The 57,671-nt window shown below is 62.9% G+C and carries 48 protein-coding genes (2 of these 48 cut by a window edge); 20 read left to right on the top strand and 28 right to left on the bottom strand.

What is annotated here, in order from left to right; all coding sequences use genetic code 11:
• From M1E04_RS14250 to M1E04_RS14230, 5 genes are all read right to left on the bottom strand, one after another.
• Positions 1-470 carry the 5' portion of a TIGR03915 family putative DNA repair protein gene (locus M1E04_RS14250; RefSeq protein ID WP_065991444.1) on the bottom strand. It extends 430 nt beyond the left edge of the window, so 470 of the gene's 900 nt are visible here — the first part of the coding sequence; its start codon is at positions 468-470; the stop codon falls past the left edge of the window.
• A complete protein-coding gene (locus tag M1E04_RS14245) occupies positions 467-1,687 on the bottom strand; it encodes a putative DNA modification/repair radical SAM protein (RefSeq protein WP_065991445.1) in 1,221 nt (406 codons plus the stop codon). The genes M1E04_RS14250 and M1E04_RS14245 overlap by 4 nt, the downstream gene beginning before the upstream one ends.
• An 82-nt stretch (positions 1,688-1,769) precedes the next feature.
• Positions 1,770-2,414, bottom strand: coding sequence for an HAD family hydrolase (locus tag M1E04_RS14240; RefSeq protein ID WP_065991446.1), 645 nt, complete (start codon positions 2,412-2,414; stop codon positions 1,770-1,772).
• Between the two features lie 232 nt (positions 2,415-2,646).
• The gene (locus M1E04_RS14235) at positions 2,647-3,600 is read right to left on the bottom strand and encodes a 2-hydroxyacid dehydrogenase (protein ID WP_456291547.1); all 954 of its coding nucleotides are present in this window, start codon (positions 3,598-3,600) and stop codon (positions 2,647-2,649) included.
• 14 nt (positions 3,601-3,614) lie between these two features.
• Positions 3,615-4,157: a cysteine hydrolase family protein gene (locus tag M1E04_RS14230; RefSeq protein ID WP_296308947.1), complete on the bottom strand. Its 543-nt coding sequence runs from the start codon at positions 4,155-4,157 to the stop codon at positions 3,615-3,617.
• A gap of 1,615 nt (positions 4,158-5,772) precedes the next feature.
• On the opposite strand from M1E04_RS14230, the gene M1E04_RS14225 reads away from it, so the two are divergent.
• The 11 genes from M1E04_RS14225 (at position 5,773) to M1E04_RS14175 (ending at position 18,593) form a co-directional block, all read left to right on the top strand.
• The gene (locus tag M1E04_RS14225; RefSeq protein ID WP_456291546.1) at positions 5,773-6,894 is read left to right on the top strand and encodes a DUF1615 domain-containing protein; all 1,122 of its coding nucleotides are present in this window, start codon (positions 5,773-5,775) and stop codon (positions 6,892-6,894) included.
• Between the two features lie 156 nt (positions 6,895-7,050).
• Positions 7,051-7,530: a hypothetical protein gene (locus M1E04_RS14220; protein WP_065991732.1), complete on the top strand. Its 480-nt coding sequence runs from the start codon at positions 7,051-7,053 to the stop codon at positions 7,528-7,530.
• Positions 7,531-7,796: 266 nt separating this feature from the next.
• Complete coding sequence (locus M1E04_RS14215) at positions 7,797-8,648, top strand: STAS domain-containing protein (protein ID WP_065991450.1); 852 nt, start codon at positions 7,797-7,799, stop codon at positions 8,646-8,648.
• Positions 8,649-8,652: 4 nt separating this feature from the next.
• Positions 8,653-9,015: an STAS domain-containing protein gene (locus tag M1E04_RS14210; protein ID WP_037010489.1), complete on the top strand. Its 363-nt coding sequence runs from the start codon at positions 8,653-8,655 to the stop codon at positions 9,013-9,015.
• Positions 9,012-9,416 carry an anti-sigma regulatory factor gene (locus M1E04_RS14205; protein ID WP_065991451.1) on the top strand — a complete coding sequence of 135 codons (405 nt, stop codon included), beginning with the start codon at positions 9,012-9,014 and terminating at the stop codon, positions 9,414-9,416. The genes M1E04_RS14210 and M1E04_RS14205 overlap by 4 nt, the downstream gene beginning before the upstream one ends.
• Positions 9,407-10,432: an ATP-binding protein gene (locus M1E04_RS14200; RefSeq protein ID WP_456291545.1), complete on the top strand. Its 1,026-nt coding sequence runs from the start codon at positions 9,407-9,409 to the stop codon at positions 10,430-10,432. The genes M1E04_RS14205 and M1E04_RS14200 overlap by 10 nt, the downstream gene beginning before the upstream one ends.
• The gene (locus M1E04_RS14195) at positions 10,425-11,324 is read left to right on the top strand and encodes a sensor histidine kinase (RefSeq protein ID WP_192131060.1); all 900 of its coding nucleotides are present in this window, start codon (positions 10,425-10,427) and stop codon (positions 11,322-11,324) included. Before M1E04_RS14200 ends, M1E04_RS14195 begins: the two co-directional genes overlap by 8 nt.
• Entirely contained in the window at positions 11,314-13,254 is a 1,941-nt protein-coding gene (locus M1E04_RS14190) for a response regulator (RefSeq protein WP_410929071.1), read from the top strand. Before M1E04_RS14195 ends, M1E04_RS14190 begins: the two co-directional genes overlap by 11 nt.
• A 158-nt stretch (positions 13,255-13,412) precedes the next feature.
• Positions 13,413-15,668 carry an ATP-binding protein gene (locus M1E04_RS14185; protein WP_456291544.1) on the top strand — a complete coding sequence of 752 codons (2,256 nt, stop codon included), beginning with the start codon at positions 13,413-13,415 and terminating at the stop codon, positions 15,666-15,668.
• A 19-nt stretch (positions 15,669-15,687) separates the two neighbouring features.
• Complete coding sequence (locus M1E04_RS14180) at positions 15,688-16,149, top strand: response regulator (RefSeq protein WP_065991454.1); 462 nt, start codon at positions 15,688-15,690, stop codon at positions 16,147-16,149.
• 68 nt (positions 16,150-16,217) lie between these two features.
• Entirely contained in the window at positions 16,218-18,593 is a 2,376-nt protein-coding gene (locus M1E04_RS14175) for a hybrid sensor histidine kinase/response regulator (RefSeq protein WP_065991455.1), read from the top strand.
• A 292-nt stretch (positions 18,594-18,885) separates the two neighbouring features.
• Here M1E04_RS14175 and M1E04_RS14170 read toward each other — a convergent pair whose 3' ends face one another.
• The 5 genes from M1E04_RS14170 to pdxR all read right to left on the bottom strand — a co-directional run bounded on the left by M1E04_RS14170 (position 18,886) and on the right by pdxR (position 25,126).
• A complete protein-coding gene (locus M1E04_RS14170) occupies positions 18,886-19,227 on the bottom strand; it encodes an FKBP-type peptidyl-prolyl cis-trans isomerase (RefSeq protein WP_065991456.1) in 342 nt (113 codons plus the stop codon).
• Between the two features lie 73 nt (positions 19,228-19,300).
• Entirely contained in the window at positions 19,301-19,879 is a 579-nt protein-coding gene (locus tag M1E04_RS14165; RefSeq protein ID WP_296312236.1) for a DUF1349 domain-containing protein, read from the bottom strand.
• A 208-nt stretch (positions 19,880-20,087) separates the two neighbouring features.
• The gene (locus M1E04_RS14160) at positions 20,088-21,671 is read right to left on the bottom strand and encodes an aldehyde dehydrogenase (NADP(+)) (protein WP_456291543.1); all 1,584 of its coding nucleotides are present in this window, start codon (positions 21,669-21,671) and stop codon (positions 20,088-20,090) included.
• 273 nt (positions 21,672-21,944) lie between these two features.
• Positions 21,945-23,051 carry a Gfo/Idh/MocA family protein gene (locus M1E04_RS14155; RefSeq protein WP_192131071.1) on the bottom strand — a complete coding sequence of 369 codons (1,107 nt, stop codon included), beginning with the start codon at positions 23,049-23,051 and terminating at the stop codon, positions 21,945-21,947.
• A 629-nt stretch (positions 23,052-23,680) separates the two neighbouring features.
• Positions 23,681-25,126, bottom strand: coding sequence for a MocR-like pyridoxine biosynthesis transcription factor PdxR (gene pdxR / locus M1E04_RS14150; RefSeq protein WP_456291542.1), 1,446 nt, complete (start codon positions 25,124-25,126; stop codon positions 23,681-23,683).
• Positions 25,127-25,341: 215 nt separating this feature from the next.
• Between pdxR and treS the strand changes: the two genes are divergently transcribed.
• The 4 genes from treS to mnmH all read left to right on the top strand — a co-directional run bounded on the left by treS (position 25,342) and on the right by mnmH (position 31,252).
• Positions 25,342-27,411, top strand: a complete 2,070-nt coding sequence (gene treS, locus M1E04_RS14145; RefSeq protein ID WP_456291541.1) for a maltose alpha-D-glucosyltransferase — start codon at positions 25,342-25,344, stop codon at positions 27,409-27,411.
• Positions 27,412-27,803: 392 nt separating this feature from the next.
• Entirely contained in the window at positions 27,804-28,874 is a 1,071-nt protein-coding gene (locus M1E04_RS14140) for an MFS transporter (RefSeq protein WP_456293199.1), read from the top strand.
• 234 nt (positions 28,875-29,108) lie between these two features.
• Positions 29,109-30,143: a selenide, water dikinase SelD gene (gene selD, locus M1E04_RS14135; protein ID WP_456291540.1), complete on the top strand. Its 1,035-nt coding sequence runs from the start codon at positions 29,109-29,111 to the stop codon at positions 30,141-30,143.
• Entirely contained in the window at positions 30,143-31,252 is a 1,110-nt protein-coding gene (mnmH, locus tag M1E04_RS14130) for a tRNA 2-selenouridine(34) synthase MnmH (protein WP_456291539.1), read from the top strand. The genes selD and mnmH overlap by 1 nt, the downstream gene beginning before the upstream one ends.
• Positions 31,253-31,944: 692 nt before the next feature.
• Here mnmH and M1E04_RS14125 read toward each other — a convergent pair.
• From M1E04_RS14125 to M1E04_RS14085, 9 genes are all read right to left on the bottom strand, one after another.
• Positions 31,945-33,000: a permease gene (locus M1E04_RS14125; RefSeq protein WP_369318125.1), complete on the bottom strand. Its 1,056-nt coding sequence runs from the start codon at positions 32,998-33,000 to the stop codon at positions 31,945-31,947.
• A gap of 84 nt (positions 33,001-33,084) precedes the next feature.
• Positions 33,085-34,677: an ABC transporter ATP-binding protein gene (locus tag M1E04_RS14120; protein WP_192131085.1), complete on the bottom strand. Its 1,593-nt coding sequence runs from the start codon at positions 34,675-34,677 to the stop codon at positions 33,085-33,087.
• 8 nt (positions 34,678-34,685) lie between these two features.
• Positions 34,686-35,708, bottom strand: coding sequence for an ABC transporter permease (locus M1E04_RS14115; RefSeq protein WP_192131087.1), 1,023 nt, complete (start codon positions 35,706-35,708; stop codon positions 34,686-34,688).
• A complete protein-coding gene (locus M1E04_RS14110) occupies positions 35,708-36,778 on the bottom strand; it encodes a microcin C ABC transporter permease YejB (protein ID WP_065991468.1) in 1,071 nt (356 codons plus the stop codon). Before M1E04_RS14110 ends, M1E04_RS14115 begins: the two co-directional genes overlap by 1 nt.
• Before the next feature lies 1 nt (position 36,779).
• Positions 36,780-38,720 carry an extracellular solute-binding protein gene (locus tag M1E04_RS14105; RefSeq protein ID WP_456291538.1) on the bottom strand — a complete coding sequence of 647 codons (1,941 nt, stop codon included), beginning with the start codon at positions 38,718-38,720 and terminating at the stop codon, positions 36,780-36,782.
• 59 nt (positions 38,721-38,779) lie between these two features.
• Complete coding sequence (locus M1E04_RS14100; protein WP_456291537.1) at positions 38,780-41,518, bottom strand: TonB-dependent receptor; 2,739 nt, start codon at positions 41,516-41,518, stop codon at positions 38,780-38,782.
• 217 nt (positions 41,519-41,735) lie between these two features.
• On the bottom strand, positions 41,736-42,137 hold the full coding sequence (locus M1E04_RS14095) for an ExbD/TolR family protein (RefSeq protein ID WP_456291536.1): 402 nt from the start codon (positions 42,135-42,137) through the stop codon (positions 41,736-41,738).
• Positions 42,137-42,844, bottom strand: coding sequence for a MotA/TolQ/ExbB proton channel family protein (locus M1E04_RS14090; protein WP_141695229.1), 708 nt, complete (start codon positions 42,842-42,844; stop codon positions 42,137-42,139). Before M1E04_RS14090 ends, M1E04_RS14095 begins: the two co-directional genes overlap by 1 nt.
• Positions 42,845-42,896: 52 nt before the next feature.
• Positions 42,897-43,751, bottom strand: coding sequence for an energy transducer TonB (locus M1E04_RS14085; protein ID WP_456291535.1), 855 nt, complete (start codon positions 43,749-43,751; stop codon positions 42,897-42,899).
• Between the two features lie 1,198 nt (positions 43,752-44,949).
• Here M1E04_RS14085 and M1E04_RS14080 point away from each other — a divergent pair.
• Positions 44,950-46,065 carry a DUF2817 domain-containing protein gene (locus M1E04_RS14080; RefSeq protein WP_456291534.1) on the top strand — a complete coding sequence of 372 codons (1,116 nt, stop codon included), beginning with the start codon at positions 44,950-44,952 and terminating at the stop codon, positions 46,063-46,065.
• 68 nt (positions 46,066-46,133) lie between these two features.
• On the opposite strand, the gene M1E04_RS14075 is transcribed toward M1E04_RS14080, so the two are convergent.
• Positions 46,134-46,976, bottom strand: coding sequence for an NAD-dependent protein deacetylase (locus M1E04_RS14075; protein ID WP_456291533.1), 843 nt, complete (start codon positions 46,974-46,976; stop codon positions 46,134-46,136).
• Between the two features lie 260 nt (positions 46,977-47,236).
• Positions 47,237-48,061, bottom strand: coding sequence for an HDOD domain-containing protein (locus tag M1E04_RS14070; RefSeq protein WP_456291532.1), 825 nt, complete (start codon positions 48,059-48,061; stop codon positions 47,237-47,239).
• Between the two features lie 280 nt (positions 48,062-48,341).
• Here M1E04_RS14070 and M1E04_RS14065 point away from each other — a divergent pair, with 280 nt between their 5' ends.
• Together M1E04_RS14065 and M1E04_RS14060 are read left to right on the top strand one after the other, a co-directional pair.
• The gene (locus M1E04_RS14065; RefSeq protein ID WP_296306259.1) at positions 48,342-49,361 is read left to right on the top strand and encodes a branched-chain amino acid aminotransferase; all 1,020 of its coding nucleotides are present in this window, start codon (positions 48,342-48,344) and stop codon (positions 49,359-49,361) included.
• A 255-nt stretch (positions 49,362-49,616) separates the two neighbouring features.
• Entirely contained in the window at positions 49,617-50,861 is a 1,245-nt protein-coding gene (locus M1E04_RS14060; protein WP_456291531.1) for a serine hydrolase domain-containing protein, read from the top strand.
• Between the two features lie 81 nt (positions 50,862-50,942).
• On the opposite strand, the gene M1E04_RS14055 is transcribed toward M1E04_RS14060, so the two are convergent.
• The 4 genes from M1E04_RS14055 to M1E04_RS14040 form a co-directional block, all read right to left on the bottom strand.
• A complete protein-coding gene (locus tag M1E04_RS14055; protein ID WP_456291530.1) occupies positions 50,943-51,872 on the bottom strand; it encodes an AEC family transporter in 930 nt (309 codons plus the stop codon).
• 167 nt (positions 51,873-52,039) lie between these two features.
• The gene (locus M1E04_RS14050; RefSeq protein ID WP_065991479.1) at positions 52,040-52,360 is read right to left on the bottom strand and encodes an RcnB family protein; all 321 of its coding nucleotides are present in this window, start codon (positions 52,358-52,360) and stop codon (positions 52,040-52,042) included.
• An 84-nt stretch (positions 52,361-52,444) separates the two neighbouring features.
• Positions 52,445-52,753, bottom strand: a complete 309-nt coding sequence (locus M1E04_RS14045; protein ID WP_065991480.1) for an RcnB family protein — start codon at positions 52,751-52,753, stop codon at positions 52,445-52,447.
• 117 nt (positions 52,754-52,870) lie between these two features.
• Positions 52,871-53,728 carry an SDR family oxidoreductase gene (locus M1E04_RS14040; protein WP_456291529.1) on the bottom strand — a complete coding sequence of 286 codons (858 nt, stop codon included), beginning with the start codon at positions 53,726-53,728 and terminating at the stop codon, positions 52,871-52,873.
• Positions 53,729-53,811: 83 nt separating this feature from the next.
• Between M1E04_RS14040 and M1E04_RS14035 the strand changes: the two genes are divergently transcribed.
• Positions 53,812-54,225 carry a winged helix-turn-helix transcriptional regulator gene (locus M1E04_RS14035; protein WP_456291528.1) on the top strand — a complete coding sequence of 138 codons (414 nt, stop codon included), beginning with the start codon at positions 53,812-53,814 and terminating at the stop codon, positions 54,223-54,225.
• Between the two features lie 146 nt (positions 54,226-54,371).
• On the opposite strand, the gene M1E04_RS14030 is transcribed toward M1E04_RS14035, so the two are convergent.
• Positions 54,372-55,556: an MFS transporter gene (locus M1E04_RS14030; RefSeq protein ID WP_065991483.1), complete on the bottom strand. Its 1,185-nt coding sequence runs from the start codon at positions 55,554-55,556 to the stop codon at positions 54,372-54,374.
• Positions 55,557-55,662: 106 nt separating this feature from the next.
• Here M1E04_RS14030 and M1E04_RS14025 point away from each other — a divergent pair, with 106 nt between their 5' ends.
• Positions 55,663-56,604: a LysR substrate-binding domain-containing protein gene (locus M1E04_RS14025; RefSeq protein WP_456293198.1), complete on the top strand. Its 942-nt coding sequence runs from the start codon at positions 55,663-55,665 to the stop codon at positions 56,602-56,604.
• A 22-nt stretch (positions 56,605-56,626) separates the two neighbouring features.
• On the opposite strand, the gene M1E04_RS14020 is transcribed toward M1E04_RS14025, so the two are convergent.
• A complete protein-coding gene (locus M1E04_RS14020; RefSeq protein WP_456291527.1) occupies positions 56,627-57,094 on the bottom strand; it encodes a GNAT family N-acetyltransferase in 468 nt (155 codons plus the stop codon).
• Positions 57,091-57,671: the end of a transporter substrate-binding domain-containing protein gene (locus M1E04_RS14015; protein ID WP_456291526.1), read on the bottom strand. It continues 3,097 nt past the right edge of the window; 581 of the gene's 3,678 nt are visible here — the last part of the coding sequence; the start codon falls outside the window, past its right edge — the gene reads right to left on this strand; the stop codon is at positions 57,091-57,093. The genes M1E04_RS14020 and M1E04_RS14015 overlap by 4 nt, the downstream gene beginning before the upstream one ends.

Here is a 57,671-nt window from a genome sequence, read left to right as displayed (position 1 = left end):
TGCCACGCGACGTATTCCGGCAGGCAAGACATCTCCAGCAACGCCGCCTTGGCCGCGACGTCTTCGGCATTGTCGATCACCGGCAGCGCCACGAAGCGCAGGAACGCGTGCAAGTGATGGGCTTCGCGGCTGACCTGTTTCAGGCGCCGGTGCAGTTCGCTGCCCAGTTTGTCCCCGGCCAGCATCGCCGTGCGATCACCGTGACTGACCCGCCAGAGCACTTCGTAGAGCAGCGTCCAGCGCTGGTCGCCGCAGAACTGCGCGGCGTTCTGCAGCAGTTCCAGCAATTCAAGGGGAATGCGCGCGCGAAACGGGCCGGGCTCGTCCGGGTAATCGGCGTCGCTGGCGAAGAGGTCGGCGTCCTGCTGCACGCTCCAGCTCACCTGGTCCGGGTTGATCTGGTGGCTCAGCAGCCAGCGCGCCTGCTGCCGCCAGGTGTCGAATGAGTCGGCGCAATCGAGAATGATCATCCCCACAGCGCCATTTGTTGCGGCTGCGGTTTGTCGCGCAGTTGCTCGCGTAAATCGATGCTCGAGCTCTCGGCCTGACGCGGATGGTAGTCGCTGGTAATGATGAACGGCTTGGCCTTGGCCAGCACACAGCGCAGCCGGGTCAGGTCTTCATAACGAATGCGACGTTGGCGGCGCAGTTCGACCAGACGCTTGGTGGTGCGAATGCCGATGCCGGGGATTCGCGCGATCATCGCCGGCTCCGCGCGGTTGAGGTCCAGCGGGAAGATGTCGCGATGCTCCAGCGCCCAGGCGAGTTTCGGATCGATGTCCAGGGCCAGATGACCGGGGCCTTGCAGCAGTTCGTTCGCGCTGTAGCCATAGCTGCGCAGCAGGAAATCAGCCTGATACAAGCGGTGCTCGCGCATCAGTGGCGGCGCAGCGTGGGGCACGCTCTTCGGGCTGTTCGGAATCGGGCTGAACGCCGAGTAGTAGACGCGCTTGAGGCGGAAATCGCCGTACAGGGATTCGGCGGTGTGCAGGATGGTGCTGTCATCGGTTTCGTCAGCGCCCACAATCATCTGCGTGCTTTGCCCGGCGGGCGTGAATTTCGGCGCACGCGGCTCGTTGAGCACGGTTTGCTGACCGGTGTAAATGGTCTGCATGGCCTGCTTGATCGAGCCCATTTCCTTTTCCGGTGCCAGGGTTTGCAGGCCCAGCTGGGTGGGCAGCTCGATATTGACGCTGAGGCGATCGGCATAGCGACCGGCTTCTTCGATCAGCGCAGGGTCGGCTTCAGGGATGGTTTTGAGGTGGATGTAGCCACGGAATTCATGCTCTTCACGCAGCAGCTTGGCGACGCGGATCAGCTGTTCCATGGTGTAGTCCGCCGAGCGGATGATCCCGGAGCTGAGAAACAGGCCGCTGACGCAATTGCGGCGGTAGAAGTCCATGGTCAGGGTGACCACTTCTTCCGGGCTGAAACGTGCGCGCGGCACGTCGCTGGACCGGCGATTCACGCAGTACTGGCAGTCGTACAGGCAGAAGTTGGTGAGGAGGATTTTCAGCAGCGAGACACAGCGTCCGTCGGGGGTGTAGCTGTGGCAGATGCCCATGCCGGTGCTCGATCCGAGGCCGGATTTGCCTTCGGAACTGCGCTTGGGTGCGGCGCTGCTGGCGCAGGAGGCGTCGTACTTGGCGGCGTCGGCGAGGATGCTCAGCTTGTCGATCAGCTGCATGGATTTTCTCGATACTGTTTTTATGTACAGTATCGAGTTAGCCGGGGATGAACAAGGGCCGATCGGATGGATGGCCGGTCGATCAACTGATGCGCTGTACCAATTCCTTCAATTCGCCGAAATCTTTGACGCGATGAAAGTTGGCGTTGTCCATGAACGCCGAGAAATCCGTGTCGCCATAACCCGCCACTTGGGCGCCGGCGCCGAGTCCTGCTTCAACGCCCGGAATGCTGTCTTCCACCAGCAGACACTGATTGGGCGGCAGGCCCAGCAGTTCGGCGGCGTGTTCGATCAGGATCGGGGACGGTTTCCACGATTGCACTTCATAGGCGCTGACGATCAGGCCGTGGAACACGTCCAGCAGGCCGACCGTACTCAGGCAGGTTTCGATCTTGCTGCGCGGGCCGTTGGACGCCACGCATTTGGGCAGCGAGAGGTTGCGCACGAATTCGACTGCGCCGGGCATTTCTTCGAGGCGTTCCTGCAGCAGCGGCAGGGTGCGCGCGCGGAATTCGGGTTCGATTTCGTCGCTTGGCAGCCATGGATAATCGCGGCACAGGCCTTCCAGGCACAGCGCAAACTGCACGCCACGAAAGCGTTGCAGCACTTCGTCGACGCTCAGCAACACTTGATGCTTGTTGAGTATGTCGCGCAGCAGGCCGGCGGCCAGCCGTTCGCTGTCAACCAGGGTTCCGTCGCAGTCAAAAATGACGCCGGCAATATTCAAACAGGGCTCTCCTTCTCTCTCGATCGGGCTTTCTCGACCGGAATGCGTGTTCAGGTGTCTGGAATGCGGGTAGGGGCAGTTCGACCGGCATTATCCAGAAAAGTTGGCGTCGATGTTCAGTCACTGACTTACGGTATGGCGCACCCAGTCCACGGGGAAGGTGTGCAGGAGGGCTAACCGCCATGGGAGCAGGCCGACGGTTCCATCGTCGGGCCTGCGCGTGACGCATCGGTTACAGCTCGACCGGGGTGACCAGCGTGCCCTTGTCGAAATGACCACTGACGTTGGCGAACACCAGGTCGGCCATGGCCTGGCGGGTTTCGTAGGTCCCCGAGCCGATGTGCGGCGTGAGCACCACATTGTCCAGCTTCCACAGTTCGGCGGGCACGTTGGGCTCGTCTTCGAACACATCGAGGCCGGCCCCGGCGATTTCCGAGGCCATCAGCGAGGCGACCAGGGCCTTCTCGTCGACGACGCTGCCGCGGGCGACGTTGATCAGGAATGACTTGGGACCGAGGGCTCGAAGCACGTCGGCGTCGATCAGGTGTTGGGTGTCCGGCCCGCCCGGGACGATGACGATCAGGTAGTCCGAGTCCTGGGCCAGGTCCCGAAGGTCACCGTAGTGCCGGTAGGGCACATCGTCGTAGGCGCGGCCACGGCGGAAGTAGGCGATGTTCATTTCGAACGCGGCGGCGCGCTTGGCGATGGTCTTGCCGATCTTGCCCAGGCCGACGATGCCGCAGGTCTTGCCGCACAGGTCATTGCCGAGGGGAAACTTGCCGTTGGGCCACTGGCCGGCCCGCACGAAGCGCTCGGCTTCGCTGATGCGGCGGGACACGCAGAGCATCAGCGCCATGGCGGTTTCGGCGACGGCGTTATTGAGGACCTCGGGCGTGTTGCTCAGCTTGATGCCACGGCGCGCCAGATACTCGGTGTCCACCGCGTCGTAGCCGACGCCAAAGCTGCTGACCACTTCCAGGTTTGGCAGCCGATCGAGAAGGGCATTGTCGGTGCCGAACACACCGCTGGTGACGACGCCGCGCACCTTGGCCCCGTGTTGGCTGGCCCAGGCGTCGATGTCGTGGATGTCGGCGAGTTTGTGCACGCTGTAATCGCGCTCAAGGTGGTGCATCAGCGAGGCATGCATCGGACCCCAGACCAGAATGTCGGCTTTCTTGTCGCTCATTGTTTTCTCCTTCATCAGGCCAGATACGCTTCGGTATTCAGCACCTCGGCATAGGCGAAGCCCAGTGCGGACATGAACGCGGCGTGGACCTGGGCGGCCGGCACTACATCGCCATTGAACTCCAGGTCACGACTGGCGCAGGCGTCATGAATCACTTTGACGGTGTAGCCGAGGTCCGCCGCCGCTCGGGTGGTGGCGTCGATGCACATGTGGCTCATGGAGCCGATGATCACCAGGTGCTCGATGCCTTTTTCTTCAAGCAGCGCCTGCAGCCCGGTGTCGCGGAACGAATTGGGGAAGTGCTTGAGCACCACCGGCTCGTGCTCGAGGTTCAGGACTTTGGGGTGCAGCCTGGCGCCCTCGGAACCAGGCGTGAAGAAGGGCGCGTCGGCACCGGACTCATGGAGGATGAAGACGATCAGATCCCCGGCGTCGCGGGCCGCCTGAACCACCTTGACGGCGTTGTCCGCGGCGGCGTCGGCGCCAACCAGCGGCCATTTACCGCCAGGGAAGTAGTCGTTCTGGATATCAACTACGATGAGCGCTGTGCTGGACATTCGGGCTTCCTTCTTGAGGGGGTGGGTGGTTGAGAGTAATACCTACCCGAGAACTGAACCACTGCCGCTGCACAGACTGAACCCGATACTGGCAGTAGGACCGGCTTCATCCGGGAACAGGCCGGTGTGCACGACATCGATTTTGCAGTGTAATGATCGGCACCTTCCCGGCTGAAGCCAGTCCTACCAGGTACGCGGTGTGACAGTGGGACTGGCTTTAGCCGGGAAGAGGTCAGTGTGTACGACATCAATTGTGCGGCGTGATGTCTGACGCCTTCCCGGCTAAAGCCAGTCCTACCAGGTACGGGGTGTGACAGTGGGACCGGCTTCAGCCGGGAACAGGCCTGTGTGTACGACATCGATTTTGCGGCGTGATGTCTGACGCCTTTCCGGCTAAAGCCAGTCCTACCGGGTACGCGGTGTGACAGTAGGACCGGCTTCAGGCGGGAAGAGGCCCGTGTGTACGACATCGCTTTTCCGGCGTGACGTCCGACGCCTTCCCGGCTCAAGCCAGTCCTACCGGGTGCGCGATGTGTATGTAGGGCCGGCTTCAGCCGGGAACAGGCCGGTGTGCACAACATCGATTTTGCAGTGTAATGATTGACGCCTTCCCGGCTAAAGCCAGTCCCACCGGTTGCGCGGTGTGACAGTAGGACCGGCTTCAGCCGGGAACAGGCCTGTGTGGACGACATCAATTTTGCGGCGTGATGTCCGACGCTTTCCTGGCTGAAGCCAGTCCTACCGGGTACGCGGTGTGACAGTGGGACCGGCTTCAGCCGGGAACAGGCCAGTGTGTACGACATCGATTTTTCCGGCGTGACGTCCGACGCCTTCCCGGCTAAAGCCAGTCCTACCAGGTGCGCGATGTGAATGTAGGACCGGCTTCAGCCGGGAACAGGCCTGTGTGGACGACATCAATTGTGCAGTGTGATGTCTGACGCCTTCCCGGCTAAAGCCAGTCCTACCAGGTACGCGGTGTGACAGTAGGACCGGCTTCAGCCGGGAACAGGCCTGTGTGGACGACATCAATTGTGCAGTGTGATGTCTGACGCCTTCCCGGCTAAAGCCAGTCCTACAGGTACGCGGTGTGACAGTAGGACCGGCTTTAGCCGGGAACAGGCCTGTGTGGACGACATCAATTGTGCAGTGTGATGTCTGACGCCTTCCCGGCTAAAGCCAGTCCTACAGGTACGCGGTGTGACAGTGGGACCGGCTTCAGCCGGGAAGAGGCCGGTGTGTACGACATCAATTTTGCGGCGTGATGTCAGACGCCTTCCTGGCTAAAGCCAGTCCTACCGGGTACGCGGTGTGACAGTAGGACCGGCTTCAGCCGGGAAGAGGTCAGTGTGTACGACATCGATTTTGCAGTGTAATGATCGGCGCCTTCCCGGCTGAAGCCAGTCCTACCGGGTACGCGGTGTGACAGTGGGACCGGCTTTAGCCGGGAAGAGGCCGGTGTGTACGACATCGATTTTGCAGTGTAATGATTGACGCCTTCCCGGCTGAAGCCAGTCCTACCGGTTGCGCGGTCCTGCTGGCACACGGCCTGTTTGAATCAGCAGCGCTTCCCGCTGTCCATACCGCGCCACCCCGTTTGAGTAACCACCGAGAAGTCATGACCGTGAATGGAATCAGCCGCCACCTCCACGCCCTAGCCAGCCTGATCCTGCTGACGCTGCTGGTCGGTTGCAGCTCGCAACGCCATCAGGAACCCTCGCCGGATCCCTCGGTGGTACGCAGTGAAATCGTGCGGCTCTTGCCCGCCCGCGTCGCCGACCGCCAAGGCTGGGCCCAGGACATTCAACGCGCGTTTGACGTGCAGAAGATCAACCCCAGCGTTGAGAACCTCTGTTCCGTGCTGGCCGTGACCCAGCAGGAATCCAACTTTCAGGTCGACCCGGCCGTTCCGGGAATGGGCAAAATCGCCCAGGACGAAATCGACCGTCGCGCCAGCAAGGCGCACATCCCCAATCTGCTGGTGCGCAGCGCCCTGGACATCCGCTCCTCGACCGGCAAAACCTTTAACGAACGCCTCAGCGCCGCCCGCACTGAAAAAGACCTGAGCGCCATTTTCGATGACTTCATCGGCATGGTCCCGCTGGGTCGTACATTGTTCGGCAACTTCAACCCGGTCCATACCGCCGGGCCCATGCAGGTCAGCATCGAATTCGCCGAGCGGCAGGCCCGGGATTATCCGTATCCGGTCGAGGGCTCGATTCGCCATGAAGTGTTCAGCCGTCGAGGTGGCATGTACTTCGGCATCGCCCATCTGCTCGGTTATCCGGTCAGCTACGACAGACCGCTGTATCGCTTCGCCGACTTTAACGCCGGCTGGTACGCCAGCCGCAATGCCGCGTTCCAGAGTGCGGTGGCGCGTGTGTCCGGCAAGCGTCTGGCCCTGGATGGCGACCTGATCAGCTACGGTTTCGGCCCGGCGCTTGGGCAGACCGAACTGGCTGTGCGCAGCCTTTACCCGCGGCTGGACATGCGCAACACGACCATCCGCAACCAATTGGAGAAGGGCGAAACACTGGCCTTCGAAGACACCGAGCTGTACGCGAAAATTTTTGCCATGGCCGACGAGGCCGCCGGCAAACCGCTGCCACGGGCTATTTTGCCGGGCATCGTGCTGGAAAGTCCCAAGATCACCCGCAAGCTGACCACGGCCTGGTTTGCGCAGCGGGTCGAAGAGCGGCGGGTTCGCTGCATGGCGCGGGCGTCCGGGTCTTTGAAGTGAGGCTACGATTGCTGAAAGCTTCCCGGCTAAAGCCGGTCCCATATTCAATTTGCAGGAGGCATCCTCGTGAGCCGTGACATCGAAACACCGATCATCATTACCAGCAGCAACCCGGCTGCCGAGGAGCAGGCAGCGAGTGATCAGGTCGCCGACGCCATGCTGTTCGGATCACCCAAAGACCGGCTGAATTTCTACCGCAAGGAAATCCAGTACGAGACCGCCATCCTGTCCAATCGCACCAACGCCTACCTGTCCGCGCAATCGTTTCTGGTGATCGCCTTCGCCTCGTCGATGGCCAACCTCAATCCGGAGTGGGGCAAGATGTTCACCCTGGTGGTGCCGCCTTTTCTGACGTTGCTCGGGCTGATCAGCTCCATGCACGCCTGGCCGGGCATTCGCGCGGCGTACGAAATCATCGATCACTGGCATTTCAAGCAGGCTCAGCTGCTCAGCAGCCAGCCGGCCATGGGCCTGGCGTACGACGACTCGCCGCTGTTCAGCGAACACGAGTCCAGCGAGAAGGGCTATCGCAAGTCGCTGATGTTTTCCATGCGCACGCCGTGGCTGTTCACCGTGTTCTGGTTTTTGCTGGGGGCGTTTTCGATCTACGTGCAGGTCGTCGACAGCGTTTTCTAAGTCCGCAAGGACCACGCCGATAAAGAAACAAAGAAAGCGGGGTGATGTTACCTTGACACCTAGTCGCGGCAGGCGTATCTCGTCTGCCCGGTGCACGCCCGCTGCGGCGGCTGCAATCCCAGGGTCAGACAGCTTCTTGGTCCACACCTTGCAACAACCTGCCGCGCAACGTTCTGCGCCGTTTTTTTGACCCTTTCGCGTATTTCACAGGCCTGCTCACGTCGACTAATTCTAATTCTCGACCTGCACTCACTGGAGCCACCCTCATGGCAGCATTGCAACAAATCACCGTAGACGCGCTCAAGCGCTCCGAATCCCAGCTGGCCGTTCAATGGCACGCCGATCTGGAAGCCAGCGGTGCGACGCGCAATCTCAAGCCCGAGGAAATCCGCCAGCAAGTTGCCGACTTCCTGCGCCTGCTGACGTCGACCCTGGAGAAGGGTGGCTCCGCCAACATCACCACCACCGAATGGGATGACGTTCGCCACTTTCTGGAAAAACTGTCCAGTCAGCGCGCGTTGGCCGGTCAGGATTCCCAGCAGACCGCCAGTTTCATCTTCGCCCTCAAGGGCCCGCTCTTCACCCAACTGCAAAATGCCTTCGCTGATCAGCCGTTGCTGATTGCCGAGCAAGTGCTGCAGATGTCGGAGCTGCTCGATGGTCTGGGCCTGCACACCATCCGCACCTATCAGAAGTCCCGTGAAGCGGTGATCAAGCGTCAGCAGGAAGAACTGCTCGAGCTGTCCACGCCGGTGGTCAAACTGTGGGACGGCGTTCTGGCGCTGCCGATGATCGGCACGCTGGATTCGCAACGCACCCAGGTGGTCATGGAATCGCTGTTGCAGCGCATCGTCGACACCGGCGCTGAAATCGCCATCATCGACATCACCGGTGTGCCGACGGTCGATACCCTGGTCGCCCAGCATTTGCTCAAAACCGTGACCGCGATCCGCCTGATGGGCGCCGATTGCATCATCAGCGGCGTGCGTCCGCAGATTGCCCAGACCATCGTGCACCTGGGTCTGGACCTGCAAGGCGTCGTGACCAAAGCCAATCTGGCCGATGCCCTCGCACTGGCCCTGCGCCGTCTGGGCGTCACCCTCACCAAGGCGGTATGAGCCCATGGAGCGCATCCCGATTTTGCAGATGGGCGACTTTCTGCTCGTCACCATCCAGGTGGACATGCATGACCAACTGGCCCTGACGCTGCAGGACGACCTGTCCGAACGCATCAGCCGCACCTCGGCCCGCGGCGTGCTGATCGACATCTCCGCGCTGGACATGGTGGATTCGTTCATTGGCCGCATGATCGGCATGATCTCCGGCCTGTCGCGGATCATGGACGCCGAGACCGTGCTGGTCGGCATGCAGCCTGCGGTGGCGATCACCCTGGTCGAACTGGGCATGACCCTGCCCGGCGTCAGCACAGCGCTGAACGTCGAGCGCGGCATGAAACTGCTGCGCGAGCGAGCCTATTCCCAATGACCGTGCGCAGCAGCGGCACTCAACCCATTCGCATCGAGCAGGATGTCGTGCTGGCCCGGCAGACCGCGCGCAAGCTGGCCCAGGAATGCGGCATGCGCCTGATCGACCTGACCAAACTGGTCACAGCGGTCAGCGAGCTGGCGCGCAACACCATGGTCTATGGCGGCGGCGGTGACATGGACTGGGAGATTGTCGAGGACGGCCTGCGCGTTGGCCTGCGTCTTACCTTTCGTGACGAAGGTCCCGGCATCCCTGACCTCAAGCTGGCGATGACCGACGGCTGGACCTCCGGCGGCGGCCTGGGCCTGGGCCTGACCGGTGCCAAGCGCCTGGTGGACGATTTCGAGCTGGACACCGCGCCCGGCGCCGGCACCCGCGTGACGATCTGTAAATGGACCTGAACCTGCACAGCCACCTGACCCAGGTCTTGTCGGTGGAGGACGTCAGTCAGGTCGGTCACGCCCGACGCACGACCCAGAAGCTGGCCGAACAGGCAGGCTTCGACGAGGCCGATTGCGGCCGGGTGGCGCTGGTCGTCACTGAACTGGCGAGCAACATCCTCAAGCATGCGCAGAGCGGTGAGCTGCACGTGCGCGCGCTGCCGGGCGACGTTTCGGGTGCAGCGGCAGGCGTTGAGGTGATCGCAATCGACCGGGGCAAGGGGTTCGACGTGCAGAACTGCATGGCCGATGGCTTCTCCACCCGTGGCACCCAGGGCATTGGCCTGGGTTCGGTGCTGCGTCAGGCGCAAGTCTTCGACGTGCACAGCGACCCCCGTGGCAGCGTGCTGCTGGCGCGCTTCTTCCCGCGCAAAAGCGTGGTGAAGGACCTGCGCATGGGCATCGCGCAACATTCGCTGCACTATGACCCGGCCTGCGGCGATGTCTGGGAAGTCGCGATCAAGGGCCAGCAGGTCTCGATCATGATGATCGATGGCCTGGGACACGGCCCGGAAGCCGAAAACGCCGGCATGGCGGGCGCCCGCGCGTTCATTCGCAACCCCTTTGCCGACCCCGGGGTGCTGCTGGATGACTTGCACTTCGACATGCGCGGCAGCCGTGGCGGTGCCGCTGCGCTGGCGCAGTTCGATGGCGCGACGGGCCAGCTGCGCTTCATCGGTATCGGCAATATCGGTGCGTCGCTGATCGGCCAGGACAAAACCCGCGGCATCCCCTCGCACCCCGGCATCGTCGGCCTGCAGTACCGCAAGACTGCGCCGATCGATTACACCGAGTGCACCGGGCAGTTGTTGATCATGTTCAGTGATGGCCTGCAATCGCGTTGGAATCTTCGCGACTATCCAGGTCTGATGTACCGACACCCGGCGGTGATTGCAGCGGTATTGCAGCGTGATTACAACCGGGGCAGGGACGATGTAACGGTCTTGGTAATGGCTCTGGAGACGCTCGATGACTGACAACAATGCCCGCGAGACCCCTGAGGGCTCAGCCGGGGTCGAAATCGAGACCCGACGCGAGCTGGAACGCTTGCGCGCTGAAACCGACTCGCTGCGTGCCGAACTCGATGAAACCAATCAGGGCGTGCTTGCGCTGTACGCCGAGCTTGAAGATCAGGCCGACCAGCTGCGCGAGGCGTCGGACCTGAAGAGCCGTTTTCTGTCGTACATGAGCCATGAGTTCCGCACGCCCCTGGGCTCGATCCTCAGCATCGCCAGCCTGCTGTCCGACGAACTGGACGGACCGCTGGGTGCGGAACAGCACAAGCAGGTCGCGTTCATCAGTACAGCGGCCCGCGAATTGAGCGACATGGTTGACGACCTTCTGGACCTGGCGAAGATCGAAGCGGGGCGGATCAGCATTTCGCCGGCGTGGTTCGACATGTTCGATCTGTTTTCGGCACTGCGCGGCATGTTCCGGCCCATCGTCGACACCTCCGCCGTGGACCTGATCTTCGAACAGCCGGTGGGCCTGCCACGGCTCTATACCGATGACCAGAAGCTCGCGCAGATCCTGCGCAACTTCATTTCAAATTCCCTGAAATTTACCCAGCGCGGTGAAGTGCGCGTGTCGGCGCGGCTGGAGTCCGAGGACTCGATTCGCTTTGCCGTGACTGACACCGGCATCGGCATCCCCCAGGAACTCCATGGCGCGCTGTTCGAAGACTTCATTCAGGTCGACTCGCCGCTGCAAAAACGCCTGCGCGGGACAGGGTTGGGCCTGTCCCTGTGCAAACGCTTCGCCGAATTGCTCGGTGGCCGCGTCGGTGTGGACAGCGAGCCCGGTGTGGGCTCGACATTCTATGTGGTGATTCCGCTGGCGCTGACTCAGGAGCCTGCCGATGAAGCCTGAAACCCGGCTGCTGATCGTCGATGACAACACCGCGACCCGCTATGCCCTGCGTCGCCGCCTGGAGCGTCAGGGTTTCGTGGTGTCGGAGGCGGGCACCGGCACCGAAGGACTCGCGCTGCTTGAAGAGCGCTTGCCGGACGCGTTGATTCTCGACGTCAACCTGCCCGACATGAGCGGCTTCGACATTGTCCGCCAGCTCCGCGCTGCACCACGGACGGCCCTTTTGCCGGTGGTGCATGTGTCGGCCGCATCGATCCAGACCGGCGATATCGTCACCGGACTGGAAGCGGGCGCCGACGCCTATCTGGTGCACCCGGTGGACCCCGACGTGCTGCTGGCGACACTGCGCACGCTGTTGCGGGTGCGTGACACCGAGCACGCCCTGCGCGACAGCGAAGAACGCTTTCGCGAGATTTTCGCTAACGTCTCGGCGCCGATCGCGGTCATGGACGGCAACCTGAAAGTCCACGAAGCCAACCACGCCTTTGCTCAGTTGCTCGGGCAGGACGCCGGGGACCATTCGGTGCTGCGCAGCTTCAGTGAAGATCAGGGCTCTGCGCTGGACGGGCTTCGTGAGGCGCTGGCGACCGGCGAGCGCTGGATGGGCACCCTGAGCATGCGGGTCAAGGGCGAACTGCGCGAGACCGAATGGCAGGTTTCGCCGTACCGGGTCACCGGCATGAGCCTGGTGTTCATCGAAGACGTGACCGAGCACCGCCGCCGCGAACAGTCGCATTTGCAGCAGCTGGACTCGGTCAACAGTCGGCTCGCCCACGAAGTGGCCGAGCGTGCGCGGACCGAAGAGCAATTGCTGCAGGCGCAGAAAATGGACGCCATCGGCAAGCTCACCGGCGGCATCGCCCACGACTTCAATAACCTGTTGACCGGCATCGTCACCGGCCTTGAGCTGGTCAAGAAGCGCACCGAAGACGGCCGCACGGAAAAGGTTCTGGTCTACGCCGATGCCGCACTGGCCTCGGCAAAAAGCGCGTCGGCGCTGACCCACCGTCTGCTGGCCTTCGCTCGCCAGCAGCCCCTCGACACCCGCGCGTCCGACGTCAATCAGTACGTGCGCTCCCTTGAGGACTTGCTCGGCCGCACCATCGGCAAGGGCATCTCCCTGACCCTTGAGCTGACCTCGCGCAGCGCTGTGGCCATGGTCGACGCAGGCCAGCTGGAAAGCGCCTTGCTCAATCTGGTGATCAATGCCCGTGACGCCATGCCGGCGGGCGGCAATATCTGGATCAGCACCTTCGAAACCTATTCCCAGGGCCATTCGCGCATGGCGGATGGTGCCTACATTGCCCTGACCGTGCGCGATGATGGCGTCGGCATCGAGCACCACCTGATCGACAAGGTGTTCGACCCCTTTTTCACCACCAAGCCCATCGGCCAGGGCACCGGCCTGGGCCTGTCGACGATCTACGGTTTCGCCCGGCAGTCGGGGGGCGACGTGCAGATTCGCAGCGTCGTCGGCCACGGCACCGAAGTGACCCTGATGCTGCCGGCGGCAGACGTACAGAGCGTCGAACCTCAGCAGCCCGCTGCCGTGGCGGCGCCGGGGGCAGGGGAGCATGTGCTGATCGTCGAAGACACGGCGTCGGTGCGCATGTTCGTCAATGAAGTGCTCACCGATGCCGGGTATCGCTGCACCCCGGTGGCGGATGTCACCACGGCACTGTCGTGTCTGGAAAACGACGCCACCATCGACCTGCTGCTGACCGATGTCGGAATGCCTGAGATGAACGGTCGCGAGGTCGCGCAGCGGGGGCGTGTCTGGCGTCCGGACCTGCCGGTGCTGTTCATGACCGGCTATGCGGAGAACGCTCTAAATCGGCAGGATTTCCTGGGCGAACGGATGGATATGGTCCTGAAACCTTTCCACTTGGCGGATTTTTTGTCGAAAGTGCGCGCGATGCTCGATTCCTGACGGGAATGGGTGGGTTTTTTTGGCGTAAACACCCAATTCGGAGTATTTGACCGGGCCGGTTTTTGTTACCGTGAGCGCCATTCCCACCCGTGCCACCCCCCGGGGCACATATTGCCGACGCCGTTTGCCCAAACGCTGAAGGTTGAAGGAGCCAAACCTTGACCCTCACCGACGATTTCCTCCAGAGCGCGATAGAGCAGTGCGCCCAGGAACCGATCCAGATCCCCGGAAGCATTCAGCCCCAGGGTTTTTTGCTGGTCATCAATGAAGCGGCCTCGACGGTCATTCAGGTCAGCGCCAATGTCACTGACTGGCTTGGCCTTGATCCACAGTCGTTGATTGGCGTGGCGCTTTCCAATGTGTTCGCCGAACACGAATTGCTGCTCGAGCGCTTGCGGGCGCTGCCGGATGAAGAGCAAAACCCCTTTCACCTGGGTGAAGTGCGCTTTCTGCAGGGCTCAAGAGCCGGTCAGCCGATGACCATAATGGTGCATCGTCATGATCAGGTGCTGATGGCCGAGTTCGAGCCGGCCGGCGACATGAGCACCGCCTATGGCAATGTGTACCCGCTGATTCGCGGGTTCATCAGCCAGATGAGCGTTGACGAAAGCATTGAAGCGCTGTGCCAGCGTTCGGTGGCCGAGGTCAAGCGCATCACCGGTTTCGGCCGGATTCTTGCCTACCACTTCGACGCCGACGGCAACGGCCTGGTCAACGCCGAAGTGGCTGATCAGGGCTATGAGAGCATGCTTGGCCTGAGCTTCCCGGCGTCCGACATACCGGCCCAGGCTCGAAGGATGTACCTGGCCAACCGGATCCGTGTGATCGAAGACGTCGACTACCAGGCATCGCCGCTGATACCCGCTTACAACCCGCTGACGGGCGCGCCGCTGGACATGACCTTCGCCACGTTGCGCAGCGTATCCCCCGTGCATCTGCAGTACATGCGCAACATGCAGACGATGGCCTCGATGTCGATCTCCATCGTGGTGCGCGGGCAGTTATGGGGCTTGATTTCCTGCCACCACGCCACGCCGCGGCGGGTCAGCTTCCAGACCCGCACGGCGTGTGAGTTGCTGGGCAGCGTCTTGTCCCTGCAGCTCGAGAGCAAGGAAGCCCACGCCGACAACCAGCGCATGCTCAGCCTGCGTCGGCAGATCGTGCAGATGCTCGCGGCGATGGCCGACCTCGACAGCGTGACCGGCGGCCTGCGCGCCATGCCCGACGTGTTGCTGGGTTTTGTCGGTGCGAGCGGGGCGGCGGTGATTTCCGGCGCCAGCGTCGATGTCTACGGCGACACCCCCGAGCGCGAACAGATCGTCAAGCTCGCCGGCTGGTTGAGCGGTCGCGATCCCCACGAGGTCTTCCGCTCCGACAACGTTAGTCGCGACATCCCCGAGCTGCCGGTGCTGGCCAAATCGGTCAGCGGTGTGCTGGCGACGGCGATCTCCGAGCTGCATTCCAACTTCATTATCTGGTTCCGCCCCGAACAGACCCGTGTCGTGAACTGGGCCGGCAAACTGGAAAAAAGTGTCACCCCGAGCGGGTCGCTGAGCCCACGCCACAGCTTCGCCATGTGGCAGCAGACGGTGCGTGGGTTTTCCCGGCCCTGGGACGACATGGATTCTGAGGCCGTGGTCGAGCTGCGTGCGGCGGTGCTGGGCATCGTCCTGCGCAAGGCTGAAGAAATGGCTGCCCTGGCCGATGAGTTGAAGAAATCCAATAAAGAGCTCGAAGCATTTTCCTATAGCGTGTCCCACGATTTGCGCGCGCCGTTGCGCCACATTGCCGGCTACGCTGAGTTGTTGAGCGACATTGAAGGCAGCAAGCTGTCCGACCGAGGCGTCCGCTTTCTCGAAAACATCAGTGATTCGGCGCGGTTCGCCGGTACGCTGGTCGACAACCTGCTGAGCTTTTCGCAGATGGGCCGGTCGGCGATGCGCTTTTCCGACGTCGACCTCAACGCCATGGTCGAGTCGATTCGCCGGGAAATGCTGCCCGACTACGAAGGCCGCGCGCTGGAGTGGAAAGTCCTCGAGTCGTTGCCCGTGGTGATCGCCGACGCCGCCTTTCTCCACCTGGCGATGCGCAACCTGCTGTCCAACGCGATCAAGTACACCCGTAAACAGGACCCGGCCGTGATCGAGGTGGGCAGTTACGAGGAAGACGACAGGATCGTGGTCTACATCCGTGACAACGGCGTGGGCTTCGACATGGCCTACGCCAGCAAGCTGTTTGGCGTGTTCCAGCGCTTGCATCGCATGGAGGAATTCGAAGGCACCGGCATTGGCCTGGCCAGTGTCCGCCGGATTATCGAACGCCATGACGGCACCGTGTGGGCCCATAGCCAGTTGGGCCATGGCGCCACTTTTTACTTTGCGCTGCCCAAGCGCGGTTTGACCGTAACTCTTTGAGTGTCGAAGGAGACGCCCAGTGCTAAAGCCCATTCTTCTGGTGGAAGACAACCCCAACGACCTCGAGCTCACGCTCGTCGCCCTTGAACGCAGCCAGTTGGCCAATGAAGTGATCGTGCTGCGCGACGGTGCCGAAGCCCTTGATTACCTGCTGCGCCGCAACCACCATCATGATCGTGTGGTCGGCAATCCGGCGGTGATGCTGCTGGACCTGAAACTGCCGAAAGTCGATGGCCTTGAAGTGCTCAAGCTCATTCGCGAAACCGAGGAACTGCGCAGCATTCCCGTGGTGATGCTGACGTCTTCGCGCGAAGAACCCGACCTGGATCGCGCCTATTCGCTGGGTGTGAACGCTTACGTGGTCAAACCGGTCGAATTCAAGGAATTCGTCTCGGCGATCTCGGACCTTGGCGTGTTCTGGGCAGTATTGAACGAGCCACCACCGGGTTCCCTGCGACTCGCACGCCGCCCGGGCTCCTGAATCCGGCTTCTGCTGGCCTGCGTAAACCCGCTTCGCGCAAGCCCTTACTGGAACAATGACTTTTATCCATGTCGTTATCGCAGCTTAAATTGCTTTTGGTCGAAGACAGTTCGCTCGACGCCGAGCTGATTCTGCTCACCCTCGAAAACAGCGGGTTGAAGATCGACGCCACGTTGGTCTACAACCATCAGGACGTTGAGCGCGAGCTGGCCGCCGCGCGTTTTGACCTCATTCTCAGCGACTACCTGTTGCCCGGCTCGTCCGGCGCCGACGTGCTCAACAGCGCGCTGCGCCTGGCGCCGAAGACCCCGTTCATTTTTCTCTCAGGAATTTTCGGCGAGCAGCATGCGGTCGAGATGATGCGCATGGGCGCCATCGATTACGTCCTCAAGCAGAACATGAAAATGCTGCCCAAGGCGGTCATGCGCGCGGTGTCCGAGGTGCAGGAGCGGGAAAAGCGCCTGTACGCGGAGAAGACGCTGCAAGTGGCGGAAGTGCGCGCGCACCTGGCGATCGAAGCGGCCGACATGGGCGTCTGGACCTACGATCCGCGCACCGACACGCTGCTGTGGGACGAGCGCTGCAAAGCGCTTTATGGCGTTGGCGCCGACACCACCGTCAGCCTGGCCCTCATGTTTCTGCTCTGTCACCCGGACGACCGCGATCACTTGCACAGCAAGGTCATGGCCGCGCTGACGGTGGACACCTCATTCCAGATCGAGCACCGGCTGATCACCGACGACGGCGAGGAGCGCTGGGTGTTCTCCAACGGCCGCTCGCTTTTCGAAGATGGCCAGTGCGTGCGCTTTACCGGCGTCATCCAAGACATCACCGAACGCAAGCACGCCACCGAGGCGCTGCATCAACTCAACGACATTCTCGGCGAACGCGTCGTCCAGCGAACCCGCGAGCGTGACCGCACCTGGGAGCTGTCCCGGGAGTTGCTCGGCGTGCTGCATTTCGACATGACGCCGATCGCGCTCAACCCGGCGTGGGAGTCGACCCTCGGCTGGAGCCGCGACGAGGTCGGTCGCCAGCCGTTGAGCGAGCTGATTCACCCGGATGATCTGGCGGCCACGCTGCGCGAGACCGCCAGTATTGCCGAAGGCCATGTCTCGACCCGTTTCGTCAACCGCATGCGCCACGCCGACGGGGGATTCCGCTGGTTGTCCTGGACCATCGTGCCGGACGACGGCCTGATGTACGCCGCGGTCCGCGACATCACCGGCGAGCGCGCCGTGGTGGACGAACTGGCGGCGACCAACAAGCGTCTGCGCGATCAGATCAAAGAGCGCGAACGCGTCGAGGCCGCGTTGCAGCAGATGCAGCGGCTGGAGGTGGTCGGCCAGTTGACGGCCGGCGTCGCCCACGACTTCAACAACCTGCTGACGGTGATCCTGACCAGCGCGAATTTCCTCAGCCGGGACTTGGAAAAAGGCGTGTTTACCAAGTCTCCGCAGCGCTTGCAGAACATCCGCGAAGCGGGCGAGCGGGGCGCCAAGCTCACCAGTCAGCTGCTGTCGTTCTCCCGTCGCCAGCGTCTGGAGCCCGTTGCGCTGAACCTCAACGACACCATCGACGGCATGCGCGAGCTGCTCGGTCGTGCCCTGGGCGGCAGCGTCTGGGTGGAAACCGAACTGGCCGAGGACCTGTGGAGTGCGTTGGTCGACCCGACGCAGACCGAGATGATCATCCTCAACTTGGCGATCAACGCCCGGGACGCCATGCCCCAGGGCGGGCAATTGCGCCTGAGCACCTGGAACGAGATGGTCTATCGCCTGCCGCAGCGTCCCGAAGATCCGGAGCCCGGCGCGTATGTGGTGTTGTCGGTGAGCGACTCCGGCTGCGGCATGAGCCCGGAGGTCCTGGCCAAGGCCTTCGAACCCTTCTTCACCACCAAGGCGGTGGGCAAGGGGTCGGGGCTGGGCCTGGCGCAGGTGTTCGGTTTTGCCAAGCAGTCCGGTGGCGGCGTGAGCATCGACACCGCTGAAAACGCCGGGACCACGCTGCGGGTGTATCTCCCGAGCGTTGCCCGCATGGCGGTCCCGGTGGTCAGCGCGTCCGACATGCCCGGCCGCGCCGACGCCGATGACAAGCACCGCACCATTCTCCTGGTAGACGACGACCCGGCCGTACGCTCGGTGACCTCGATGATGCTGGTGTCGCTGGGGTATTCGGTGGTCGAAGCCGACAGCGGCGACGAAGCGCTGAAGAAGCTCGACCCCGGCATCGAACTGTTGCTGACCGACTTCGCCATGCCCAACATGACGGGTGGCGAGCTGGCAGAAATTGTCCGCCGTGACCACCCGGCACTGCCGATCATGTTCATCACCGGCTTCGCCGATATCGACATCCTCGACGTTGACCCGAAACTGATCGTGCAAAAGCCCTACAAGGAAGAAGAGCTGGCCAAGAAACTGGCCCGGGTCTTGATGAAAGCGTAGGTCCGAAATGGTGGGGCCGAAGGCAGGCCCCCACTGAAAGCATTGCGTGCACCCAATCTAACTGTTGGCGACCACAAACTGTGGGACCGGCTTTAGCCGGGAATGCGTCGGTTGCCACACCGTGAGATTGATGGCGTACACGTTGGCCTCTTCCCGGCTGAAGCCGGTCCTACGGGAAGTGGTGCACACCCGCAGGGCTGGGGTGGACTCCAATTTGTGGGACCGGCTTTAGCCGGGAATGCGTCGGTTGCCATACCGCAAAGCGTCGGATGAATATCGCTCGCAAACCACCTCAATCATCCCGCGTCAGCACTTCCAGCAATTCAATCTCAAAGATCAGATTCGAATGGGGTTTGATGTGCGCCCCCATCGAGCGCTCGCCGTACGCCAGCGCTGCCGGCACTGACAGCTTGCGTTTGCCACCGACCTTCATGCCCATCAGCCCGATGTCCCAGCCCTTGATCACCCGCCCGGTGCCGATCACGCACTGAAACGGCTTGCCGCGCGCCCAGGAGGAATCAAACACGGTGCCGTCTTCGAGGGTGCCGGTGTATTGGGTGGTGATCAGCGCGCCTTTGACGACGGCCTTGCCGGTGCCTTCCAGCAGATCGAGGATGCTCAGTTCTTCATTCATGTTCAGGTGTCCACAGAGAGAGGGGCGGGATGCGGGTCGGCCAGGCGCCTGACTGGCCTGGCCGGCGGATTGGCTAGGTCAAATCGTGCAGGTCTCGCCCGAGAGGTGGGCTCAGCGACCATTCGGAAAACTGTACCCTCAAGCCTTGCCGCTCCGGTGTGCAGCACATAGGGCCTACCGTGTAGCGTTCCGCCTCTGGAAAGGGAGCAAGTCTGAGCAGCGGCCAAGTCAGTCCGTCTGTGGAGTATTGCAAGCGCAGCACTCCGCCGGACACGGTCACCCGAAGCCAGAAATCGGTGGGGTCGCCAGGAAAGCGGCTGGGCGCCCAGTCCGACGTGCCTCGTGTCAGCACGCTGCTGATCATGGGCATTCCATCGTTATATTCGATTCCTGCCTTGAGCCAGGTCTCCTCATCGAGCCTGACCATGATTCCCGCCTGGTCATAGAGCTCACGAAAATCGGCATTCACTCTGACTTGAGCGGTGAAACCTCCAGTGATCTCAAACCCTAGAAAATGTCCGCTGTCTCGAATGAAGCCATAATGGGTCTCACGCCAGAAATCGGTCTGGAGGTCAGTGAAAACCTCTAACCTGTGGTCAGTAGAGATTTGGCAGCGGCTCGGCCGGTTCAGCCATTTAGCAGCCTGCCACATTGACGCTTCACCGCTCTGACTGGCCATTTCAATCTGCTTTTTATCCACCAGACTAACCCCTCCATTCATAGCTAAATCCAGCCGTGCCAACGCTCCAGGCGTGTCACAGGGCAAAAAAAAACGGCGCGGCCCTCACAGGGCCGCGCCGTTTTCGTGGGTCCAAGGCATCAGACCCAACGGGTCGGACCTGACGAATCAGGCCCCATCATCACGCGATGACGTCAGTGCTCCACTCGCCGTTCACCAGGCGCTTGAGGCCCAGCGGGTTGGCGTTTTGCAGAGCAGCCGGCAGAAGGCTGTCCGGGTAGTTCTGGTAGCAGACCGGGCGCAGGAAACGATCGATGGCCAGGGTGCCCACCGAGGTACCGCGCGCGTCGGAGGTCGCCGGGTAAGGACCGCCGTGAACCATGGCGTCAGACACTTCAACACCGGTCGGGTAGCCGTTGACCAAGATGCGGCCGACTTTCTCTTCCAGCACCGGCACCAGCCACTGGTACTTCTGCAGGTCAGCGGTTTCGCCGATCAGCGTAGCCGTCAATTGGCCGCGAAGGGCGAGCAGTGCGGCTTTCAGTTCAGCGTCGTCCGCCACTTCGATCAGCAGCGTGGTCGGGCCGAACACTTCTTCCTGCAGCAACTCGTCGCCGTTGAGCAACATGCTGACGTCGGCCTTGAAGAGTTGAGCCTGGGCCTGCTTGCCTTCCTGCGGCTTGCCGGCCAGGTGCGTGACGCTTTTGTGCGCCAGCAGTTTTTCCACGCCTCTGCTGTAGCTGCGCAGGCCGCCTTCGTTGAGCATGGTCTGCGGGGCCTGACCGCCCATGTGCTCGATCAGTTGCTCGGTGAAGGCGGTCAGGGCAGGGGAGCGAATGCCGATCACCACGCCCGGGTTGGTGCAGAACTGGCCTGCACCCATGACCACGGAAGCCGCGAGTTCGCCGGCGATGGCAGTGCCACGTGCCGTCAGGGCGCCGGGCAGCAGGACCACCGGGTTGATGCTCGACATCTCGGCGAACACCGGGATCGGCTGTGGACGCTCGGACGCCAGCTTGCACAGGGCGTTGCCGCCGTGCAGAGAGCCGGTGAAACCGACGGCCTGAATGGCCGGGTGCTTGACCAGGCCTTCGCCGACGCCGCTGCCGAAGATCATGTTGAACACGCCTTTTGGCATGCCGTTCTTCTCGGCGGCGCGAACGATGGCGTTACCCACCAGGTCGGCGGTCGCCATGTGGCCGCTGTGGGCTTTCACGACCACCGGGCAACCGGCGGCGAGTGCCGAAGCGGTGTCGCCGCCGGCGGTGGAGAAGGCCAGCGGGAAATTGCTGGCGCCGAACACGGCCACCGGGCCGACGCCGATGCGCTGCTGACGCAGGTCGACACGTGGCAGGGGTTTGCGATCCGGGAGCGCTTGATCGATACGCGCGCCCAGGAAGTCACCGCGGCGCAGGACTTTGGCGAACAGGCGCATCTGGCCGGACGTACGGCCACGCTCGCCCTGGATACGACCGGCCGGCAGCGCGGTTTCCTGGCAAACGAGGGCAACGAAGTCATCGCCCAGGGCGTCGAGTTCGTCAGCGATGGCATCGAGGAACTCAGCGCGCCGGGCCGGGCTCAGTTGACGAAATTCGAGGAAGGCGTCTTTGGCGGCCGAGGCAGCGGCGTCGATTTCCGCGTCGGTGGCCTGATGAAAGGTGTAAGGCAGTGCTTCGCCAGTGGTGGCGTCGAGGCTTTTATGGCGTGCTTCGCCGAGGCCGCTGCGGGCGCCGCCGATGAAGTTCTGACCGAGAACGGTAGGCATCTGCTTCTCCTGTTATTTTTGGGGCGAATCGATCAGGCGTGGCGCCTGATGGGGAATTCGAGATCGTTTGAAGCGTAGGGGCAACGAGCTGAAGTGCTCGTCGCAAAAGTCGACAGTCATCATACAACTGCATTTTTTCAGCCGCAAGGCGCGCGGCAATGAGCTGCCGAGCAAAGCCCGGCCATCAAAATAGCCGGGCTTTGGGTTGTGATCAACGTGCGGCGTGAAGCCATGCCTGATTGACGTGGGGCCACGCGTGATCAATCCGCACGATCATGCATTCGGCTCGTCGGTATTGATGTATTCCGGCACCTTGGCCAGTGGCAGGCGACGAGCTTGCTCGATGCCGATGCCCGGGCGCTCCGGCAGTGGCTCGAGCTTCTGCGGCTGGCCAGTGGTCAGCGCGCGCTCGATGGCCTCGACCACGCGCACATCGCGCCAGCCTTCGTCGCCGTCCGGTTCTGGCTCGCGGTCCTGCAGGATGCAGTCGGAGAAGTACTGGGTTTCGCCGCCGAACTGGTCGACCACCGGGTGGGTGTGCTCAGTGGTCTGGCCGTCGATGATGGCCCGGTAACCAATCGCCACGCCTTCGCCGAAACCGAAGCACGGTGACGCCTCGAACTCGCCCTTGGTGCCGATCAGTTGGAAGCGCTCGGTGGACGGCAGGCTGTAGCTGACGGTGAAGGTCGCCAGGCGTTCTTCGGCAAAGCGCAGCGTGACGTTGACCGTGTCGAATGTGTTGATTTCACGGCCCGGCGTTTTGATGCCGACGGCGTGGACTTCAATCGGCTCGGCGGCAAACAGGTTGCGCACGGCGTTGATCGGGTAGGGGCCCATGTCTGCCACGGGACCGGCGTCGAAGCCACTCTGCATGCGGTGGTTGGCCGGGTCGGTGGTCTGGGCGAAGGTCGCGGTGAACAGGCGCAGGTCGCCGAGGTCGCCGGCGCGTACGCGGTGGACCATTTCGACGGTGCCGGGCTCAAAGTGCAGGCGGTAGGCGACCATCAGTTTGGCGCCCGAGCGTTTGGCGGCTTCGGCGATGGCTAGGCAGTCTTCTTCGTTGGCGGCCATGGGCTTTTCGAGCAGCACGTGGATGCCGGCTTCCAAAGCGGGGACGGCGAATTCGCGGTGGCGAAAGTTGGGGGTTGCCAGGTAGATGGCGTCGATTTCGCCGGATTTCAGCAGGGTGTCGAATTCGTTGTAGTGGTAGCTCTTGAGGTCGTACAGTTCCGCCAGTTTGTCGGCCTTGACCGGGTCGCCGGTGACCAGGGCGGTCATGACGGAGTTGTCGGTCTGTTCGAGTCCGGGCATGAAAGCGCCTTGGGAGATCCAGCCTCCAGCGACCACTGCGTAGCGGATTTTGCCGTTTGCGTCTGGCATGTATAAGCCTCCATTTCTCAGCGGACGGTGTGTCCGGCAGCTGTGTAGTCGGCAGGTTCTGGGGGCATAAGTTCAATCAGATCGTGCTTGGCTTTTCCGAGATCAAGCTCAAGATCAAAGTCAAGGTCAAGAGCGTCTGCCTGGGGGCAGACTGTTTCGCCTTCGGCGAGTTACTTGGAAAAGCACCCCAAGTAACCAAGGGTGCTTGCTCCTGGTTTGGCCCTTCGTTCCTCAGGGTTCCTTCACTCCGGTCTCGCTCCGTGGGCCCGCCGCCATCCGCCATCCATGGCGGGGGGCGGCTCTCGCGGCATCCATGCCGCTCGGCCCACGGAGCGAGACCTGCGTTCAGCCTGCACCCAAGTCGCGATTGGCGGTGACTGAGCTTTATGCGTACGAAGATCAAAAGCGGATCAAGAGCAGATCAAAAGCTTCCCGGCTGAAGCCAGTCCTACGGGGTGTGCGGGGTCTGCTTTTAGTGGGACCGGCTTTTGCTTGATCGTTCCCACGCTCTGCGTGGGAATGCATCTCCTGACGCTCCGCGTCACCGGTTTCACTGATGCAGCGCGCGCTGTTAGTAGGACCGGCTTCAGCCGGGAAGGGGCCGGGGTGAGCGCCCTCGACTTACCGGGTTAACCACACCCCCTCAGCAGATCCCGCAACCGGTCCAGCGCGGGGTCGATGTCGAGGAGGTCGATGGCGCCGAATCCCAGCATCAAGCCATCGCGCGGTGTCGCGTCGCTGTAGAAACCGTGGAGGGGGTGGAGGCCCAGGGCCTTGTCCCGCGCGCGTTCGACCAGCAGGTGCAGGTCGATCGCCGGATCAAGGGAGGCTTTGAGCATGACGGCCATGTGGAAGCCCGCCGTGCACGGGATGGTTTCCAGCCAGGGCGACAGGTCGCCGGCGATGCGTGACAGGATGCGCTCGCGGCGCCCGGCGTAGGTGCTGTGGCAGCGGCGGATGTGTTTGTTCAGCAGGCCTTCGCTGATGAATTTGCTCAGGGCCCATTGCGGCAGTGTCGAGGTGTGCCAGTCGGTCAGTTGCTTGGCTTTGATCACCGCTTCGAGGATCGCCGCCGGCAGCACGGCATAACCCAGGCGCAATTCCGGCAACAGGGTTTTCGAAAAGGTGCCGACGTAGGCGACCACGCCGTGCTCGTCCATGCTCTGCAATGAGTCAGTCGGGCGCCCTTCGTAGCGGAATTCGCTGTCGTAGTCGTCCTCGATGATGATCGCGCCGATTCGCCGCGCCTTTTCCAGCAAGGCGTGGCGGCGGGCCAGGCCCATGGGCATACCGAGGGGCATCTGGTGGGAGGGGGTGACATAGATGGCGCAGACGTTGTCGGGAATCTGCTCGACGATGATGCCTTCACTGTCGACCGGCACGCTGGCGACGTCGGCGCCTTGGGCAGCAAACAGCAGCCGCGCCGGCGTATAGCCCGGGTCTTCCATCGCCACGCGGCTGCCGGGTTCGATCAGCACGCGGGCGATCAGGTCCAGGGCCTGTTGCGCGCCATTGCACACCACCACGTCATCGGCCCGGCACCGGACGCCGCGGGCGAAGGCAATGTGCCCGGCAATCGCGGCGCGCAGGGCGGGCAGGCCTTCGGGCTGGCTGTAAAAGCCGCGCTCGGTGGACATCTGCCGCACCGCGTGATGCACGCAGCGCCGCCATTCGTCATGGGGGAATTGGGTTTTTGCTGTCGCGCCGCCGAGAAAGTCGTAGCGCAGGGTGCCCGCACAGGTAGGGTGGCGCAGGGGCAGGGAGATACGTTCCCATTTCGCCACGATGTGGGCGCTGGCCAGCTGCGAAGGTGCCGGCCGAGGCGCGGTAGAGGCGCTCAAGGCGCGGACGAACGTGCCGCTGCCGACCTTGCCCACCAAGTAGTTGTCGTAGGTCAGCCGGCTGTAGGTGTCGGAGATGGTTTTGCGCGACAACCCCAACTGTGCCGCCAGCAGGCGACTGGGCGGCAATTGCACGCCCGCCGCCAGCCGGCCGGACACGATACTGTCGCGCAGCTGTTCGTAGACTTGATGGGCGAGGTCCTTGCGGCCCTCGATAACGATGTGTAATTCCACGCAAACCCCTGAACAGCGCTGGCGGTGCGGACGCACGCGGGTGGATTTTAGCCAGCGCCGCAGCCCATGGCATAGCAACCGATGCAACGTTTGCGCGCCAGGGTGCTCTTAGAGTTAGGCATAAACCTGGATACCCACAGGCAGGACGGTCCGCACAGCGCTCGCAGCGCCGTTGGCCGCCGCTCCCATCCACTTGAAGATGGAACCCCGAACACATGACCACCCCGGACAAGCAGTACGTGGAATGGCTGGTTGAGCAATCGATGCTCAACGCCGCAAAGCAACGCGCAAAATTGTATGGCGGCCAGGGCCGTCTCTGGCAGCGGCCTTACGCCCAGGCCCGTCCAAGGGACGCTTCGGCCATCGGCTCGGTCTGGTTCACCGCCTACCCGGCGTCGATCATTACCCGCGATGGCAGTTCGGTGCTCGAAGCGCTGGGCGATGAGCAGCTCTGGCACGCGCTGTCCGAAATCGGCATCCAGGGCATTCATAACGGTCCGCTGAAAGATTCCGGCGGTTTGAAAGGCCGCGAGCGCACCCCGAGCATCGACGGCAACTTCGACCGCATCAGCTTCGAAGTGGATTCGGACTTGGGCACCGACGCCCAGTTTCTCAACCTCAGCCGCATCGCCGCCGCTCACAACGCGATCGTCGTGGATGACGTGATCCCGTCCCACACCGGCAAGGGCGCGGATTTCCGCCTGGCGGAGATGGCCTACGAAGAGTACCCGGGCCTCTATCACATGGTGGAGATCAAGGAGGAAGACTGGTCGCTGCTGCCGGACGTCCCGGCCGGCCGCGACGCCATCAACCTGCTGCCCGCCACCGTCGATGCCCTGCGCGACAAGCACTACATCGTCGGCCAGTTGCAGCGGGTGATCTTCTTCGAGCCCGGTGTGAAAGAAACCGACTGGAGTGCCACCCAGGTGGTGACTGGCGTGGACGGCAAGGACCGGCGCTGGGTCTACCTGCATTACTTCAAGGAAGGCCAGCCGTCGCTGAACTGGCTGGACCCGAGTTTTGCCGCGCAGCAGATGATCATCGGCGACGCCCTGCACGCCATTGACGTCATGGGCGCGCGGGTGTTGCGTCTGGATGCCAACGGTTTCCTTGGCGTCGAGCGCAAGGCCGACGGCACCGCGTGGTCCGAGAGTCATCCGCTGTCGATCACCGGCAATCAGTTGCTCGCCGGGGCGATTCGCAAGGCGGGCGGCTTCAGCTTTCAGGAGCTGAACCTGACCATCGACGACATCGCGTCGATGTCCCACGGCGGTGCCGACTTATCCTATGACTTCGTCACTCGCCCGGCCTACCAGCACGCGTTGCTGACCGGTCGCACCGAGTTTCTGCGGCTGATGCTGCGTCAGGTGCACGAGTTCGGCATCGACCCCGCATCGCTGATTCACGCGCTGCAGAACCACGACGAGCTGACCCTGGAACTGGTGCACTTCTGGACGCTGCACGCCCACGATCAGTACCTGTATCAGGGCCAGACGTTCCCGGGCAACATCCTGCGCGAGCACATCCGCGAGGAGATGTACGAACGTCTGGCGGGCGAGCACGCGCCGTACAACTTGAAGTTCGTCACCAACGGCGTGTCGTGCACCACGGCGAGCATCATCACCGCGGCGCTGGGCATTCGCGAGCTGGACAGCATGACCGCCGCCGACATCGACAAGATCCAGCACATTCATTTGCTGCTGGTGATGTTCAACGCCATGCAGCCGGGCGTGTTCGCGTTGTCCGGCTGGGACCTCGTGGGCGCGTTGCCGCTGCCGGCCGAGCAGGTGGAGCACTTGATGGGTGACGGCGATACCCGCTGGATCCATCGCGGTGGCTATGACCTGGTCGACATGGATCCGGACTGCGAAGTCTCCGCAGGCGGCATGCCCCGGGCTCGCGCGCTGTACGGCAGCCTCCCTGAGCAGTTGAAGCGCCCGGATTCCTTCGCCTCGCAGCTGAAAAAACTGCTGGCGGTGCGCCGTGCCTACGACATCGCCGCGAGCCGGCAGATTTTGATTCCGGACGTCGAACACCCGGGGCTGCTGATCATGGTTCACGAACTGCCAGCCGGGAAGGGCACGCAGATCACCGCGCTGAACTTCAGTGCCGAAGCCATCGTCGAGACCCTGCACCTGCCGGGCATCGCGCCGGGCCCGGTGGTGGACATCATCAACGAGCGGGTCGAAGGCGACCTGACCGAAGAAGGTGAATTCACCATTACGCTGGACGCCTATGAAGGCCTGGCGCTGCGTGTGGTCAGCATGGCGGCACCGATGATGTAATCGCGCCTCTTTGGGGCCCGCTTCACCCGGGAAAGCGCCAGTGGTAACGCCCTGGAAATGAGGGTGTCCACATTGGCGTCTTCCCGGCTGAAGCCGGTCCTACGGGAGAGTGGGCACAACCGCAGGGCTGGGGTGGACTCCAACTTGTGGGACCGCCTTTAGCCGGGAAGGCGTCATGAGCTACACCGCAGATTTAGGGTGTACAGGCCGGCGTCTTCCCGGCTGAAGCCGGTCCTACGAAGGAATGCGTTCAGCGAGGGATCGCTTTTTATTCACCGTCTGCCGCTCGCGCAGACCTGTTCAGGTCGTTGCTTGTGTCTATCGCTCAATCCGTTCGTCCCCCTGTCTTCGTGCATCTGTGGAGTTATCGCCTGACGTTCTTGCTGTCCGGCATGTCCCTGGGGGCGTGGGCGCCGTTGGTGCCTTTCGCTCGCGACCGCGCCGGGCTTGAAGAAGCCCAGCTCGGCTTGCTGCTGTTGTGCTTCGGCCTCGGTTCCATGCTGACGATGCCGCTGGCGGGCATGCTGACCACGCGCAAGGGGTGCCGGTTGGTGTCGATGATCGGCGGGACCCTGATCTGCTGCATGTTGCCGCTGCTCGCCACGCTGTCTTCACTGCCGGCGCTGGCAGTGGCCCTCGCCGTGTTCGGCGCCGGGCTGGGCAGTATCGACGTGGCGATGAACGTGCAGGGCCTGATGGTCGAGCGCGATCACGGGCGACCGATGATGTCGGGGTTTCACGGGTTGTTCAGCCTCGGCGGCATCAGCAGTGCGCTGTTGATGACCTTGCTGCTGTGGCTGGGCGCGTCGCCGTTGCTGGCCGTGGCCGTGGTGGTGGCGCTGATCGGCGGGATCCTGCTGTGGCACGCGCGCTACCTGGTGCCCCACGGCGCGGATGATCCATCCGCGCCCTTCGCCTGGCCGACCCCCCACTTGGTGATTGTCGGGATCCTCTGCTTCATCGCGCTGCTGGTGGAGGGCGCGATGCTCGACTGGAGCGCGGTGTTCCTGAACCGCATGCACCAGATCGATGTGTCGGTGGCTGGCGGCGCTTACGCGGTGTTCTCCCTGACCATGGCGGCCGGGCGTTTTTCCGGAGACTGGTTAAGGAACCGCTTCGGCGCCGTGAACCTGCTGATCGGCGGCGGGCTGCTGGTGATGGTCGGGTTTGCCATGGCGATCCTGCTGGAACCGTGGCCGTTGTTCCTGCTGGGCTTTGCGCTGATCGGGCTGGGCTTGTCGAACACGTTTCCGGTGTATTGCTCGGTGGTCGGTGCACAGACCGCGATGCCGGCGGGGCTGGCGATCGCAGTGATTACCGGCATCGGCTACTGCGGGATTCTGCTGGGGCCGGCGCTGATTGGTTTCGCTGCCCATGTGGTCGGCCTGCGCGAAGCGCTGCTGTGCGTCGGCGCGCTGATGCTGGCACAGGTGCTCACGGCACGGCGTATGGCGAAGCGCTGAAGTGGGCGCCTTCCCGGCTGAAGCCGGTCCTGCTGACAGCACGCGGTGTTGACGGTAGGACTGGCTTTAGCCGGGAAGGGGCCGGTGTGGACACCCTCGGTTTTGCGGCGTGGCATCCGATGCTTTCCCGGCTGAAGCCGGTCCCACGACAATCGCGTGTCCAACCATCCAGCCACTCTTCAACCCACTGGCGCGTCTGTTAGACTTCGGCGCCTTGAAACTCAGGGGCTTCCCATGACCGACCCGATTCGTCTTACCCAATACAGTCACGGCGCCGGTTGCGGCTGCAAGATCTCGCCCAAGGTGCTGGAAACCATCCTCGCCGGCAGCGGCGCGCAGAACCTCGACCCGCGCCTGTGGGTCGGCAACGCATCGCGCGATGACGCAGCGGTGTATGCCATCGACGACGAAAAGGGCGTCGTGTCCACCACCGATTTCTTCATGCCCATCGTCGACGACCCGTTCGACTTCGGCCGCATTGCCGCCACCAACGCCATCAGCGACATCTACGCCATGGGCGGCGATCCGTTGATGGCCATCGCCATTCTCGGCTGGCCGGTCAATGTGCTCGCCCCGGAGATTGCCCGCGAAGTCATTCGTGGCGGACGTGCGGTGTGCGACGCGGCGGGCATTCCACTGGCGGGCGGCCACTCCATCGACGCGCCGGAGCCCATCTTCGGCCTCGCCGTGACCGGCCTGGTGGAGAAGCGCTTCATGAAGCGCAACGACACCGCGACCGTGGGCTGCAAGCTGTTCCTGACCAAACCCCTGGGCATCGGCATCCTCACCACCGCCGAGAAAAAAGGCCTGCTGCGCGACGAAGACATCGGCCTGGCCCGTGACGTGATGTGTACGCTGAACAAGCCGGGCAGCCGTTTTTCCCGACTGGCCGGCGTCACCGCGATGACCGACGTCACCGGCTTCGGCTTGCTCGGGCATCTGGTTGAGATGGCCGACGGCAGTCAGGTGACTGCACGGCTGAACGCTGCCGCCGTCCCGCGTCTGGGCAGCGTCGACTTCTATATCGAGCAGGATTGCATCCCCGGCGGCACCTACCGCAATTACGACAGCTATGGCGAGCGCATCGGCCCCCTGTCCGAGGCGCAGAAGTTGCTGCTGTGTGACCCGCAAACCAGCGGCGGCCTGTTGATTGCCGTGGAGCCCGCTGAAGAGGCGGCGTTCTTGGCCCTGGCCGATGAACTGGGCCTGAGTCTTGCGCCGATCGGCGAACTGGTCGAGCGACAGCCGCTCGCGGTCGAGGTGTTCTGATGCGCGACAACAGCGCCGACCTGCGGGAGATTTTCCTCAACGACGTGCCAATGATGGACGTCCGCGCGCCGGTGGAATTCACCAAGGGCGCATTCCCCGGCGTGATCAATCTGCCGCTGATGAACGACGTCGAGCGGCAGAAGGTCGGCACCTGCTACAAGCAGGACGGTCAACAGGCCGCCATCGAGTTGGGCCACACGCTGGTGTCCGGCGACGTGAAGGAGGCGCGAATCGATGCGTGGGCCAGTTTTGCCCGCAACCACCCCGAGGGTTTTTTGTATTGCTTTCGTGGTGGCCTGCGTTCGCAGATCACTCAGCAGTGGCTCAAGAGCGAGGCGGGTATCGAGTACCCCCGGGTCATCGGTGGCTACAAGGCGATGCGCAGCTTTTTGATTGAGGTGACGGATCAGGCCGTGGCCGAGTGCGATTTCGTGCTGATTGGCGGGCTCACTGGCAGTGGCAAGACCGAGGTGCTGCAGCAACTCGACAACGGTCTCGATCTGGAGGGCCATGCCAACCATCGCGGTTCGAGCTTTGGCAAACACGCGACGCCGCAGCCTGGGCAGATCGATTTCGAGAACCTGCTCGCCGTGGATATTCTGAAAAAGCGCGCGCGGCATGTGAATCAGTTCGTGGTCGAGGATGAAGGGCGGATCGTCGGCAGTCGTGCGGTGCCCCTTGAGTTGTACCGGATCATGCAGGACGCGCCGCTGGTGTGGTTGGAGGACAGTTTCGAGAGTCGCGTCGAGCGGATTCTGAAGGATTATGTGACCGATCTGTGTGCGGAGTTCGTTGCGGTGCAGGGCGTTGAAACGGGCTTTGCGGCCTACGCCGAGCGGCTGAAGCAGAGTCTGTCGAGTATCGTTCGGCGGTTGGGCGGTGAGCGTTATCAGCGGCTGGCGGCGATTATGGACAGTGCTTTGGCCGAGCAGGCGCGCAGCGGGGCGGTGGATCTGCACCGGGGCTGGATCAGCGGGATGTTGAGCGAGTATTACGATCCGATGTATGCGTTTCAGCGGGACAGCAAGAATCCCCGGATCGAGTTTTCCGGAGATCAGAGGGCGGTTGTCGAATATCTGAAACAGCGGAAACTGAACTACCGCGGTTGAAGATCAAGATCAAGAGCGTCTGCCTGGGGGCAGACGTTTCGCCTTCGGCGAGTTACTTGGAAAAGCACCCCAAGTAACCAAGGGTGCTTGCTCCTGGTTTGGCCCTTCGTTCCTCAGGGTTCCTTCACTCCGGTCCCGCTCCGTGGGCCCGCCGCCATCCGCCATCCATGGCGGGGGGCGGCTCTCGCGGCATCCATGCCGCTCGGCCCACTCCACGAGACCTGCGTTCAGCCTGCACCCAAGTCGCGATTGGCGGTGACTGGGCATTTTGTGTACGAAGATCAAAAGCACATCAAGGGCTTCCCGGCTGAAGCCGGTCCTACGATGCGTACGCGGTGCTTTCAGTGGGACCGGCTTTAGCCGGGAAGCTTTTGCTTTTGCCTTCGCTCTTGATCTTCAAACGCAAAGAGCCCAGACACCGCAACACGCGACTTGGGTGCAGGCCGAACGCAGACGACGCGGAGTGGGCCGAGCGGCATGGATGCCGCGAGAGCGCCGTCAGGACATGGATGTCCGTTCGGCGTGGGCCCACGGAGCGTCGTCGGAGTGAGGGAACCCGACGAAGTCGGGCCAAACCGAGAGCAAGCACCCTTGGTTACTTGGGGTGCTTTTCCAAGTAACTCGCCGAAGGCGAAATGCTCTGCCGTTAGGCAGGGCCGCTGTAGATCTTGATCTTGATCTTGATCTAAGCCTTACAAAAGCAAAGCGCCAACAAGCCCACTGATTACCCCGACCAGCATGGTCAGCACCCCCACGATCACCAGCACCTTGGCGTCGAAGGATTTACGCAGCATCAACAGCGACGGCAAGCTCACGCTCGGCAGGGTCATGAGCAACGCCACCGCCGGCGCAGTGCCCAGACCCAACGCCAGCAGCGTCTGTACGATCGGGATTTCGGCCGCCGTCGGGATCACGAACAATGTCCCGACAATCGCCAGCGGCACCAGCCACAACAGGCTGTTGCCCATCGCGCCGTCAACATGAGGGAACAGCCAGACCCGCGCGGCGCCGAGGATCAGCACAGCGATGACGTAGATCGGAATCGTCGTCCAGAACAACTGCCAAATCGTCTTGCCCCAGCGCACCAGCAGGCTGCCTTCCTCTGGCCGCTCGGCATTGGCCACGGCCTCCAGCGCCTGCTCCGGGACGGCTTCCGGGCGGGAAATGCGTTGTGCAACAAGGGACACGCCGATCACCAGCACAAGGCCCGCCACCAGTCGCAGCGCCGTGAAACCCCAGCCCAGCACAAAGCCCATGAACACCAGCGTGGCCGGGTTGAGCACCGGGTTGGCGATCCAGAAGGCCAGCGCCGCGCCCACCGACACGTTCTGCTTGCGCAAGCCCGCTGCCACCGGAGCCGCGCAGCAGCTGCACATCATGCCCGGCAGGGCGAACAGGCCGCCGCGAATGGTCGAGCCGAGTCCGGCGCGGCCGAACATCTTCAGCAGCCAGTCCCGGGGAATCAGCACCTGCAACAGCGAGCCGAGGATGACCGCCAGCACCGCGGCTTTCCAGATCGCCAGGAAGTACACCTGGGCGTACGCCAAAGCGGCAGCCCATGGCGTAGCCGGGTTGTCGTTGATGATCGAGGCGCCGATGGTGTGGGTGTCGGCGGCGATGAAGGATTTCAGGTAATACGGCGACCACTTGACGTAGTACAAGCCGATGGCGGCCACCAGCAGGAACGCCAGGGGTTTCCACCAGAACGACCAGCCGCGGCGTTCGGAGGTGAGCGGGAGGGCAGTCATGACAGGCACCAGAGCAGGAAATCGTGGGGGCGGGATGATACGCCGTGGCCGGGCATTATAGTAGGTGTCGCAAGGTATGTCGGCTCACGCCCGTCCGCCGAAATCCAGCCCGGAGGCGCGCAGCAGTTCCTGGGTGTAGGGCTGGCGCGGATGACCGAAGATAACCCGCGCCGGCCCTTGCTCGACCACTTTGCCGTCCTTGATCACCAGCACGTCGTGGGCCAATGCATGCACCACCGCCAGGTCGTGGCTGATGAACAGATAACTGAGGCCGTGACGAATCTGCAAATCCCGCAGCAAGGCAATGATCTGTTTTTGCACGGTGCGGTCCAGCGCGGAAGTGGGCTCGTCTAGCAAGATCAGCTCCGGTTCCAGCACCAGCGCCCGGGCTATGGCCACACGCTGTCGCTGACCGCCGGAGAATTCATGGGGGTAACGGTGACGGCTCTCCGGGTCGAGACCGACTTCGCCGAGCACGCGGATCACCGTCTGTTCACGTTGGGCCGGTGTGCCGATGCCGTGGGTCAGCAGCCCTTCGGCGATGATCTGCTGCACCGTCATGCGCGGACTCAAGCTGCCGAAAGGGTCCTGAAACACCACCTGAATGCGCTTGCGCAACGGCCGCATCAGTTGCTGGCTGCGCAGGCTCAGCTCCTTGTTGGCGAAACGGATGCTGCCTTCGGAATCGATCAGCCGCAGGATCGCCTGGCCCAGGGTCGATTTGCCCGAGCCGGACTCGCCGACGATGCCCAGGGTCTGGCCTTTCAACAGCTCGAAACTCACCCCGTCCACCGCCTTGATGTACTGCCGCTCGCGCCGCAACAACGGCTTGGGCAGGGGAAACCAGACCTTCAGCGCGTCCACCGACAGCAGGGTCTGGGTGTGCTCGCCGGGCACCGGTTCGCCGTCGGGTTCGGCATTGATCAGCAGGCGGCTGTAGGGGTGTTGCGCAGCGGCGAACAGCGTCTGGCAATCCGCCTGCTCGACGATTTCGCCGGCGCGCATCACGCAGACCCGCTGGGCGATGCGCCGGACCAGATTGAGGTCATGGCTGATCAGCAGCAGCGACATGCCCAGCCGTTGTTGCAGGGATTTGAGCAGTTCGAGAATCTTGAGCTGCACCGTCACGTCCAGTGCCGTGGTGGGCTCGTCGGCGATCAGCAGCTCGGGTTCATTGGCCAGCGCCATGGCAATCATCACCCGCTGGCGCTGCCCGCCGGACAGTTGATGGGGCAGGGCCTTGAGCCGCTGCGGCGGGTTCTGGATGCCCACCAGCCCGAGCAGTTCCAGAGTGCGCTCGCGGGCGGCCTTGCCCTTGAGGCCCTTGTGCATGGCGAGGATTTCGCCGATCTGTTTCTCCACAGTGTGCAACGGGTTCAGCGAGGTCATCGGCTCCTGAAAGATCATGGCGATGCGGTTGCCACGCAGCCCCCGCAGCACCTTGTCGCTGGCGTGCAGCAGGTCGACGCCCTTGTAACGAATGCTGCCCTGGGTGCTCACGGACTTGGCCGGCAGCAGCCGCAGGATCGAGTGCGCGGTCACCGACTTGCCCGAACCGGACTCACCGACCAGCGCCAGGCACTCGCCGGGCTGGATGTCGAGGTCGAGGCCGTGCACCACTTCGGCGCCGTTGAAAGCGACGCGCAGGTTGCGGATCTGGATCAGAGGGTCAGTCATGGCAGCGCTCAAGTCCGTGGGTCGAAGGCGTCACGGCAGGCTTCGCCGATGAACACCAGCAGTGTGAGAATCAACGCCAGGGCGCAGAACGCCGTGACGCCCAGCCACGGCGCTTGCAAGTTGCGTTTGGCCTGACCGATGAGTTCGCCTAGGGACGCGCTTTCGGCGGGCATGCCGAAGCCAAGGAAATCCAGCGCGGTGAGGGTGGCGATGGCGCCGGTCACAATGAACGGCAAGTAGGTGAGGGTGCTGGTCATGGCGTTGGGCAGAATGTGTCGCCACATCAGCGCGCCGTCGCTGAGGCCCAGGGCGCGGGCGGCTTTGACGTATTCCAGATTGCGCCCGCGCAGGAACTCGGCGCGGACCACGTCGACCAGCGCCAGCCAGGAAAACAGCGACATGATTCCCAGCAGCCACCCGAAGTCCGGCTCGACGAAGCCCGACAGAATGATCAGCAGGTACAGCACCGGCAGCCCCGACCAGACCTCCTGCAAGCGCTGGCCGATCAAATCCGCCAGCCCGCCGTAATAGCCCTGAATCGCTCCGGCGAACACGCCGATCACCGTGCTGATGGCGGTCAGCGCCAACGCGAAGAGTATCGATACGCGGGTGCCGAACAGCACCCGCGCCATGACGTCCCGCGCCTGGTCGTCGGTGCCCAGCCAGTTGCGCGCGCTGGGCGGGCTGGGGGAGGGCTCGCGCAGTTCGTAATTGACTGTGTCGTAGCTGAAGGGGATCGGCGCGAAGAGCATCCAGCCGCCCTTGTCGACGATCAGTTTGCGCACGTAATCGCTGGAGTAGTCCGGCTCGAAGGGCAGTTCGCCGCCGAAGTCGGTCTCCAGGTACTGGTGCATCGCCGGGAAGTACAGCTCGCCCTGATAGCGCACGATCAGCGGCTTGTCGTTGGCGATCAGTTCGCCGCACAGGCAAATCACCAGCAGCGCCACGAACAGCCACAGCGACCACCAGCCACGCCGGTTGGCCTTGAAGTTGGCGATGCGGCGCTGGTTTTGCGGGGAAAACTCGAACATCAGGCGCTCCTCGCGGAAAAGTCGATGCGCGGGTCGACCAGCGTGTAGCACAGGTCGCCCACCAGCTTGATCAACAGGCCGAACAGGGTGAACAGAAACAGCGTGCCGAAGACCACCGGGTAATCCCGGGACACCGCCGCTTCGTAGCTCATGCGGCCGATGCCATCGAGGCCGAAGATGGTTTCGATCAGCAGCGAGCCGGCGAAGAACACCTCAATCAGCGCCTGGGGAATGCCCGCCACCACCAGCAGCATGGCGTTGCGGAACACATGGCCGTAGAGCACGCGCTGCTCGCTGAGACCCTTGGCCCGTGCGGTGACCACGTACTGGCGACCGATCTCGTTGAGGAAGCTGTTTTTGGTGAGGATGGTCAGGGTGGCGAAGCCGCCTATGACCAGCGCACTGACCGGCAGCACCAGATGCCACAGGTAATCGCGCAGCTTGCCCAGCGGCGAGAGGCTGGCGAAGTCGTCGGAGAACAGCCCTTGGGCCGGAAACCAGCTCCAGTAGCTGCCGCCGGCAAACACCACGATCAGCAGAATGGCGAACAGGAACGCCGGGATGGCGTAGCCGATGATGATCAGCGTGCTGCTCCAGACATCGAAGCGGCTGCCATGGAGCACGGCCTTGCGGATGCCCAGCGGGATCGAGATCAGGTACGTGATCAGGGTCGCCCAGAGCCCGAGGGATAGGGTCACCGGCAGCTTTTGCAGGATCAACCCGGTCACCGTGGCGCCGCGAAAAAAGCTGCTGCCGAAATCCAGCTGCGCGTAATGGGTGAGCATCAGCCACAGGCGCTCGTGCAGCGGTTTGTCGAAACCGTATTGGTGCTTGATCGCTTCGACCAGCTCCGGGTCCAGGCCTTGGGCGCCCCGGCTGATGCCGCCGGTGGCCGCGACCTCGCCACCGCCGCCACCGATGCCGCCCGCCGGGCCCATGCCCTGAACCCGGGCGATGGCTTGCTCGACGGGACCGCCCGGGGCGGCCTGCACGATGAGGAAGTTGACCACCAGAATGCACAGCAGCGTGGGAATGATCAGCAGCAGTCGACGCAGGGTGTAGGCGAGCATGTCACTGGCCCTCCGTTGTTGGTGCAGCACGGCTATTAGCGCTGTTGCTGTGTGTCGCCAGCTGCGCGGCCATCTGCGCATCGGTCAGCGGCACGCGGCTGACTTCCCACCAGCTTTCCAGACCGACGTCATAGATCGGTTCGATCGCCGGCCGGCCAAAGCGGTTGGCGAACACCACTGGCGTGCCCTGGGAGTAATAGTTTGGAATCATGTAGAAACCCCAGAGCAGCACCCGATCCAAGGCGCGGGCGTAGTGCAGCATGTCGTTGCGGTTGTTGGCCGCCACCAGACCATCGATAAGGCGATCGACCGCCGGATTGCGCAGCACCATGGCGTTGGAACTGCCGACCTGCCGCGCGCTTTGCGAGCCGAACAGGTTGTACAGCTCGCGGCCGGGGGAGAGGATCGGATTGCCGTTGCTCGGCAGCGTGACCACGATCATGTCGTAGTCCCGGGCGTTCAGGCGGTTCATGTACTGCGCCGAGTCCACGCGACGAAAATTCAGGGTGATGCCGATCTGCGCCAGCACCCGCTTGTACGGCAGCACCAGCCGCTCGAAACCGCCCTGGCCGTCGAGGAAGGAAAACTCCAGCGGCTGACCGGCGGCGTTCACCAGCCGGTTGTTCTTCGCGTGCCAGCCGGCCTCGGCCAGCAGTTTGAGGGCCTTGAGCTGCTTGTCGCGGATGTAGCCGCTGCCGTCGGTCTTCGGTGCGCGCCAGACCTGATCGAAGACTTCGTCCGGGATCTGCCCGCGCAGGGGCTCGAGGAGGCTCAGCTCCTGGGCGTCGGGCAGCTCGGTGGCGGCCATCTCGCTCTTCGGGAAGTAGGTTTGTTCGCGCACATAGAAGTTGCGCATGATCTGGCCGTTGACCCACTCGAAATCCCAGAGCATCGCCAGGGCCTCACGGACACGCCGGTCCTGGAACATCGGCTTGTCGAGATTGAACACGAAGCCCTGACCGGCCACCGGGCGGCGTTTAGCCAGAATGGTCTTTTGCAGACGGCCCTCCTGCAAGCTCGGCGCGGTGTAGCCGACGACGTAGCCAGCCGAGGAGAACTCGCGGTTGTAATCGAAGTTGCCGGCCTGGACCAGTTGCCGGGCCACGTCGACATCGCCGTAGAAATTCACCGTCAGTGCGTCGAAGTTGTAGAGCCCACGGCTGACCGGCAGGTCTTTGCCCCACCAGTCCTTGACCCGCTCGAAGCTGACACTGCGCCCGGCGTCGACCCGCGAGACCCGATACGGCCCACTGCCCAGTGGCGGTTCGAAGCCGCCGCCCTTGGTGAAGTCGCGGGTTTTCCACCAGTGCTCGGGCAGGATGCGCAGGCTGGCGAGGTCCAGGGCGAGGGTGCGATTGGTGCCGGTTTTGAAATCGAAACGGATCTGCCCCGGCGCTTCGATGACCGCGTCCTTGACGTCAGCGTACAGCGGGCGATAGCTGAAGCTGCCCTGGGTAATTAGCGTCTGCCAGGTGTAGCGCACGTCTTCGGCGGTAATCGGCGTGCCGTCATCGAAACGCGCCTTGGGGTTGAGGTAGAAACGCACCCAGAGGTTATCGGGGTCGCGCTCCATTTTCTCGGCGACCAATCCGTACACCGTGTAGGGCTCGTCCAGTGAGCGATAGGCCAGCGGCGCATACACCCACGTGTCGATCTGGCTCACGGAAATGCCCTGATCGACATAGGGCGTGAGGTAGTTGAACTGGCCGATCTCCTCGGACGCGCGGCTCATGGAACCGCCTTTGGGCGCATCAGGGTCGACGTAATCGAAGTGCTGGAAATCAGCGGCGTATTTCGGCGCTTCGCCATAGACGGTCAGCGCATGCACCGCCGCGGCAGACACTTGGGAGATACCCAGCAGCAGCGAGCCAGACAACAGCACCGAGTACAGCAATGCCCCGCCCGGTAAGCGGCGCGGCAGAGGAAAGGGGGTGGCGGACATGCGGACATCCTTGAGTGCAGCCCGACGCGCCGGATCACCTGCGCGTCGGGCGTCAGCGCTTAGAAGTGGTACGTGGCCCGCGCAAAAAGCGTGCGGCCCAGTGGATCGGCGTAACGAGGGTCATAGCCGGACTGGAAGTTGTAGGCCTGGTTGGTGAACGGCGGGTCGCGGTCGAACAGGTTGCGCACGCCGGCATCGACGTCCAGCACCTTCTCGAAGGTGTGGCCCACCGACAGGTCCCACAGCGAGTACGACGGCACGGTACCGTTGGTGCTGCGGTCGTAGTCGTTGTAGCCGCTGGTGAAGCGGTTGGTCAGGGAGGCACGGCTGTCGCCCAGGGTCCAGCTGCCGATCAACACGTGTTTCCAGCGCGCGATCACGCCATCACCCTGGAAGTCGCCGACCTTGTCGGTGTATGGACCGTCGATGATGTTCTGGAAGTCATAGCGGTTGACGTAGGTCCCGGTCAGCCCCAGACCGAACTGGCCATACGGCGTGTTCGGGAAGCGGTAATCCAGGGTCACGTCGACACCATTGGTCTTGACGATGCCCAGGTTGGAGTTGCCGGTGACGATGTTGGCGATGGAGCCGTCGGCGTTGCGGATGATGCGGTCGCCGTACAGGTCCGATTGGTCGAACACGGTGGATTCAGGAAACGACTGAATCTGGTTGGAAATGTGAATCCACCAGAAATCCAGGCCCATGGAGAGGTTGTTCATCGGCTGATAAACGAAGCCCAGGGTCACGTTGCGGGCTTTCTCCGGGGACAGGCTCGCGTTGCCACCGCTGCGGTTGAGGAACTGCTGATTGCAGTCACGCCCGGCCTGACCGCCCGGTTGCACGGTACCGCCGGCGCACAGCGTCGGGTCGTCGTAATAACCCTGGCTGTAGGCCAGGCTCTGCGGGGCGTACAGCTCGTACAGCGACGGCGCACGGAAACCTTCGCTGTACGCGCCGCGCATGACCAGCTCTTTGAACGGCTGGAAGCGGAACGAGTATTTCGGGTTGGTGGTGCTGCCGAAGTCGCTGTATTTGTCGTGGCGCACGGCAGCGGTCAGTTCCAGGCTGTCGATCACGGGGACGTTCAGCTCGGCGTATTCGGCCTTGACGCTGCGATCGCCGGACACGGAACCGGCCGAGTCCAGGCCCAGGCTGTCGATGTCATCGACGAAGTCCTCGTAGTTCTGGTGCAGCTTTTCCTTGCGGTATTCGCCGCCCAGCGCCAGACCGGATTCCCCGGCGCCGAACCAGTTGCCGATCTCGCGGCTGATACGTCCGTCCACGCCATAAACGCGGCCAACGGCGGTGGAGTATTCGCCGTGGTACGCCGCATCGTCGATGTACTGCTGACCCGCCGCCGATTGCGCGCCGAACGGGTTGAGCAGGCCGCTGGCCAGGCCCGCTTTGAGGGCGGCGTCGCTGGCGTAACCCGATGTCACGCTGGAAACGACTTTGCTCTGGTTGTAGTTGGCGCCCAGGTTGTAATCCCAGCCGCCGACGGTGCCGTCGAAGGTCAGCAACAGGCGCTGGTTGGTGTTCTGGTCCTTGCTGCCACGGGGGCCCGCGGCGGTCTCACGCCAGGCGGTGTCCACCGGTTGGGTCGGGTCGAGGGCGAAGTTGTTCGGGCCGGGGGTGATGCCGTTGCCCGGGTAGTAGGGCGAAGACGGGTCGATGCTCAGGCCGGTCAACGGCGCCGGGCCGATGCTGGTGGCGTTGTTGTTGCGGGCAAAGAAGTATTCGAGGCTGACGTTGTGGTCTTCGGCCAGCTTGCCGGTGGCGCGACCGAAGAACGAGGTCTTCTCGGTCTGCGGCACCAGGTCGATGTAATCGCGGGTGCTGAACCGGCACAGCCCGTTCACGCTCACCAGACCAGGTCCCGCGCAGTTGGGCGCGAGGGGGTTGGTGCTGTTGTTGCTCTGGTAGTAGTTGCCGGGATAAGCGGTGCCGGAGGTCTGGTTGAGGCCGCGGCCCGGGACGTAATCCTTGTCGAACGAACGGTCGTTGGCGTCGAGGTTCTGCTGCTTGTTGTAGTTGAACACGCCCATGACGTTGAAGCGGTCTTCGTCCAGATCGCCGAAACCCCAGCTGGCGCTGACGTCTTTGCTGGCGCCGCCACCGCTGGCGGTCGGGGTGTCGCCGCCGAGGCTCAGGGTGCCGTCGGTCAGGGATTTCTTGGTGATGAAGTTGATCACGCCGCCGATGGCGTCGGTGCCGTACAGCGCCGAGGCACCGTCGCGCAGCACTTCGATGCGGTCGATGGCGGCGAACGGAATCATGTTCAGGTCGATGGCGCTGCCGTTGGGCGTGCCGACGCCGGACAAGGCGTTGTTGGCCAGACGGCGGCCGTTGAGCAGGATGAGCGTTTTGTTGGCGCCGATGCCGCGCATGTCGGCATAGGAAGCGCCGCCAGTGGACGCACCGACCGAGCCTGCGCTGTTCATCATCGACTGGCTGCCGGTGATGCGCTGGACCATCTGCTCGGTGGTGGTCACGCCTTGCTTCTTCAGTTCGTCGGCACGCAGGATGGTCACCGGCACGGCGGTTTCCGCATCGGCCCGGCGCACGGCCGAACCGGTCACTTCCACCCGTTTGAGCTGGGTGGTCGCCGGCGCAGCAGCCACCGCCGCCGCGGGGACAGCGGCTTCACTGCCAGGTGCGGCATCGGCGGCGCTGTCCGTGCTGTCGGCGCCATAGGCCGGGCTCATGCCGACCGCCAGTGCGCAGATCAGCGCACGGGGGTGGCGTTGTACGGCAACAACAAGGGGCTTGAGGGTAAAACCGGGAAAGCTCATCAGCATGGTAGTTTCCGACTTATTCCAGATGTTATTGAAATGGCCTTGTGAGCCCTCGTTGCTCCGACACGGTGATGGCGGTCGGGAATTTCCTTATTTCAAACAAGCCGCTCCCCTCCGGGGCAAAAACCCGGACGGCGGTGAATCGGGAGTAGGGTGCGCAGGGCCGCAGCGGGGTGCGGCGCCTGCTTCAGGTGCAGATCAGGTGCGGGTCATGTGTCGATCATTTGGACGTCATCACTGAAATCCTGGTGATGCCCGAGCGCTCGATCGACGCCATCGCCTTGGCCACCTGGCCGTAGTTGACGTTGGTGTCGGCCTGCAATTGCACGCGCACCTCCGGGTCCTTGGCCTTGACGTCCTTGAGGCTGAGCTCCAGGGATTCCGGCGCGACTTCGGATTTGGCCAGGTAGAACTTGCCGTCCTGATCGACGCTGACCACCACCGGGTCTTTCTTGTCGGCGGGCGCGACGGCGTCGGTTTTCGGCAGGTTGACCTTGATGGCGTTGGTCATCAGCGGCGCGGTGACGATGAACACCACCAGCAGCACAAGCATCACGTCCACCAGCGGCGTGACGTTCATTTCGCTGAGCACTTCATCGCTGTCTTGGGTGGAGAACGACATCAGCTCGCCTCCCGCACAGTCTGGCTGTGCTTGCTGGCGATGGCCTGACGGTTAATGGCGAAGGCGCTGCGCTGGGCGAGGGCGTCGAAGTCGTGGGCGAAGTCATCCATGTCGGCGACGGCGAGCTTGAGACGGCGCAGGAAGAAGTTGTAGATCAGCACTGCCGGGACCGCGACGGCGATGCCGACACCGGTGGCAATCAGGGCGTGACCGATGGGGCCGGCCACGGTTTCCAGGCTCGCCGAACCGCTGGCGCCGATGCTTTGCAGCGCTTCCATGATGCCCCAGACCGTACCGAACAGGCCGATGAACGGCGCCGTGCTGCCGATACTGGCGAGGATGGCCTGGCCGGCTTCCAGGGCGCGGCGTTCTTTCTGGATCTGCTGGCGCAGGTTGCGCTCCAGCCGGTCGGAGCGGTTGATGGTGTGGGCGAGCTGCTGGGTGTTGCGCGGCGTGTCGTCCACTGCCATGGCTTCGAAACCGCTGTTGGCGATCCGCGCCAGTGAGCCCGGGTATTGACTGGAGTGCTCGGCGGCGGTGAGCAGATCCGGCGCTGCCCAGAACGCTTTGGCGAACTGTTTGTTTTGGGTCTTCAAGCGTACGTACTGTGCGGATTTGATCAGCAACAGTCCCCAGCTCAGCACCGAAAACACCACCAGCGCCCAGAGCACGCCGGGGACAATCATCGAAGAGATCGATTCGTTCATGGTTACACCTCACCCGCTATATAAAGAGTTGTTGTTGATGGGCTGACCGGGTTCATTCGGGCAGCTTGAAGTCGATGGTTTGCGTCGCGAAGCCTTCGATCGGGGTGTCGCCGCGCTTGGCCGGAATAAATTTCCAGTTGCGCACCGTTTCCACCGCTGCATCGTCCAGCACCTGCTTGCCGCTGGACTTGGTCACCTCCACCGTGCCGGCGCGGCCGTTGGGCAGCACCTTGATGCGCAGGATCACGCGGCCTTCCATGCCCTTGCGCAGTGCCGCACCGGGGTATTCCGGTGGCGGGTTGCCCAGGCTGGCGAGCCCGGAAATCGCGGCCGATTCCTTGACCGGTGCCGCCGGTGCAGCCGCCGGGGCAGCGGGGGCAGGCGAAGGTGACGGGGCGGCCGGCGCAGGCGGGCTCGGCGCAGCGGGTGCTGGCGGTGCGGGCGGCGTTGGCTTTTTCACCGGTTCGGGTTTCTTCACCGGCTTGGGCTTCTCGACCTTCGGTTTCTCGACGGGCTTCTCCACCGGTTTCGGCGGCCGCTTGAGCGCGTCGGGGTCCTCGACCGGTTGCTCCGGTTCGGGAGGCGGCGGAGGCGGTGGTGGCTCGGGCAGAGGCGGCGGGGGTGGCTCAGGTGGCGTTTGGGGCGTTGGCGGTGTCGGGCTGGTCAATTCGACGGTCATCTCGGGCACTTGCGGCGCAACTTCCGGGACGTCGGCTTTAGCGGTCTGCATATACCACCAGAGGGCGCCGTGAATAAGGACCGAGGCGGCAATCAATATCAACACGTGCGTGCGGCTTAGTTCACCCGGGCGCGATGTGTTTTCCTTGAAAGGAATACGCGGCCAGGCCATGGACAGTTCGTCCGGTGCCGGGTCAGGTATGGCTTTCGTTTTTACCGCGTCATTCATTAAAGCTCCCTCGGGTTGTTGAAGGGCAATAAGGGTCCGTTCAAACAAGTTGCCGTGCTTGAAGTTGACGTCCGTGCTGTCGGATGCACGAGGCCTGGGAAAGCAGGTCTTTAAGAGAACTGCCTTTATAAGTGCTGTTGCAGCGTGGGCTATGGAGAAGACATTGAATTTCCCTGATTTCTTGTTGAGTACGAAGACGTACGTCTTTATTTCAGAATGACTACCTAACGATCATCGCTATTGCAACCGCTATGCCAGCGCAGGGCTCTAGCGCGGCATTTATGGCCTGGGGCGGGGCGATGTCGCATTCCTGTAACTTTTTAGCGAATTTCATTTGATCGGGCTCCGTTCACGTTATGGAGGCAGGGACAGTTACCTGAACAGGGGGCGAACCTATTCATTCAGGTTCACCGCGTGGTTGCGCGTTGACCTGTTCCGGTTGAATCAGAAGTGCAATGCACCAAACGTGATTAAGTAGGTGCAAGTTGGTGCGTGAGTATTCAAGTGATCATTGGGGTGTTTCCTGAAAGTGTGACTTGTCGGTCAGGGGGTGGAGAGTCGTTATCGTTGTCGTGCACTGACTAAAAATGATCAGTGATGCCTTTTAGTGTGTGCAGATCAACAGCGAGCAATCGAGCGGGTAATTCAAAACGTTATGGGAGCAGGCGCGCCTGTCCCGAATTGGAACAATAAAAAGTGGCTACTGAATCGCTATAAAAGCGGCAGCCGTTGAAACGAAATAAAGGTAAGGCACTGCAGCGCATTGGCGCTGGGTTTCAGCCGGAGCGCTGAAGGGAGATGGGGCGGATGGCAGGCTCGCTGACGGAGGCGTGCAGCGGATAAGGCGAGGCGCGGCGTGGGCGGATCGGGTGTGAGGGGCGCATGTCTGGCACGAATCGAATTCCTTATCGACGGACGCCAGACTTCTGGTCGGCGTCCTGCACTGTTTCGGACGGGGTAGTGTCCGGTTTCTGCCCGTGGGTGCGGGGTGCGCACCGTTTGGCAGCGTAGACTCGCGGCAGCCTGGGCTGGACGCGAAGCGTTTCGTGGTACTGACGTTCCACAACAGAAACACTAGAAAGAAGTGTGCCAAAACGTGTCCGGTTGTAACATTTTTGACGCAGTGTCCCTTTTCCGTGGCGTTCGGCCTGTCTGGTAAGCGCCTGTCCCCCGGTGCCACTACCTTTGGAGCGCATCAATGAGCCACTTTTTTCCTGATCGTCCGGGTTATCGCCCGCTTCGCGAACGCTTCATGGCGGCAGCCACGGCCGCTGGCGCACGATTGAGCGAATACGTCCACCCGCTGACGGGGCCGTTTGGCGAGACGCTGGCCACGGATGTCGCCTGGCTCGGCGACCCGGGTGCGCAGCGGGTGTTGGTGGCGTTGAGCGGCACCCATGGCGTCGAGGGCTATTACGGTTCCGATTGCCAGAGCCGCTGGCTCGAGGGTTTTGACCCACGCTCGTTGCCCGAGGGCGTGGCGATCATGATGACTCACCTGATCAACCCCTGGGGCACGGCGTGGATGCGCCGGGTCAATGAGGACAACCTCGATCAGAACCGCAACTATCTCGACTTCAGCCGGCCATTGCCGGACAACCGCGACTATGCCGATGTCCACGCTATCTATGCCTGCAATCAGTTGCGCGGGCCCCGGCGGGATCAGGCTGACGCGTTGTTTCAGGCAGCGATCGACGCGCGGGGTTGGGCAGGGCTGATGTCGGTGGTGGAGGCGGGGCAATACGCATTCCCCGATGGCCTGTTCTTCGGCGGCCGCGAGCCGAGCTGGTCCAATCGCACGCTGCGCAGCATCGTCGGGCAGTATTTGCAGGACGCCGAGGTGGTGACCTGTTTTGACCTGCACACCGGCGCCGGTGCTTACGGTCATCCGATGCTGATGAGTATCGTTGAATCCGCCTACCCGGCGCTGGAGGACGCGAAAGCGTTATTCGGGCCGTGGCTGTTCACCCTGATCACCGGCGCCAATCGGGTCAGCGAAACGGGTGTCGCGGCGACGTCCACCGGCTACACCTCGCAGATGCTCCTCGACGCGCTGCCGGGTGTGCACCTGATGCCGTTTGTCATTGAATGCGGCACGTACCCGGGCGCAGACGTACATGGGCATTTGCGTGACGATCACTGGCTGCACCTGCACGGCGACCCGCTGGACGAAACCGGGCGGCGGATCAAGCAGGGGCTGCTGGAGCAGTTCTATCCGGCGGACCCGGACTGGCAGGAAGTGGCGTGGGTCAGGACGCGGCAGGTATGGGACCGGGCGCTGGCGGCGTTGCCGGGGATTCGTGCAACCAAATAATGGGTCGAGCGCGGGGGGAGGACTCCGGTCCTCCAGACAACGCGCTATCTCGCAGCGAACACTGTCCGTTAACCCACCAGCAGCCGCTGCGCCAGCGCTGGCAACAGCACCTCGCACGACGCTTCTATCTTGAGATCCAGCAGATCATCCGCCCGGGTTTTGCCCAGGTTGATGGCGATCAGCGGTTTGCCCTGATCGCTGATGGCGCGGCACAGGCGAAACGCCGAAAACGCCATCAACGATGAGCCCACGACCAGCAGGCCCTGGGCTTCTTCCACGCGCTGCATGGCCTTGGCTGCAGTAGGCGGCGCGACGTTTTCACCGAAAAACACCACGTCAGGTTTCATTCGCTCGCCGCCGCAATGGGGGCAGTGGGGCACCTGGAAGCGCTCTTCGAACGCCGGGTCGAGCAGGGTATCGCCATCGGGCGCCTGCACCGCATCGACGCCCGCCAGGTAGGGATTTTGTTCAACGAGGGTCAACTGAATGATGTCGCGCTCGGTGCGCTGGCGGCAGTCCAGGCACAGCACCCAATGCAGGCTGCCGTGCAACTCCACCCCATCATGGCTGCCGGCCTGATCGTGCAAGGTGTCGACGTTCTGAGTGATCACGCCGCTGATGAAGTCGTGCTGCTGCAAGCGCGCAATCGCTTCGTGGGCGGCGTTGGGTTGCGCGGCGCGGACGCGGGGCCAGCCGAGCATCGCCCGGGCCCAGTAACGGCGCCGGGCCTCGGGTGCATTGAGGAATTCCTGAAACATCATCGGCTGCCGACCCCGACGCACGCCCTCGCTGTCGCGGTAATCCGGGATTCCGGAGGAGGTGCTGATCCCGGCGCCGGTCAGGACGACGAACGAGCGGTCGTGCATCCAGTGCAGCAGGGTGTCGACGTGGGTGTCAGGTCCATCAGGCATGCACAGGTCCTCTTGATCGGCTGTGCGCTGATACTAGTAGGACCGGCTCCGTGCGGGAAGGGGCCCCAGTGAGCACCTTCAATTCTGCAGCGTGACGCCTGACGTCTTCCCGGCTGAAGCCAGTCCTACAGGTTGACCGCGTTGTGTCAGTCGGACCACTGCAAATCTCCGGTGGCGCCGCGGTCAATTTGTAGGACAGGCTTCAGCCGGGAAGGGGCCGGTGCGAGCACTATCAATCTCGAACCCGGCCCTGACCGTACCTAGCTCAACAACTCCGCAAACGCCTTGTCATCCTCCAGCACCTTCGGCAGGGCGGCGAACAGGGCATCCAGGTCAATCCCGTCCAGCAACGGCCCGTCGACTTCCTGCCTGGCCTGCGCGGTGGCGCCGCCGTGATTCTCCAGCGCGGCAGAAATGGTCAATGCCTGAGCCACGATCCGGGGCTGGGTCGCATCCCCCGGCGCCTGCATGGGCCGCGCCTGATAGGCGATGGCGTTCTGGATGACCTCCGGCAATCCCCAGCGCCGGGCCAGTTCCGCGCCGACTTCCGGGTAGCCAAAGCCCAGCTGCAGCGTTTCGATGGCCGCGCGGCCGGTCGTCCCGGTCTTGGTCACGCTGTTGATGCGCTCGGCAACGGCGGGCGCGCCGGTCTGGATCAGCAGTTCGCCGATGTCGTGCATGACCCCGCAGGTGAAGGCGATTTCCGCATCGGCGCCGGACTGTTTCGCCAGCAAACGGCAGATCCCCGCCACCTGAAAACTCTTCAGCCAGAAGCCCTTCAGATCAAAACTCGGGCCTGCCTTGAACGCGCCGGTCACCGCCGACGCCAGCACCAGCGTGCGCAGAGTGTTGAAGCCCAGGCGCATGGCCGCGTCCTCGATGCTCGACGACTCCCGGGCCCCGCGAAAGCGCGCGGAGTTGGCCAGCCGCAGAATCTTCGCCGCGATCACCGGGTCCTTTTCGATGTTGCCGGCAATGCTGCCCAGGTCCGACGACGGGCTGTCGAGTTGTTTGATCAGGTCCTGCGCCACCTTGGGAATGCTGGGAAGACTGCTCAAATCGGCGAACAATTGATCGATACCCATGGGTGCTGCTCCTGTCTCGGACGATTTACACACCATAGGCAACATTGGCGAAACTGCACGGGTCGGCCGGCGGTTTTGCTACAGACGACACAAACCCCGATGCTTGAGTCGGGCCGCCCAGGATCTTTTTCAGCTCATCTGCCGCGGAGGCGGTTTGCGGGGAGAAAAATCAGTAATATGGCGGCACACCGGAACGGGTCGCGTCCTGCTCCGGGCCTTATCGATGAAACGCCAGACGCCGGACACTCCCGGCCGCGCTGGCCTGGACATAGAGGGTGTCATGGGTAACGACAGCATTAACTGGGACAAGCTCGGCTTCGACTACATCAAGACCGACAAACGCTATCTGGCTCACTGGCGCGATGGCGAGTGGGACCAAGGCACCCTGACCGAAGACAACGTGCTGCACATCAGCGAAGGCTCGACCGCGCTGCATTACGGTCAGCAATGCTTCGAAGGCCTCAAGGCCTATCGCGCCAAAGACGGCTCGATCAACCTCTTCCGCCCCGACCAGAACGCCGCGCGCATGCAGCGCAGTTGCAGCCGCCTGTTGATGCCCCATGTGCCGACCGAGCAGTTCATCGAAGCGTGCAAGCAAGTGGTCCGCGCCAACGAGCGTTTCATCCCGCCGTACGGCACCGGCGGCGCGTTGTACCTGCGCCCGTTCGTGATCGGCGTCGGTGACAACATTGGCGTGCGCGCTGCGCCCGAGTTCATCTTCTCGGTGTTTTGCATCCCGGTGGGCCCGTACTTCAAGGGCGGCATGAAGCCCCACAACTTCGTCATCTCCAGCTACGACCGCGCCGCACCACAAGGCACCGGCGCGGCGAAAGTCGGCGGTAACTATGCCGCGAGCATGATGCCCGGCGCCGAGGCCAAGAAAGCCAACTTCGCCGACGCCATCTACCTCGATCCGTTGACCCACACCAAGATCGAAGAAGTCGGCTCGGCCAACTTCTTCGGGATCACCCACGACGACCAGTTCATCACCCCGAAATCGCCGTCCGTGCTGCCAGGCATCACTCGTCTGTCGTTGATCGAACTGGCGCAGAGCCGTCTGGGACTGAAGGTCACCGAGGGCGAGGTGTTCATCGACAAGCTCGACCTGTTCAAGGAAGCCGGCGCGTGCGGCACCGCGGCGGTGATCACCCCGATCGGCGGCATCAGCTACAAAGACAAACTGCACGTGTTCCACAGCGAAACCGACGTCGGTCCCGTGACCCAGCGCCTGTACAAAGAGCTGACCGGCATTCAGTCCGGGGACATCGAAGGCCCGGCGGGCTGGATCGTCAAAGTCTGATCCGACGCGTCCTGCACGTCCGAAAGCCACCGCCTTGCGCGGTGGTTTTTTTTTGCCTTCGATTTGGTCAGGTACGTCATCGCAGACGTCAGGGTATGAAACCACTGAACTGATCACCCGGTGCAACGCCGGTGGGTGAGCTAGGGTTCAAGCGCGCGCGTTCTTTTAGTGGGCCCGGCTTTGGCGGGTGATTTAGCCAAAACACCTGCCGGAAATTGACCGACGTCCGTCACCGACGACAAAAAAGGATACCTCATGCACCCACCCGTCTGGTTCCGTCCCGGCGCTTTCAACCGGCCGCTGACCCTGTCCCTCGGCCTGCTCGCCGCCACCCTGGTGTCCAGTGCATGGGCAGACGACTATCCCCACGCCCAGGAACCCATTGGCACGGTCGAGCAGATCTACGACGGCGCCATGCTCCCGGACCTGGCGGTCAGCACCTATCGCAATATCGGCCGACTGTTCCCCACCCACACGATCAAGGCCGGCGATCACCCCTATGCGCTGCCGAAGTCGGATCGGCAACTGCCCAACGTGCGCTTCACCGTCGAGGGCAAAAAGTACGACCTCTATGACTTCGTGGCGCTGGACAGTATTACCGCGATGCTGGTGATCAAGGACGGCAAGATCGTCTTCGAAACCTACCAGCGCGGCAACACTGAAAAGACCCGCTGGATGTCGATGTCCATGGCCAAGTCCATCACCTCGACCCTGACGGCGGCGGCGATCAGGGATGGCCTGATCAAGGGCCTTGACGCCCAGGTGGTCGACTACGTGCCGGCCCTCAAAGGCAGCGCCTACGACGGGGTGACCGTGCGCAACGTGCTGATGATGTCGTCGGGTGTGAAGTGGAACGAGACCTACACCGATCCGGCGTCGGACCGGCGGGCGTTGCTCAAGGCGCAGATTTCCCAGCAGCCTCACTCGGCCATGGCGCTGATGGCAAGCCTGCCGCGCGCTGCCGAGCCCGGCACGGTGAATAACTACAGCACCGGTGAAACCCAGGTTCTCGGCGAGATTGTGCGGGGTGCGGTGAAGATGCCGCTGGCCGAGTACCTGTCGAAGAAGATCTGGCAGCCGTTCGGCATGGAAAGCGACGCCACCTGGTGGCTGGACTCGCCTGACGGCGTGGAGATCGGCGGCAGCGGCATCAGCGCCACGCTACGGGATTACGGGCGCTTCGGGCTGTTCTTCATGAACGACGGCAAGATCAACGGCACCTCGATTCTGCCCGACGGCTGGGTCAGGGAAGCGACGCTGCCGACCACCCTCAAGGGCGGCAAAAGCCTGGATTACGGCTACATGTGGTGGACCGCCTGGACCGCGCCCTCCGTCAAAGACGGCGCCTATTCGGCGGTCGGCATCCAGGGCCAGAACATCTACGTCAACCCGGCCAATAACGTCGTGATCGTCACCTTCGGCGCACAGCCCAAGCCGGTGGACAAAGAGCCCATCGACCCGATGGCCTTCTTCGATGCGGTGGTCGCGGCGTTGAAGTGACCTTGTATGCATCGCTGGCCCCACCGCGCACGCCTGACCTGCAGGCGCGCGTTTGCCTGCCAAGAGGCGGGCATGGGCACCTCATCCGTTGATGTAATAAATGCACAGCGACAGCGTGACCAGCGAGCCCAGCGTCGAGATCAGGATCGTGCTCGACACCACCGACGCCTCGCGCTTGTAGTACTCGGCCAGCATGAACGGCCCGGTGCCGGTGGGCAGGGCGCTCAACAGCAGGGCAGAGTTGGCCCACAGCGGCGGCAGGTGGAACACCCGATACGCCAGAAACCAGGTGAGCAGGGGGTGAGCGATCAGTTTGATCAGCACCAGCAACGTCGTGCCCTCGCGCGGGCCTTGCTGCTTTTGGGCGAGAAACAGGCCCAGGGAAATCAGCGCGCAGGGTGTCGTCGCAGCCCCCAGCAGGCTGAGGAATGTATCCAGCGCGCCGGGCATTGCCACGCCGGTCGATGCCCAGCAGGCGCCGAGGATGGGCGACACCACCAGCGGGTTTTTCGCCAGCGCCAACAGCACTTTGAGGACGATGCGGTGCACCCGGGCCTCGCTTTGCAGGCCGACTTCGATGCACACCAAGGCGATGCCGAATACCACGCAGACCACCAGCAACGAGGCGATGAGGGCCGGTTCCAGGCCTTCCTGCCCCAGCACCATGACGCACAACGGAATGCCGATGTAGCCGGTGTTGGCATAGGACGCGCTGAGGGCATCAATGCTGGCATCGGCGAAATGGCCGGCCTTGCGGCGCCGCAGCAGTAAGGTCATGACGAACATCGCGAGGGTCGACAGGGTGAAGGTCAGCACGAAGCCCGGGTGCCAGATCTGTGCCCAGGTGGCGTGGGCTGTGGCGGTGAACAGCAGCGCCGGCAAGCACAGCCAGACCACCATTCGATTGATTTCAGACGCGGCGGTCGGTCCGAGGCGGTTGGTGCGGCGACAGAGGTAGCCCACCAGGATGAGCGCGAAGATCGGCAGCAAGACATTCAAAACGGAAGACATCGAACCCGGGCCTATGGCGCAACAAACGAGAGGCGCAGAGTAGAGGGCGCCATCGCCAGGGTGCAACTTTTCTTGTCAGCGAAAAGCAGCGGGGGCGGGCGTTTGGACAGGGTGCTGGCAAAGCGATGCCCGACGGGTGTCGGGCACGGTAACGGGCGTAGCGGTCATTACTTTTTCAGCGGTTTCAGGTTGCCCGGCGCGATGTCGAGGACCTTGCCGTCTTCCATGTTGATCAGCGCGTATTTGTCGCTGATCAACACCCATTGGGTACCTTCCTTTGGTGCGTGCAGGCCCTTGCCTTCCCAGTCCTTGACGCCGACGCGCTCGTCTTTGTACAGGTCATGGGTGGTGTCGCCCACCTTGTACTGCTCATTGGTGTGTTCTGCCTGCACGCTTTTTGTCGCAGGGGTCTGTGCCGCCGCGGCGAAGCTGGCCCCGCCCAAACAAGTAAACACGGCCGCGCAGGCCATCAGTTTCTTCATGTTCATGGGAATTCCTCTAGTCGTTCTTATACGTTCTTCAAGAGATGGTGCGCGCCACGCAAACCCGGCGCGCTGGGTCGCTGCCCCGACTTATTTCTCGATCGGGACAATCTTGGTGATCTGGCCATTGGTGGTCTGCACTTCAACGTATTTGTTGTTGATGCGCACCCATTGACTCATCTTGGCCGGTTCTTCCAGGCCCTTGGCTTTCCAGTCCTTCAGCGCTGCATCCGGGCGCTGAAATTCCTGCGGCGATCGGCTGCCGACTTCGAGCTCCCGCATGTTGTCTCTGGAAGGTTGAATGGTCGGCTCCGTTGCATTGGCGGCCTGCACCGTGAAACTCGCAACGGAAATGCTACCCAGAATCGCCAGACCGGCAATGAGCGATTTGCTGTTCATTCGAAACTCCTTGGCCAGCGCGTGGTGCGCTGTCATTAGTTCCGACCGTGGGCCGCGCAAATCATTCAGTGCAGGTGCTGGCGCGCCGCCCGTTCTGGCGGGCGGCGCTCACGAATATCAAAGGGACAGCGCATCGGCAACGCTGGCCGACAGCGGTGTGGACGGCCGGCCAATCAGACGGCTTAACTGCCGACCGTTGTCGAACAGTGCACCTTTGGCCGCGGCGGCATCGGAGTTGGCGAGCAACTCGGCGACGAATGCCGGCAGCCCCGCGTGCAGCAACGCAGCCTTGTAATCGGCCTCTGGAAGATCGGTGTAGACGACAGGCTTGCCGGATTGCTGCGCAATTTGAGCGGCGAATTCCTTCAGCGTGTAAGACTCGTCGCCGGCCAGTTCGTAGACCTTGCCCGCCTCATCATCAGTCGATGTCAGTACAACGGCCGCCGCCGCTGCATAGTCCGCCCGCGCAGCAGAGCTGATCCGGCCTTCGCCCGCGCTGCCGTAATGCGCGCCGTTCGCCACCGCGTGGGCGACGCCGGCCGTGTAATTTTCGTGGTACCAGCCGTTGCGCAACACCACCGCCGGAACGCCGGACTGCGCCAGCGCCGCCTCGGTCTGCTGATGTTCTTCAGCCAGGCCCAGCGCCGAGGAGTCGGCATGGAGCACGCTGGTGTAGCCCAGCAGTTTGACACCGGCGCGTTGGGCGGCATCGATCACCGCGCGATGCTGAGCCACGCGCTGGCCTACTTCACTGGACGAGATCAGCAGGACCTTCTCGGCGCCTTCGAAAGCGCGGTCGAGCGTGTCCGGCTGCGAATAATCGGCCTGGCGAACCTGCACGCCCTGGGCAGCAAGGTCGGCCACTTTTTCCGGGTCACGGACGGCCGCGACGATCTGCGAGGCAGGCACGGTTTCGAGCAGTTGAGCGATGACGAGGCGGCCAAGCTGGCCTGAGGCACCGGTGATGACGATCATGATGATTCCCGAGAGAAGTGATTGAGCGATCAGCATAGTCACCGTGCTAACCTTTCGTAAGTACGTACGAAAAGGTAAGTGTGATGAACGATATGTCCCCTCCCTCTGCCGGGAGCGTCTCGTTGCTCGAGCGAATCCGTACCGGTGAGGTGCTGGCCCGGGATTGCCCGTCGCGGGAAATCCTCAATCATGTGTGCAGCCGCTGGGGGGTGTTGGTGCTGGTGGTGTTGCTGGACGGCATGCACCGGTTTAGCGAGCTGCGGCGCAAGATCGGCGGGGTCAGCGAAAAGATGCTGTCGCAGACGCTGCAGAGCCTGGAACAAGATGGGTTTGTCGATCGCAAAGCGCTGCCGGTGGTGCCGGCCCACGTCGAATACCGTTTGACCGCGATGGGCGAGGAGGTCGCCTTGCAGATGGACGGGTTAACGTCCTGGATCGAGGAAAATCTGTCGCGCATTCTGGCGGCGCGGGAAGGGAAAGCACCGGCGCTGGAGTGAGCGGTGCTTCTCGTTGCAGAGGCGGGATGCCGCGCTCAAAAAGCGGCATCCCGACTCTGCGCGTTTTGCCTGGCCAGGCAGCAGCCCACCCTCGCTTCACTGCCAGCCAAACCAACGTGCAGTCGGTCTACAGACCGACCAGACGCTTAACGCTTACGCATCATCAACAGCGCAACCACAATCGCCAGGGCGGCGATCCCGGTCGCGATCCAGCCGAGCGACCCAAGTCCGAAGTGGCCAATGCCCAGGCCACCAAAGATCGCACCCAAACCGATACCGGCGTTAGCCGCCGAGATATTCATGGTCGCCGCCAACGCCTGAGCCTTGGAGCCGGCCTGCATCACACGCACCTGGCACACCGGGAACAGTGCGGTGTACGCAACGCCCCACAGCACCAGCGCGGCGATCAGCCAGATATGATCAGTGGCCAGTGGAATGGCGGCGGCCATGCCGACACTCAGAATCACCAGAAACAGCACCATCGCGCCCAGCGGGCTGCGGTCGACCAACTTTCCGCCCCATTGGTTGCCGATCATGCCGACCGCGCCGAAGCCCATCAGCCACCAGCCCACTTGATTGGTCGGCACGCCGGCCAGGGTCTGGAGGATATCGGCCAAGTAGGTGTAGGCCGTGAACATCGCGGTGAACGCCAGCACGGACAGCAACACGTGGGCGAGAAAGCGCGGCTGTTTCAGAATGTCGGTCTGCTTCTCGCCGTGCTTGGCCGGCGAGGAGGGCAAGGTCGGCATGCACAGCTGCATCAGGATGGCGATGACCAGGGAGATAACGGCCAGCACCCAGAAGCTGCCGCGCCAGCCGAGGGTATCGGCGGCGACGGTGCCCAGCGGTACGCCGAACACCAGGGCGGCGGAAATGCCCAGGTAAACCCGCGACACCGCCTGACCCGACTTGCCGGGTGCTGCCAGTTGTCCGGCGGTTTCGCTGGCCGTGCCCCAGAACACGGGCAGGCCCAGCGCCGGAATAAAGCGCGCGAGGGCCATGACCCAAATGTTGGTGGACAGCGCCGCCAGCACGTTGGAGGCGGCAAACACCAGCAGGATGATGGTGAACAGCTTTTTGCGTTCCACGCCGGCCAGTTTTGCCGTGAGGAACGGCCCGAACAGCATCACGGTAAAGGCGAACAGCGTCACCACTTGGCCGGCCACGGCGATGGAGACACCGAGGTCGTGTGCCATCGCCGGAAGCAGTCCGACGATCAGGAACTCAGTGGTGACGATGATGAAGGCGGCGATCGCCATGATCAGGATCTGTATCCCTGACCGAGACGTGGCATCCGGCGCTGACGCCGTTGCGGAGTGTGAGGGTTGCATAGGTGAAGCTCCAAAAGACGATGCCATAGCCTATTGGAGATCTGTATTCTCATCCGCGACATAAATGACTTACTATCGCGAATCCAATTCAGTAATGGTGTTCGCGTTGTTCTCCTCCGAGCGTCTCAAAGGCATTGACGTATTTGTGGCAGTGGCCGATTTCGGCAGCTTCGCCAATGCCGCACTCAAGCTGAACCTGACAGCCTCGGCGGTCAGCAAAGGCATCGCCCGCCTGGAACAGCGGTTGGGCCAGCGTTTGTTCAACCGCACCACCCGGCGGTTGTCCCTCACCGAAGCCGGTGTGAAGTTCTACGCCACCTGCAGCGGCGTGCTGGCAGACCTCGAAGAAGCCGAGCTGGCCCTCGCCTCGGAGCGGCATGAACCCCATGGCCGGGTGCGGATTGATTTGCCCGCGTCCTACGGGCGTCTCCATGTGTTGCCGCTGATTCTCAATTTCGTCAAAGAGTACCCGCTGCTGCAACCGCATATTTCGTTCTCTGACCGGTTTGTCGATCCGGTGCATGAAGGCATCGATATTGTGGTCAGGATCGGTGGGCGCGACGCCTGGGCCGCGGGGCTGGGGCATCGGTTCATCGGCGCCCAGCGACTGGTCTTCTGTGCCGCGCCGAGTTATATCGCCGAGCACGGTCGGCCGCAGACCGACGCCGATCTCGAGCATCATCACTGCATCGCCTACGGCCAGTCCGACGGGCAGGTCGGACCCTGGTATTTTCGCGGGCGCGTGCCGGGAGATCAGGAGCGTCGGATCATTCATCCGCGCATTGCCGTGGGCGACGGGGAGGGGGAGGTGTCGGCCACGCTGGAAGGCCATGGCATCGCTCAGTTGCCGACTTGGCTGGTGCAGACCCACCTCAACGAAGGTCGGCTGGTGGAAGTGCTCCCGGAGCTTGCGACCGATGGCCTGCCGATGAACCTGGTCTGGCTGAAAGCCCGAGAGGCGCTGCCGAAGGTCAGCATTCTGCTCAAGTACCTCAGCGAGCATCTGGCGCCGTACGGCAGCGTCGATTCTGCTGCCGGGCCGGCCTGATCCGGGCGCACACAGCGGCGGGCTATAAATCCTTGCCCATGGTCATCTCGCAGACCGCCATCCCCGAGGTCTCGTAGAGCGTCCGCGCGGCAACGTTGTCCGAAAACACGTTCAACTCCAGACGCCGAATGCCGCGCTCGAGGGCCCACGCTTCGACGGCGATCAGTGCCTGCCTGCCCAGGCCCTGACGTTTGAAGGCCTGATCAATTTCCAGGTCGTAGACGAACAGTCGGGTGGGCAACGGCGGGTTCTCCACAATCCCTATCCAGAGGCTGCCCACCTCAGTGCCATCGGCGTTGCACACGCGGTAGAAGTAGTGCCCCTCGGTGTCCAGACCGTCCTCCAACAGTTCATTGAAGTCAGCGTTTGCGCTTGTGCAGGCCAGCGCATCACGCAGCCCGTAGGTCCGCGCAATGTCCCGGGCGTACCCGGCGACCGAACGGGCAGCAAACACCTGAAAATCATCCGCGTTCATCGCGATCAGCTTCATACCTGCGGCCCTGCCTGTGACGCGGGCGCTTTCCCGCGATAAGCCACCAGCGCCTGCTCCAGCGCGCCCATCGCCGCATTGAGTGCAGACTGCCGCTCGCCGACAATGGCCTCCGGCGCGTCGGCCTCGCAGGCCGCTTCCAGCGCTTCGCAGCCTTGAATGACCGCGGTCGCCGAAATAATGTTCGCGGCGCCGCGCACCTTGTGGCCGATGTCTTTCAGCTGGCTCGGCAGCGTGGTCGCGTTCAGCTCGGCGCGGTCCTGATGCATGCTGGCGATGAGCTGATCCAGTAGTCGCTCATTCATGTCGGCCCTGCCACCGGTCAACGCTTCGATGGTGTGCGGGTCGAACACAGGCTGTGGCAGCTGAGCGGACAGGGCCGGGAGCGTGCCCGGCGCAGACGAAGGCCGCAGCGGCATGACCTTGCGCAGGCGGTCGTTCAGCGCGGTCAGGCTGATGGGTTTGAACAGGCAGTCATCCATCCCGGCATCACGGCAGCGTTGCTTTTCCTCCGGCTGCGCATTGGCGGTGTAGCCCAGTACGGTGCAGCGCGGACGCGCCTCGGTTTGCTCCAGCT

The organism is Pseudomonas sp. AK106 (assembly GCF_053903055.1).
This window is presented reverse-complemented; position numbering and strand designations above follow the sequence as displayed.

What these genes read in the sequence shown, in the direction of transcription:
- M1E04_RS14245 (WP_065991445.1), bottom strand. Translation starts at nt 1,687, where the DNA reads ATGCAGCTGATCGACAAGCTGAGCATCCTCGCCGACGCCGCCAAGTAC.
- M1E04_RS14235 (WP_456291547.1), bottom strand. Translation starts at nt 3,600, where the DNA reads ATGAGCGACAAGAAAGCCGACATTCTGGTCTGGGGTCCGATGCATGCC.
- M1E04_RS14230 (WP_296308947.1), bottom strand. Translation starts at nt 4,157, where the DNA reads ATGTCCAGCACAGCGCTCATCGTAGTTGATATCCAGAACGACTACTTC.
- M1E04_RS14225 (WP_456291546.1), top strand. Translation starts at nt 5,773, where the DNA reads ATGACCGTGAATGGAATCAGCCGCCACCTCCACGCCCTAGCCAGCCTG.
- M1E04_RS14220 (WP_065991732.1), top strand. Translation starts at nt 7,051, where the DNA reads ATGCTGTTCGGATCACCCAAAGACCGGCTGAATTTCTACCGCAAGGAA.
- M1E04_RS14215 (WP_065991450.1), top strand. Translation starts at nt 7,797, where the DNA reads ATGGCAGCATTGCAACAAATCACCGTAGACGCGCTCAAGCGCTCCGAA.
- M1E04_RS14210 (WP_037010489.1), top strand. Translation starts at nt 8,653, where the DNA reads ATGGAGCGCATCCCGATTTTGCAGATGGGCGACTTTCTGCTCGTCACC.
- M1E04_RS14205 (WP_065991451.1), top strand. Translation starts at nt 9,012, where the DNA reads ATGACCGTGCGCAGCAGCGGCACTCAACCCATTCGCATCGAGCAGGAT.
- M1E04_RS14200 (WP_456291545.1), top strand. Translation starts at nt 9,407, where the DNA reads ATGGACCTGAACCTGCACAGCCACCTGACCCAGGTCTTGTCGGTGGAG.
- M1E04_RS14195 (WP_192131060.1), top strand. Translation starts at nt 10,425, where the DNA reads ATGACTGACAACAATGCCCGCGAGACCCCTGAGGGCTCAGCCGGGGTC.
- M1E04_RS14190 (WP_410929071.1), top strand. Translation starts at nt 11,314, where the DNA reads ATGAAGCCTGAAACCCGGCTGCTGATCGTCGATGACAACACCGCGACC.
- M1E04_RS14175 (WP_065991455.1), top strand. Translation starts at nt 16,218, where the DNA reads ATGTCGTTATCGCAGCTTAAATTGCTTTTGGTCGAAGACAGTTCGCTC.
- M1E04_RS14170 (WP_065991456.1), bottom strand. Translation starts at nt 19,227, where the DNA reads ATGAATGAAGAACTGAGCATCCTCGATCTGCTGGAAGGCACCGGCAAG.
- M1E04_RS14165 (WP_296312236.1), bottom strand. Translation starts at nt 19,879, where the DNA reads ATGTGGCAGGCTGCTAAATGGCTGAACCGGCCGAGCCGCTGCCAAATC.
- M1E04_RS14160 (WP_456291543.1), bottom strand. Translation starts at nt 21,671, where the DNA reads ATGCCTACCGTTCTCGGTCAGAACTTCATCGGCGGCGCCCGCAGCGGC.
- M1E04_RS14155 (WP_192131071.1), bottom strand. Translation starts at nt 23,051, where the DNA reads ATGCCAGACGCAAACGGCAAAATCCGCTACGCAGTGGTCGCTGGAGGC.
- treS (WP_456291541.1), top strand. Translation starts at nt 25,342, where the DNA reads ATGACCACCCCGGACAAGCAGTACGTGGAATGGCTGGTTGAGCAATCG.
- M1E04_RS14140 (WP_456293199.1), top strand. Translation starts at nt 27,804, where the DNA reads ATGTCCCTGGGGGCGTGGGCGCCGTTGGTGCCTTTCGCTCGCGACCGC.
- selD (WP_456291540.1), top strand. Translation starts at nt 29,109, where the DNA reads ATGACCGACCCGATTCGTCTTACCCAATACAGTCACGGCGCCGGTTGC.
- mnmH (WP_456291539.1), top strand. Translation starts at nt 30,143, where the DNA reads ATGCGCGACAACAGCGCCGACCTGCGGGAGATTTTCCTCAACGACGTG.
- M1E04_RS14125 (WP_369318125.1), bottom strand. Translation starts at nt 33,000, where the DNA reads ATGACTGCCCTCCCGCTCACCTCCGAACGCCGCGGCTGGTCGTTCTGG.
- M1E04_RS14120 (WP_192131085.1), bottom strand. Translation starts at nt 34,677, where the DNA reads ATGACTGACCCTCTGATCCAGATCCGCAACCTGCGCGTCGCTTTCAAC.
- M1E04_RS14115 (WP_192131087.1), bottom strand. Translation starts at nt 35,708, where the DNA reads ATGTTCGAGTTTTCCCCGCAAAACCAGCGCCGCATCGCCAACTTCAAG.
- M1E04_RS14110 (WP_065991468.1), bottom strand. Translation starts at nt 36,778, where the DNA reads ATGCTCGCCTACACCCTGCGTCGACTGCTGCTGATCATTCCCACGCTG.
- M1E04_RS14105 (WP_456291538.1), bottom strand. Translation starts at nt 38,720, where the DNA reads ATGTCCGCCACCCCCTTTCCTCTGCCGCGCCGCTTACCGGGCGGGGCA.
- M1E04_RS14100 (WP_456291537.1), bottom strand. Translation starts at nt 41,518, where the DNA reads ATGCTGATGAGCTTTCCCGGTTTTACCCTCAAGCCCCTTGTTGTTGCC.
- M1E04_RS14095 (WP_456291536.1), bottom strand. Translation starts at nt 42,137, where the DNA reads ATGTCGTTCTCCACCCAAGACAGCGATGAAGTGCTCAGCGAAATGAAC.
- M1E04_RS14090 (WP_141695229.1), bottom strand. Translation starts at nt 42,844, where the DNA reads ATGAACGAATCGATCTCTTCGATGATTGTCCCCGGCGTGCTCTGGGCG.
- M1E04_RS14085 (WP_456291535.1), bottom strand. Translation starts at nt 43,751, where the DNA reads ATGAATGACGCGGTAAAAACGAAAGCCATACCTGACCCGGCACCGGAC.
- M1E04_RS14080 (WP_456291534.1), top strand. Translation starts at nt 44,950, where the DNA reads ATGAGCCACTTTTTTCCTGATCGTCCGGGTTATCGCCCGCTTCGCGAA.
- M1E04_RS14075 (WP_456291533.1), bottom strand. Translation starts at nt 46,976, where the DNA reads ATGCCTGATGGACCTGACACCCACGTCGACACCCTGCTGCACTGGATG.
- M1E04_RS14070 (WP_456291532.1), bottom strand. Translation starts at nt 48,061, where the DNA reads ATGGGTATCGATCAATTGTTCGCCGATTTGAGCAGTCTTCCCAGCATT.
- M1E04_RS14065 (WP_296306259.1), top strand. Translation starts at nt 48,342, where the DNA reads ATGGGTAACGACAGCATTAACTGGGACAAGCTCGGCTTCGACTACATC.
- M1E04_RS14060 (WP_456291531.1), top strand. Translation starts at nt 49,617, where the DNA reads ATGCACCCACCCGTCTGGTTCCGTCCCGGCGCTTTCAACCGGCCGCTG.
- M1E04_RS14055 (WP_456291530.1), bottom strand. Translation starts at nt 51,872, where the DNA reads ATGTCTTCCGTTTTGAATGTCTTGCTGCCGATCTTCGCGCTCATCCTG.
- M1E04_RS14050 (WP_065991479.1), bottom strand. Translation starts at nt 52,360, where the DNA reads ATGAACATGAAGAAACTGATGGCCTGCGCGGCCGTGTTTACTTGTTTG.
- M1E04_RS14045 (WP_065991480.1), bottom strand. Translation starts at nt 52,753, where the DNA reads ATGAACAGCAAATCGCTCATTGCCGGTCTGGCGATTCTGGGTAGCATT.
- M1E04_RS14040 (WP_456291529.1), bottom strand. Translation starts at nt 53,728, where the DNA reads ATGATCGTCATCACCGGTGCCTCAGGCCAGCTTGGCCGCCTCGTCATC.
- M1E04_RS14035 (WP_456291528.1), top strand. Translation starts at nt 53,812, where the DNA reads ATGAACGATATGTCCCCTCCCTCTGCCGGGAGCGTCTCGTTGCTCGAG.
- M1E04_RS14030 (WP_065991483.1), bottom strand. Translation starts at nt 55,556, where the DNA reads ATGCAACCCTCACACTCCGCAACGGCGTCAGCGCCGGATGCCACGTCT.
- M1E04_RS14020 (WP_456291527.1), bottom strand. Translation starts at nt 57,094, where the DNA reads ATGAAGCTGATCGCGATGAACGCGGATGATTTTCAGGTGTTTGCTGCC.